Source organism: uncultured Ruegeria sp. (genome assembly GCF_947497005.1).
Lineage (GTDB): Bacteria > Pseudomonadota > Alphaproteobacteria > Rhodobacterales > Rhodobacteraceae > Ruegeria.
In genome coordinates this window covers 1-48,049 of record NZ_CANMFF010000026.1, presented here as the reverse complement: position 1 = coordinate 48,049, position 48,049 = coordinate 1, and the positions used below count along the sequence as shown (strand labels likewise).

The window sequence follows — 48,049 nt, the reverse complement described above, 5'->3', positions numbered from 1 at the left end:
CGTCTCAACCGTCTTTCCAGTCCGTCAGGCCGTCTCTCCGACCCGTCAGCACCACCTCAGCAGCGCCGGTGAAGGGGGTTCTAAGTATAACCCGACCAAGCCGCAAGTGGAAAATACACAAAAACAAAAGAAATTCTCAAAAAGTTCTTTAATCATTTATTTTCAATACTTTATGTAGATTTCGCCAAGCGCGATACCGCAAGGATCCGCAGAAAGTCAGGTGCGATGCCATGCTCAACTGCCTTATGGACACAATTACCCACAGACTCACTTTCGAGTCAGGCAGAATCTGCGTTGTTGGACCGGAGAGACAGGTTGGGAATCGGCAGGCGCAGGGCAAGCAAGGCGAAGATTGTTGCCAGATAGGCTAGCGGCTCGATTTGAAACCCTTTTGCCAGCATGACGTAATGCACAGCCCCCAGAAAAGCAGCCGGGTATACAAAGCGGTGCAGTTTCCGCCAACGCGGCCCGAGTCGTCGCACCGACCAGTTGTTGGACGTCAGCGCCAACGGAAGCAGGGTAAGAAAGGCCGCCATGCCGACCGTTATATACGGACGCTTGAGGATGTCCGCCCAGATCTGGCTGGGGATCTGCACATCCAGAACCAGCCAGACGAGAAGGTGCAGGCTGACATAAACAAAAGTCAGCACCCCGATGGCACGGCGGAACTTCATCAGGTTCAGACCGGCAATCCTACGCAAAGGCGTTACAGCCAGACCTGCAATCAAGAGTTGCAGGGCCAGCTCGCCATAGCGATGTTCCAGTGCTTCGATCGGTTCGATCCCCAGTCCACCGGTCAAGCCAAGATAGAACAGCCAGGGGGCAGGCAGCACCCCCAGCAGATATATGGCCCATACCGGAATACGACGGAGTGTCTGGTTAATCGCCTGCATGATCCTAGTAGTTCTTGGCCAGATCCATACCCTCGTAAAGACCGGCGACCTCTTCTTCATAGCCGTTGAACATCAGGGTCGGCTTGCGCGACGCAAACAGCCCACCGCCGATCTCACGCTCGGAGGCCTGAGACCAGCGCGGATGATCCACGTTGGGATTCACATTACTGTAAAACCCGTATTCGCGCGGACTGGACATGTTCCAGCTGGTGGGCGGTTCTTCTTCCGTGAGTGTAATCCGGACAATCGACTTGATCGATTTGAAGCCGTATTTCCATGGCACAACCAAACGCAATGGCGCACCGTTCTGATTTGGAATCGGGCGGTCATAGATACCGGTGGCCATGATCGTCAGCGGGTGCATCGCCTCATCCAAACGCAAGCCCTCGCGGTACGGCCATTCGAGAATTGGGAACCGTGTTCCCGGCATTTCTTCCGGGCGGTAGGCTGTCTCGAATGCCACATATTTCGCGCCTTCCTGCATCCCTGCCATATTCAGAAGGTCCGCCAGCTCGAACCCGTTCCACGGAATGACCATCGACCAGGCCTCTACGCAGCGGAATCGATAGATCCGCTCTTCAATCGTCATCTCGGATAGGATGCTCTGGAAATCATAGTCACCCGGACGGTCAACCAGACCATCAATCTTGACGCTCCAGGGTTCGGTCACCAGAGTATGAGCATATTTCGCGGGGTCATCTTTTCCGGTCCCGAACTCATAGTAGTTATTGTACGTCGTGACCTCTTCCCATGTATTTGGCTCCAAGGCGTCTTGTGCCGCAGCCGGTTTGGACATCGCGGTTAAACCGACACCTGCCAACCCGACCATAACCTGCCTCCGGTTTAGGAACGCCGCCCGGGGGGTAACGTCGGCATGTGTCAAAGTGTTGGTCCAGCGATGCGCCATATGGGTCTCCGTAATCAGTCAGCCTCAGGGATGAGGTAATGTCTGATAGCACAGAGCCAAGGAAACAGGCGTCACGATTGAGCGAAGTGATTGTAACGTATTGTCGGATGGCGTCGATCGCCCAAAGCCCGGTCAGTTGCTATTTAGGCTTCCAGCCCACAGCCTGGCCAAGACAAAATTTCGCCGTAAAGTGAAGTCAGCATAACTTGAACGTATTTTCTTGTTTGGAACGCAATCGTACAATGATGCTTAAAACACTTGTATTCTCTCTATCGATGCTGGACGGGTCGGCTTTGGCCGATGTACAATCCTGCAAGAACCTATTTGACCGTGCGCCGCAGGTGTTTGGTGATTTGAATCAGGTGGGGTCTAATGAATATGAGAGCGAGCATCCCGGCCTTGGCTATTCTGCGATCTTCGCTGATCCGTCGTCCAAGATCACCGTGTTCTTCTATGATGAGCGGCAAAAGAACATTTCTGCCGAGATGGCTCTTGAAAGCTTCAAACAAGCTGCGCGGGACATAGCTTCGGTGGCCGAGCGGCGCGGTACCACTCTGGGGGAAATCAAAGCGTACCAGGTGCGCGATGCGTCTCAGGTCCTGCCGCTTCGGGCCGAGGTGGAAACATCGGACGGCGTGTCCGAGTTGTTGGCTGTGGGCGTTGTGGATGACTGCATTGTGAAGCTGCGATTTACGGCGCAGTTTCCGATGGAGAAGGCTCAGGTCTGGATGCAGGTCCTGACCGACTATGTGAACAAAGGCTACAGGTCGCCGGCATAAAAAACCCGCCGGAAAGGCGGGTTTTATGTGTCATTGGCTCAGTGCACGACCGCATCGTCAGGACGGGGCCGTTCTGACGTCCCCAATCGGTCGCCAATGATCAGGCCATCAGGCCCGGCAGTCACGGGGACGGTCTCGCCATCCCTGATCTCCCCCGCCAGCAGCGCTTCGGCCAGCGGGTTCTGCAATGCACGCTGGATCACGCGCTTTAGCGGGCGTGCACCGAAGACCGGGTCATAGCCTTCGTCAGCCAACCATTCCTTGGCCGCATCATCCAAAACCAGCTCGATCTTGCGAGCTGCCAAACGTTTCTGCAGGCGCGCCATCTGGATATCGACGATGCCATCCATATCGGCCCGCTTGAGGCGGTCGAAAATTATGGTCTCGTCCAGACGGTTCAGGAACTCGGGCCGGAAATGTGCCCGGACGGCATCCATCACATCGCGCCGTGCCTGCGCGCTGTCGGCCCCTTCGGGCAATTGGCTGAGCGCCTGCGAGCCAAGGTTCGACGTCAGGATGATCAGCGTCTGTTTGAAGTCCACTGTCCGGCCCTGACCATCGGTCAGCACGCCATCGTCCAGAACTTGCAACAGCACGTTGAACACATCCGGGTGCGCCTTTTCGACCTCGTCAAACAGCACGACCTGATAGGGCCTGCGCCGCACGGCTTCGGTCAACACGCCGCCTTCGTCATAACCGACATAGCCCGGAGGCGCCCCGATCAGACGGGCGACCGCGTGTTTTTCCATGAACTCGGACATATCGATGCGCACCATCGCGTTGTCGTCGTCGAACAGGAAGTTCGCCACGGCCTTGGTCAGCTCGGTCTTACCCACGCCGGTGGGCCCGAGGAACAGGAACGAGCCAAGCGGGCGGCCCTCGTCGTTCAGGCCCGCACGCGCGCGGCGCACGGCGTTGGCCACTGCGGTCACCGCTGCATCCTGACCGATCACGCGGGAATGCAGATCGTCTTCCATCCGCAGTAGTTTCTCGCGCTCACCTTCCAGCATTTTTGAAGTCGGGATGCCGGTCCAGCGCTCGACCACCGAAGCGATCTGTTCCGGACGCACCGTTTCCTCAGCCATCATGGCGTTGCTTTCGGCGTTCTCGGCCTCGGTCAGCTTTTTCTCAAGCTCGGGGATGACGCCATAGGACAGCTCACCGGCTTTCGCCAGATTGCCTTCCCGCTTGGCGATCTCCAGATCGGCCCGCGCCTTATCGAGCTGTTCTTTCAGATCACGCGCACCCGCGAGCTTGTCGCGTTCGGCCTGCCACTGCGCGGTCATCTCAGCGGATTTCTCCTGCAGGTCGGCCAGATCCTTTTGCAAGTTCTCCAGACGATCCTTGGATGCCGCGTCATCTTCAAGCTTCAACGCCTCTTCCTCGATCTGCATCTGCAGAATCTGGCGATCCAGCTGATCGAGTTCTTCCGGCTTGGAATCCACTTCCATCCGCAACCGCGACGCCGCCTCATCGACAAGGTCGATGGCTTTGTCAGGCAGGAAGCGGTCGGTGATATAGCGATGCGACAGGGTCGCCGCCGAGACCAGCGCCGAGTCTGAGATTCGCACGCCATGGTGCAACTCGTACTTTTCCTTGATACCACGCAGGATGCTGATCGTGTCCTCGACCGTCGGTTCGGCAACCAAAACGGGCTGGAACCGTCGCGCAAGGGCCGCGTCTTTTTCAACGTATTTGCGGTACTCATCCAGCGTGGTCGCACCGATACAATGCAGTTCACCCCGGGCAAGCGCAGGTTTGATCAGGTTGGCGGCATCCATCGCGCCGTCGGATTTACCGGCGCCGACCAGCGTGTGCATCTCATCGATGAACAGGATGATCTCACCGGCGGCCTCGGTGACTTCGGTCAGAACGGCCTTGAGCCGTTCTTCGAACTCACCGCGATATTTCGCACCAGCGATCAGCGCACCCATGTCGAGCGCCAGCAGCTTCTTGTCACGCAGCGATTCCGGCACGTCGCCGTTGATGATGCGCAAGGCCATGCCTTCGGCAATCGCGGTTTTACCGACACCGGGTTCCCCGATCAAAACCGGGTTGTTCTTGGTGCGGCGCGACAGAACCTGCATCGAACGGCGGATTTCCTCATCCCGCCCGATGATCGGGTCGATCTTGCCCTCAGCCGCAGCCTCGGTCAGGTCGCGCGCGTATTTCTTGAGCGCGTCATAACCCTCTTCCGCCGACGCGGTGTCTGCGGTGCGACCCTTGCGGATGTCGTTGATCGCCTCGTTAAGCTTCTGGGCTGACACAGCGCCAGCTTCCAATGCCTCTTTGGCCTTGGATTTGACCATGCACAGCGCCATCAGCACCCGTTCGACTGGCACAAAGCTATCACCCGCCTTGGTGGCAATCTTCGTGGCCTCGTCCAGAACCTTTGCAGTCTGGCCGTCCATGTAGATCTGGCTTGCGTCGCCGCTGACCTTTGGGATCTTGCCCATCGCCGCATCCAGCGCTTCAACCACGCGGTTGGGCGCGCCGCCCGCGCGTGTAATCAGGTTGCTCGCTAGCCCCTGATCATCATCCATCAATGCTTTTAGTATATGTGTAGGCTCCAATCTCTGGTGCCCTTCGCGCAGCGCAATGGTCTGCGCCGCCTGCACGAATCCCCGTGCCCGCTCGGTGAACTTGTTCAAGTCCATGCTATTCTCCTTTTCCAAGCGCCTCGTTTTGACATGCCCGCTTGGCGGCACATATCGGTCGAAGCCTCACATTCAATCTGGGAAATATCTTGGTGGGTTCAAGAGGCTAAGACTCAGAAATCACCCCTATTCGCGTTGAATCGTATAGACGGTGTAACCCCCGGTCTCTGCCACCTGAACCGCGCTCAGATCTTCCACCAAAGACTGGGCCGCTGCACTGCCGCTTGGGCATGAGACGAGATCAGCCGTATGATCCAGGAAATTGCCGGTAAAGGCAGTCTCACCGGTAAGCTGACACCAGTCTTCTTCTGACCTGTAGCCTCCTACCAAACGCAATTCGTCATTTGTCGGCGCTGGCGCAGCCCCGGTTTCTAGTGTTTCAGGCGGGGTTTCATCACATGCAGCCAACGCAATCACAGCAACCAGTAAAACCAGCTTCTTCATTTTCTGTCCCTTACTTTGAAATCAAGTGCCTAATACGGGACACGATAGCATAAAATGAAACGGCCCGCGCCAGCTTCCCAGATGGACAGGAACACCCAAACCCGTTAGGACGCAGACGTTTGCCAAAAAGGAGCGCCCTCATGTCCGATGATCGCCTGATCGTAGCCCTCGATGTTCCCAATGCCCTGCACGGTCTGGCCATGGCTGAACGCCTGGGTGACAGCATCTCGTTCTACAAGATCGGTTTGGGTATGCTCACCGGAGGTGGACTAGCACTGGCCAACGAACTGAAACAGGACCACGGCAAACGCATCTTTCTGGACATGAAGCTGTTCGACATCGGAAATACGGTGGAAAACGCGGTGCGGGGACTAGCGCAGTTCGATCTGGATTTCCTGACTGTACATGGTGACCCCCACGTAGTTCGTGCAGCAAAAGAAGGTGCGTCAGGCAAAGACCTGAAAATATTAGCCGTGACAATCCTGACCTCGCTGAACCGCGATGATCTGGACGCGAGCCTTCTGAAAGCCGGTGACGTACAGGATCTGGTCGTTGAACGCGCTGCCAAAGCGCTGGAGGCCGGGGCCGACGGCGTCATTGCCAGCCCCCAGGAAGCCGCCTTGATCCGTGCTCTTCCTCAGGCCGAAGGGCGCCTGATCGTAACCCCCGGCGTGCGCCCGGCTGGTGCTGCCCTTGGTGACCAAAAACGTGTGGCGACCCCGGCCAGTGCCATTCAGGATGGTGCCGATCACATCGTTGTTGGCCGCCCGATTTATCAGGCAGAGGATCCAAAATCCGCCGCCGAAGCCGTTCTGGCCGAGTTAAATTGTCTGAAAGTGCACTGAGCGGGCCATCCGTTTCAGACATTTTTCGTGTTCATAAACCGCCGCAACAAGTTGACCTTACGTCAATTTTTCGCGAAACCGCGCCAAATCGTCCCTGTGCCAGAAAACACACATTCAAAAAGCGAGTTTTAGCAAACTGGTCTTCATCCTATCTAAGACCGGAAAACTTGGCGATTCTTAAGGGGAATTACTCCCCAACGAACCATCTCTTCCTGAGGTTCGTTACTTCCCCCCGCGAAATTGCGGGGGGTCTTCTTTTCTCCGAATGACCTTTGCTCGCTGTTGGGGGATGATATAAAGAACCCCCAAGCCAACTGCGGAACACACGAGGACGCAGATGCCAGGTCTTTGCCGAGATTGCCTGACCCCTTTGACAAACGAACGACGCTGCACCGCTTGTGGCAGCCCGAGGGTGAAGGCACATCCAGAATTGTTTGACCTGTCGATCGCTCATATGGATTGCGATGCCTTTTATGCTTCGGTTGAAAAGCGGGACGATCCGGAATTGGCGGACAAGCCGGTCATCATCGGTGGCGGCAAGCGCGGCGTCGTTTCAACGGCTTGCTACGTGGCCCGGATTCGCGGCGTGCGATCTGCCATGCCCATGTTCAAAGCGCTGCAACTCTGCCCGGACGCCGTTGTGATAAAACCGCGTATGTCTGTCTATGCCGAAGTGTCGCGCGACATCCGCGCCATGATGGATGAACTGACGCCTGTGGTCGAACCGCTGTCTCTGGACGAAGCCTTCATGGATATGTCAGGCACTGAGCGCCTGCACGGAGCCCCACCGGCCATCATGCTGGCACGCCTGGTCAAACGCATGAAGGATGAACTGGGCGTGACTGGGTCTATCGGCCTGAGCCACAACAAGTTTCTGGCCAAGGTGGCCTCGGATCTGGACAAACCGCGCGGGTTTTCAGTCATCGGCAAGGCGGAAACGGCAGAGTTTCTGAATAACAAACCGGTACGGCTGATATGGGGTATTGGCCCGGCCGCGCAGGAATCGCTGGAACGGGCTGGAATCCGTACCTTCAGTGATTTGCTGCGTTGGGATCAGGAGGCTCTGACCGCGCGTTTCGGCGCGATGGGATATCGCCTGTGGCATCTGGCCCGGGGGCAGGACAAACGGCGCGTTTCAGCCCATGAACCAATGAAATCCATCAGCAATGAGACCACATTTTTCGAAGATACCGCTAACCCCGACGTTCTGGATGGTCATTTGTGGCGGATGGCCCTGAAAGTCTCGGACCGGGCCAAGGCCAAAGACCTGGCTGGCAGGGTCGTTACCTTAAAGCTGAAAAAGGCCAATCACAAAACCCTGACACGACGTGTCTCGTTGCGCGACGCAACGCAGATTGCGGACAGGATTTATCGCACCGCAAAGGGGCTTTTCGATCAGGTTGGTGATCAGGGTCCATACCGCCTTTTGGGCTGTGGCCTGTCCGATCTTTGCCCGGCGGATCAGGCCGATATCTCTGGTGACCTGCTCGACCCGGGGGCGGTCCGCAGATCGCAGGCCGAGCGTGCCACGGATGAAATCCGCCAGAGGTTCGGAGCCAAAGCAATCTTGAAAGGCCGTGCGTTACGCTAGCCTCATTCCGCAGCCAGACGAACCGGTTTCGAACCGATGCTGGAAATTTCGCGAACCACTTGCCGAAGGAGTTTCGAAAACGCCATGAAGTTGGCGTTCGGCGCAATCTTTTCTTCGTCCATATACAGGGCACGGTCGATTTCGATCTGTATCGCGTGCTGCTGACGACCGGGCCGGCCGTAGGTCTGAGTTACATAAGCACCGGCAAACGGGGCATTGCGCGCGACGTTCAGACCTGCTGACGAAAAAGCCGATTCAATGAGATCCACGATTTCGGAAGATGCTGACGCGCCAAACCGATCACCCAAAACGATCTCGGGCCGTTTGTTGCGGGTCGTGCCAGCCATCGCCACCGCCTCGTGCGGCATCGAGTGGCAATCCACCAGAATGGCCTGACCGAATTTCTCGTGCGATTCGGCCAGCAGCGATTTCAATCGGGCATGATAGGGACGCCAATAAGTGTCGATGCGCAGCCGCGCGTCGTCCATAGTCAGCTTGCCACTGTAAATCGCCCGCCCATTGGCCACGACGCGGGGAATCACGCCTAACCCTGATGCGACTCGTGGGTTATGCCCATGCCTGCGCGCACCGCTGATCAGCGCCGGATCCAGTTCGTCCAGACTGCGATTCAGGTCCAGATAGGCGCGCGGCATGGCCGCTTTTATCAACGGCGCGCCATTCTCGGTAGCAGAAGCAAACAATTGATCGACAAAAGCATCTTCCGAGGATCGAATCACGCTCTGGTTCAAAACGGATCGCTTCAAAAACGCCTGGGGATAGTCCCGACCGCTGTGTGGGGATGAAAAAACCACGCATGAACTGCGGTTTTCCGGCATATCCAATACAAAGGCTGCGTTCTGCATGATCTCTCCGTGTTCGTAATCAACATAGACCGGAAAATAGTTCTTCCAAACCCCTTGAACCCCTTTGCGACTCCTTTTATAGACCCCGCTACCGGCGCGGGTATCCGCGCCCCATTTCGTTATGGGGCAGGGCACGCAAAGGGACATGGGCGGTTAGCTCAGCGGTAGAGCACTTCGTTGACATCGAAGGGGTCACAAGTTCGATCCTTGTACCGCCCACCATGTTTTCACTGTTCCGGGTTTCCGGGACACCCGACTAACCCAGGCGCTGGCCACGTCCTTGATGAAGGCGCCGCAGATTGGAGACAGACCATGAAGGTCAAGAACTCGCTCCGCTCGCTCAAGAACCGGCACCGTGATTGCCGGGTTGTGCGTCGCAAAGGCCGCGTCTACGTGATCAACAAGACGCAGCGCAAGTTCAAAGCGCGTCAGGGCTAAGAACTTAACGTTACTGTTTTAAAAAACCGCGTTTTCGAGCGCGGTTTTTTTTTGGACCACACTTCAAAACGTCAACCCTGCGTGAATCAGGATACCGATGACCATAAGCAGGTTTAGAATCATTGAGATCCCGTTACCCACATAAATGGGAAGCTTTCCAACAACCAATCCGTAGAAAAACCATAACATCGACAGGCCAGCGTAAAGCGACCACGACAACAGGGATTGCCCCGTCGCGTGTTGTGAATGCGTGAAGTAGAGCTTCACAAGTTGCGGCAGTGTAGCAAATGGCCCGACCACCCCTATAAATACCATGAAACCTTCAAAGCGCGCCATCAATTGGCCGGGTTTCGATTTGCCGATTTTCTCAGCAAGCGTTTCGGTCATTCCATTTCCTTTGCTCACAGCGTGCTCAAGGCAAGTGTGCCTTTTGCTGACAAATGGCGTCATTAACCAGTTTCTTCGCTTTCGTCGACCAATCCGTTGGGACAAAACACTCAGGACCCACACAGATTTTTCGTCTGCTACAATACCCGACATTCAAACCGCTACAGTGCACCTGCGGTCATTTGACCAAGTAAATCTGTCGGATTTACTTGCATCCTGCCGAGAATCGTATAATTGAGCAAATCAGTCGGGTTATCAGCCGACGCGAAATTCAATTGTTGGGGCACACCATGCTGAAATCCACAACCTGCCTGGCCGCCGCTCTGTCGGCAACGATAGCGACCTCGGCCGCTGCCGAAGGCGAGCTTAACCTTTATTCGTCGCGCCACTATGATACCGACGAACGTCTGTACACAGATTTTGAGGACGCAACCGGCATCAAAATCAACCGGATCGAAGGCAAAGCCGACGAATTGATCGCGCGGATGGAAGCAGAAGGCGCGAACTCTCCGGCAGATGTGATGCTGACTGTTGATACCTCACGTTTGGCACGGGCCAAGGATGCGGGCATCCTGCAGCCAATCAAAAGCGAAACCCTGGAAGAGCGCATCCCAGCCAATCTGCAGGACTCCGACAATCAGTGGTTCGGCCTGTCGCAGCGCGGCCGGATCATTTTTTACAATAAGGAAAACGTCACCAATCCACCAGCCACTTACGCGGATCTGGCAAAGCCGGAATACAAAGATCTGATCTGCATCCGGTCATCGACCAATACATACAACCAGACCCTGCTGGCCTCGATCATCACACATGAAGGTGCAGAAGCTGCGAAAACCTGGGCTGAAGGTATCGTTGCCAACATGGCGCGTGACCCTCAGGGTGGTGACACCGACCAGCTGCGGGGCATCGTTTCGGGCGAATGCGAAATCGCCGTATCGAACACCTATTACTTTGCCCGGGCAATCCGCAAAGACGTCAAAGGACTGTCGGCTGAACGTGACATGATCGGCTGGGTCTTCCCTAACCAAGATAGCTATGGTGCGCATATGAACTTGTCGGGCGGTGGCGTCGCGGCGCACGCGCCGAACAAGGAGAACGCGATCTTGTTCCTTGAATACCTGGCCGGCGATCAGGCGCAGGTGTATTTCTCGGCGGGCAATGACGAATTCCCGGCTGTACAGAGCGTTGAACTGGCTGAATCGGTTAAGGCACTGGGTGAATTCAAGGCGGACGAAGTGAACCTGTCGGAAGTCGCCAAGAACATCCCGGAAGCACAGAAGATCTTTAACGAGGTCGGCTGGAAGTAATCCACTGCATCGTCAAAATCTTGAAAGGGCGCAGAGATTCTGCGCCTTTTTCATTTACATTCTAATTATTACTTTATATTCCTCTCGTATATGATATATTTTCTCTAAAGTGGACGATGCTCGATAACCTTTCAAACCGTCTCGCCATCCGCTTAAGCGAACTGCGCCACGGGCGCGGATGGTCGCTGGATCAACTGGCAGCACAAAGCGAGATCAGCCGCGCTACGCTGTCCCGAATGGAGAAAGGAGAGGTCAGCCCCACGGCAGAAAACCTTGGCCGTCTCTGTGCCGCTTATGACCTGCCAATGTCGCGGCTTTTGATGATGGTCGAAGACAGTTTTGACCCCAAAGTACCGTTTGAACGTCAGACCGAATGGCGCGATCCCGAGACCGGTTTTACCCGACGTGCGGTTTCGCCCCCCGCAAACGGCCTGAACGCTGAGGTCGTGGAATGTCACCTGCCTCGTGACACGGTCATCACTTACGAGGCACCGCCCAAATCCGGACAGGAACATCATCTGATCCTAATTGATGGCGCGCTTACACTTACTGTTGACGGAACCCCCCATACGTTGAGCGCCGGAGATTGCCTGCGCTATCACCTGTCCGGCCCGACGCGATTTGAAACCGGGGCATCGCGCGGAGCGCGTTATCTTTTGATGCTGATATGATCACACGTCTAAACAGTATCGAATTCGACGCAGCGCTTGATGATCTGGCCGAAATTCTGCACGCCTGCGTCCACGCCGGGGCCAGCATCGGCTTCATCCTTCCGTTTACTATGGAAGATGCACGCAGGTATTGGCTGCAAACCGTTCAGACCGGATTAAAGTCCGGTGAACTGGATGTATTTGTCGTCCATGACAATGGGCGCATTCAGGGCACAGTACAATTGATCCCGGCGGCCATGCCAAATCAGCCGCATCGCGCCGATGTCGCGAAGCTATTGGTGCACCCGAACGCCCGACGGCGTGGTTTCGGTCGCGCTTTGATGGAAGCCCTCTTCATACGGACAAAAGAGGTAAGGCGCACGATGCTGGTCCTTGATACGCGCAGCACCGATCCTTCAAGGCTGCTCTATCAAGGGCTCGGGTTTCAGATTGCAGGGGAAATTCCGAATTACTGCCGGAACCCGTTCGAACTTAGCTTGGAGCCTACAACTTACATGTATAAAGACCTGTCTGGCTGACGCCGAACAGCTGCCCTGTCGCCTTTGCTTCTGGGGCGCTCACAAATCCGCAGAAAAGAGCATCTCGTTTTTGCGCCTGGTCGAAACCGCGCCGATCGTCGAAAGTGCCTCAACTGCAGGGGATCATGACTTGGTACAGAAGGACCATGTGAAGATACCCGAAGATCTGGAGGCCTTTAGCATGAGGCGCCTGTTGAAATCCGGCTTTGCCCATAACGCCGATTGCAACTTTAACACCGCACACCAAACAAAAAACCGCCCGGCCACCTGAAGGGCGCCCGGGCGATCAATTTTTTTGCCTGAAGGTTCGCGTTTAGAAGTGAGCCGACTTCGCGCCCGCCGGTTTTTCCATCGGAGGAGCGAATTTGGTCAGGTCAATGCCTTCAACAGCGGTTTTGTATTCGTCGATATTCGGCGTTCGGCCCAGGATGGCCGACAAAACCACAACCGGTGTTGATGCCAGCAGACTTTCGCCTTTCTTGTCCGGTGCATCTGCCACGACGCGGCCCTGGAACAGACGGGTTGACGTCGCAAGAACCGTGTCACCCTTGGCAGCTTTCTCCTGATTGCCCATGCACAGGTTACAGCCCGGACGTTCAAGGTACAGGATGTTCTCATACTCGGTACGGGCTTGCTGTTTCGGGAATAGGTCGTCGAATTCGAAGCCCGAGTATTTCTCGAGCACTTCCCAGTCGCCCTCTTCCTTCAACTCGTCGATGATGTTGTAGGTCGGGGCCGCGACCACCAGCGGCGCCTTGAATTCGACTTTACCGGCTTCCTTCTCAAGGTTCTTCAACATCTGTGCGACAATCTTGATGTCGCCCTTGTGCACCATGCACGACCCGACAAAGCCCAGATCTACATGCTTTTCAGCATTGTAGTAAGAGATCGGGCGGATCGTATCGTGAGTGTAACGCTTGGAGACATCAGCGTTGTTGACATCCGGGTCGGCGATCATCGGCTCTACGATTTGATCCAGATCGACGACGACCTCAGCGAAATACTTCGCGTTGCCATCAGGCTGCAGAGCAGGTTTTTCACCCGATTTGATCTCGGCGATGCGTGCATCGGCGATGTTGATCAACTTCTGCAGCATGCCGTTTTCATGCTCCATACCCTTGTCGATCATGATCTGGATGCGCGACTTGGCCAGCTCCAGCGAACCAATCAAAGTCTCGTCGTTCGAGATACAGACCGAAGCCTTGGCTTTCATCTCAGCGGTCCAATCGGTGAACGTAAAGGCCTGGTCCGCCAGCAGCGTCCCGATATGCACTTCGATCACGCGGCCCTGGAACACGTTGTCGCCATGCTGTTCCAGCATTTGCGCCTGGGTGGCATGAACCACGTCGCGGAAATCCATGTGCTCGGCCATCTGGCCCTTGAAAGTCACCTTGACCGATTCCGGGACCGGCATCGAGGCTTCACCCGTTGCCAGCGCCAGTGCCACGGTACCCGAGTCCGCACCAAAGGCCACGCCCTTGGACATACGGGTGTGGCTGTCGCCGCCGATGATGACCGACCAGTCATCCACGGTGATATCGTTCAGCACCTTGTGGATCACGTCAGTCATTGAATGATAGACGCCTTTCGGATCACGACCTGTGACGAGGCCGAAATCATTCATGAACTTCATCAGGCGCGGCGTGTTGGCCTGCGCTTTTAAATCCCATACCGACGCGGTGTGACACCCGGACTGATAAGCTCCGTCAACGATCGGGGACACAACGGTCGCAGCCATCGCCTCAAGTTCTTGCATGGTCATCAGACCAGTAGTGTCCTGCGACCCCACGATGTTGACCTTCACACGCACGTCCGAACCCGCATGCAAGATCTTGCCTGGCGTTACGCCCACGGCGTTCTTGTTAAAAATCTTTTCGACCGCGGTCAGGCCCTGGTCCTCGTGGCTGATTTCCTTGGACAAGGCAAAGACCAGAGGCGCTTCGACACCCAACGTCTCGGCCGCAATTGTCTGCAGTTTCTTGCCGAAGACGATCGCGTAAGAGCCGCCTGCTTTCATGAACTCCACTTTTTGCGGAGTAAAGGACGCGGGTACGTCCACCAGTTCTTCGCCCTCTTCACTCAAGAGCTTGCGATCTTTGGTGTTGATCTTCAGGACCGTGCCTGTTGCGACTGAATATTTCTCTTCAAGGATCGGGTTGCCGTCGTTGTTCAGGATCGGGTTGCCGTCTTCGTCCACCTTCTTGACCCAGTTTCTCAGGTCGAGACCGATACCGCCGGTTACGCCCACTGTGGTCAGGAAGATCGGCGAAATGCCGTTCGTGCCCGCCACGATTGGGGCAAAGTTGACAAAGGGCACATAAGGGCTTGCCTGCTTGCCGGTCCACAGCGCCACGTTGTTCACACCGGACATGCGCGACGACCCGACACCCATGGTGCCTTTTTCCGCGATCAGCATTACGCGCTTATCGGGGTGCTGCAGCTTCAGCGCCTCAATTTCTTGCTGCGCCTTCTCGGAGATCAGGCACTTGCCGTGCAGTTCCCGATCGGCACGCGAGTGCGCCTGGTTGCCAGGCGACAGCAGGTCGGTAGAGATATCGCCTTCGGCGGCGACATAGGTAACGACTTTGATCTCTTCGTCGATGTCGGGGAGCTTGGTGAAGAACTCGGCCTTGGCATAACTTTCCAGGATGTCCCGCGCGACGGGGTTGCCCGCCTCAAACGCGGCTTTCAGACGGTCTGTATCAGCATCATAAAGGAAGACCTGCGTTTTCAGGACCTCAGCCGCTTTGACAGCAATCGCTGCGTCATCTCCAAGCGCAAGGTCAAGCAATGCCTCAACCGACGGGCCACCTTTCATGTGTGACAGCAATTCAAACGCAAAATCCTGCGAGATTTCTTCGACGTCCGCTTCGCCCAGAATGATCTCTTTCAGAAAGCGGGCCTTTTCACCGGCGGCGCTGGTTGTGCCGGGTAGCGTGTTATAGATGAAGTAGTTCAACGAATCCGCGCGGTGTTCGTTCCGGGGATCGCGGATCTGATCGATGATCTCTTTCGCCAGCGCCCCATCGTCAATGGGCTTGGGGCTAAGGCCCTGCTCTTTGCGGGTTTCGATTTCAATCAGGTAGTCTGTATAAAGGCTCATGACGGTTCCGACCATTTAGCTGGTGCACCGGGCCTAAGAAAAAGACTGGTGCCTTACGTTTGTATGCGGCGGTATACTAAAATTTCCCGACTTGCAAGATGCCTGCCTGCGACCCGGTGTCCTGATCCATCCGGGAACCCCGCCGAAATGTTCGGCAGAGCGTAGAGTGGCGGCTTGCTTACCCTAATTCTCAAAAGCCGAAAAAAGCTCTTTCGCCAACGGCAATGAGGAATAGCCCAGACGGGATGGTGTTAGCCCCATCCGCACGACAACCATGTCATGGGACGGAAATATCCCAATGAACTGGCCGTCATGCCCCTGCAACCAGACCGCGTCCTCAAACGGAGGCAAATCGCCCGGCGCTTCCAGCCAAAGATGGCCTTTGGCATATTTCCCGTCCGAAACAGCAACGGGTTCGAACATCCAATCCACAAATCCTTCAGGTAATACCTGAACACCGCCCCAGACCCCCTTTTGCAATAGAAACTGCCCATACCTGGCCCAGTCACGGGCTGTGGCGTACATATAGCTGGACCCGATGAAGGTATCGCTGACGTCTGTCTCAACGATCGCCGACGTCATGCCAAGCGGTGCAAAAAGCGCATCTCGTGGATAGGTCAAACCGCCATCGGACAGCTTGTCCTGCCACACCCGGGACAACACAGTGGACGTACCCGAGGAATAGTTAAAATCGGCACCAACGTCTGTTTCAGGTACGCGGTCAGCAGCAAAATCGGCCATGTCATCGCTGAGATACAGCATCCGGGTCACGTCCGAAACGTCGCCGTATTCTTCATTCCATTGCAGACCACTTGTCATGGCCAGCATGTCGGCAACAGTAATGTCCCGCCTTGCGTCTTCTGCCCATTGGGGAAAGCTGTCGACGAGCGTGTCCGATACGTTCATCCGACCTGCGTCAATCAATATGCCGATCAATCCCGCTGTGACCGTCTTGGTCATGGACCAGCCCAACAATGGTGTGTCCGCATCGAACCCTTCGGCATAACGTTCGGCAACAATGCGCCCGTTTCGAACCACCACTACAGCGCGGTAACCGTCGCCAAGCAAGCTGTCATCCGACATGACTGTCTGAACTTTGGGGTCTTGAGACAAGGCGACGTCGCTTCCATTTGGCCAAAGACCTGCAGGCAAGGGATCAAGGGCCTCAAGCGTCTGCGCACTTAGGGGGGCATCATGAACGTTGGTGCAACCAAGCCCTTGGCGAAACTGCGACGTGGCGGGCGCAAAAAACCGAAAAAGCCGTGCCTGAACAGTCTGCGCCTTCCGGTCAACCTTGATCGAGACGTGTTTGAGCAGCGGGTGCCCAGGGGCCTGCACGTCCAGTGTAAGGACCTCATCTGGATCACGCCCAGCAATGAAAACGTTCGAACAGACAATCTTGGCAGAGTAGTTCGTTCCCACTTTCAAAAGATTCGGAGGTGAAATCAACAGATAGCCAACCAGACCAGTGGCGCCCAGAACCGCGACACCACCAACCGTTTTCAATACTTTCCTGAACATCTGTTAAACCTACGCCTGCTGATATTTTGTCAGCGAACGTTAGAAGCAACAGGGTCGGTTTTACTACTCTTCCGTTACGTAGACCGTTGATGCCAATCGGCAGTTCCCGCGTTTTTCCCACCGAACGGTGACAGGCCACCAAATGCACAACATCCGGAAGGCCTGGTCCATCCCGCTCGCGAGTCTCCGGATCGGTATTCGACAAAACTCTGCGCCGCCTCTTCATTTTGGATTGCTAGGGATCCCAAATATTGCAGCTTTGGCGGGAATAGCCGCGCAACTCGTGAACCCCATGACAGCATTCGAGAGACAATGTTCCAAAAACCACGTGGTTCCATGGGCGGACGGAGTCTGTATCGTCAAATACATCCTCGTCACCGTTAAATAGAGTGCGAGACCGTCGCATCGATCTCTTCACAGCCACCTGGCGACCTGCGGCGCGTAAGAAACGCAACAGGACCTTTTACGCGCAAAAACATGTGGATGTACTTTGCCAGCTTCGGTCAATTGCCCGATTGTCAAAGGGTATCGTAAAGAAACGTGACCCGTTCAATGGTCCGTGTTAGTGGCCATATGAAAGGGCACTCCATGACAGCGGATCAAAAACTGCAAAACTCAACAGTTGGTATTGCATTCATTCTGATCGGAATACTGGCGATTTCCATCAATGATATGCTGATCAAATTCTTGTCTGGCGGCTACCCTTTGCATCAGCTGGTTCTTACGAGATCGCTGATCGGACTCGGGTTCAGTTTAGCATTGGTACAGATCGAAGGTGGTTGGCGCATTCTCAAAACAGATCAACCGGGCCTTCACCTTCTACGCGGTTTGCTCATTGTTGTTGCCAATCTGACGTTTTTCACGGCTTTGGCCGTCATACCCCTGGCCGAAGCCACTGCCGTCTTCTTCGTCGCGCCCTTGATGATTACGTTGCTCAGCATTCCACTGCTTGGCGAAAAAGTTGGACCGATGCGGATTGGCGCCGTAGTTGCAGGATTTATGGGAGTGGTGATTATGACCCGCCCATGGGAGGTCGGTGGCGAACGTGAAGTTGGCCTTTTGGTGTATTTCCTGCCGGTTCTTGGTGCCTTCACCTATGCGCTCAACAATGTGTTAACCCGCTTCCTTGGCGCAAAATCCAAGGCCTCAGCGATGGCTGTTTACATTCAAGCATGCTTTATCGTCGTCAGCCTGTTGTTCTGGTTGGTGGCCGGGGATGGGCGCTTTGCGAACAAGTTCGAAAGCGAGAGCTTGATATTCTTGCTGCGCGCCTGGGTTTGGCCGGAAAGTACGGACCGATGGCTGTTCGTCGGGCTTGGATTCAATTCTGCAGTCGTCGGGTATTGCCTTGGCCAAGCCTACCGTATGGCGGATGCCGCAACGGTAGCACCGTTTGAGTACGTCGGTCTTCCAATGGCAATTTTCTGGGGATGGGTGATCTGGGGGGAACTTCCAAACCTGCCAGTCGCGATTGGTATTGCGCTGATTCTGGGATCAGGCCTGTTTGTTTTCTTGCGAGAGCGTAAAAAGACGAGGAAAGTGATCATCGAAAAGAGAGTGCACCCTCGGTACTAGTCGTCAAAGCTGGAAGAATTGACGGTCAGTTCTGTCCGATTTGTTTACGTTGAGCACTCTTGAACCAATGGTCGGCAAACCCGCTGTCAGCGCCCAATTTCGCTCTCCTCTTGCTGAACAGGCCCGGCACTGCGTAATCTTCATAGTGTATCAGATACGATACCACCGGTTTTCGGCTGCGGCATACACGGGATTGCTTCAAGCCCATCAGACTAAGTCGGTTTGCTCTGAATTTTTTGGAAACTATTCTGCCACGATGGAACAAATTGCTCAACTTGCCGACTGGATGATGGATGAAGGACGCCGCTCGAGCGATCCAGTTAGGATCGTGTCGCATTTCTGCACTTCACTAATCGAGGCGGGAGTACCGCTGTGGCGCGTCAATATTGGCCAGCGGTTCGCCAACCCCTTGCTTATTGCGTGGGGCGTTGTCTGGACACCTGAAGAAACTGAAAGCTACGATGTAACTCATGCTCGTATGCTCACGGATGGCTATGTTGGCAGTTCGTTCGAGTACATTCTGGAGCACAGGCGCCCACTGCACAAAAGTCTGCGCGGTCTTGACACGGAAATGGACCACATATCTTACCTTGAGTTCGCTGAACTTGGCGGCACGGATTACTATGCGACACTGCTATACTACGGGGACGGCTCACTGCACGGATGTACCTTCGTCACACGGTCCAAGGATGGGTTCTTGACCCAGCATCTGGAGATGATCGAAGCCGCGTTGCCAGCCCTGTCTTCGGCCATGGAACCGATCACCATGCGCAAGTCTTCCCAGAGTCTGCTGCGCACATACCTTGGCAATGAACCGTCCGAAGCCGTCTACAACGGAACGATCAAACGCGGTGAGCGCACGTCCCTGGAAGCTGTCGTGATGTTCTCTGACCTTCGTGGTTTTACCGCGTTGACGGATACCGCAGATGAAGAGGATGTTTTCGATGCGCTGGATGGTTATTTCGACCTGATCGTTCAGGCTGTAGAGGATAACGGAGGGGACGTTCTCAAATTCATGGGCGACGGAGTTTTGTCTGTTTTTACGATTGACGCACCCCGAGATCGCATCCACCAATGCCGTCAGTCGGTGCGTGCTGCGCAAGACGCGCTCACCGGTCTTGCCGCATTAGATAAAAGGCGCGTCGAGCAGGGAAAGCCGCCGTTGGACATCGGAATTGGCATCAATGTAGGGCAGGTTAGCTACGGCAATATTGGCAGCCCTGACAGGCTTGATTTCACAGTGTTGGGTAGCGCGGTCAATGTTGCGAGTAGGATTGAAGGCTTAACCAAATCATTGGGACACAGAGTGCTGACGACAGGCGCCGTCGCAGAAGCGGCACCGGAACTGTTTTCTGTGTGCGGTGTCCATAATATTCGCGGCATTACGGGTGCAATCGAGTTGTTCCATCTTATCGAATAAGGTCGGTCACTCGACGTCATGACTTTGGCGGATATCAAGCCTTCAATCGCGGCTTGAAAGTCGAAGCGGAACGTCGCGCCCATGCAGGATGAGCATACTGTCAGACCGCTGGGTCGCGCCCTTTTGACCGGGGCCACCGGCATGGTCGGGTCTTCCGTGCTTGCTACATTGCTGGAGGAAGACCTGTCTTTCGCCCTGAGGGTCAAGGGCAACGCGGAATCTGAGCTATTCGCGTCGGGCGTCGAAAGGACATTCGCCTTCCGTCCAGGCGATATCGCGCCGACTGGATCGAGAAGCAACTGGAAACCGACGGATTATCTCTTCAAACCCTTGCAAAGGCTACCTCCGTCTATCGGTGTGACCTCCGACGAGCCGGCTCAGGCAATGCTGAAGACTGCAATTGGTGACCTTCGGCATTCAGCGATACTGGAGAACAGTGAAATGCGTGAATTGCTGGCGTTACGTCAACTGTCAGTAAAACTCCTAGTGGCCCCGTCAGTGAAACGATCGGCGAGGAAGTCGACAAAGGCCCGAATACGTAGTGGCAGGAAGGGCATTTCCGGGCGCAGAATGTAGATTCCGCCGCCAGCACTCGGTTCCATATGATCGGGCAATACCGGGAGCAAGCGACCTATGTGCAAGTCATGTGAGACTAGAAACTCCGGCAGCCATGCTATGCCGCGTCCTGCGCGGCACGCCGCGTGGAGCGCATCAAGACTGTTGCAGGAGAAGCCTGGACCAAACCGCGACAAACCCCCAACGGATCGCATGAAGCCCCAATCCGAAAGCTGTTTTTCCTGCCCCAGGCGAAGACATCTGTGTGATGTGAGTTCCTCCGGTTGCCGAGGAACACCATGCTGTTCGAGATATGCGGGCGCGGCGCAGGGAACCCGCCGATTGTTCATCAGCTTTCGCGAGATGAGAGATGAGTCAGGCAACACGCCACTGCGGACCGCGATATCGAAGCCCTCTCCGACTAGGTCAACGATCTTGTCCGTCAGCAGCAGATCGATTTCGACTTCCGGATTGAGTTCCATGAATTCGATCACCAAAGGGACCACATGCAACTGGCCAAGTGCCGCTGAACTTGTCAGGCGGATCGTGCCGCTCAGGTTGCCGGCATCATCGGCAATATCCTCTTCCAATGTTGTCAGGCGGGCAAGAATATCCCGCGCTCCCGCCACATATCGCTGCCCCGCCTCCGTCAAAGTCATGCGCCGGGTCGAGCGGACAAGCAGAGGCACCCGCAACCTCTGCTCCAACTGATACACCCGCTTGCCCACGGCAGATGGGGTGTATCCCAAAACGCGGGCAGCGGCCGAAAAACTGCCGTGATCAACCACGGTCAGTAGGATTTCTATTTCTGTCTTTTGTGCCATCTGTTCCAAAAACTATCAAAAATTGATCCAAGTTACAGGATTATTGAAGTTTCTTTTCCAAGTTATCTAAGACGAAGACTGAAATCCAAGGAGAATTGCCTTGCCAATCGCTTCGAACACCTCCCTCTTCACCCCCCTTACTCTGCCGAACGGGCGTGTGTTGAAGAACCGGATCATCAAATCGGCCATGTCGGATTCACTGGCGAATGGCCAGGGCAACCCGACCGCTGCACAGATACGCCTCTATGAACGCTGGGCTGAGGGTGGTGTTGCAGCGTCAATCATCGGTGAGGTGCAGGGGGATCCGCGTTACCCCGAAAAACCCGGCAATCTGGTGCTTGATGATCAGGCTGACGTTTTGGCATTCCGTGATCTGGCAAGGCGCGGGTCGGTTAACTCGGCGCAGCTCTGGCTACAGCTTGGTCACGCCGGCGCTCTGGCGCATCGACCGGTCAGCCAACCCAAAGGGCCGAGCGCCATCGACTTTCCTGATTTCCGAAGCGAAGCGATGTCACTTGCAGAGATCAAGGCCATACCAGATCATTTTGCCCGCACAGCCCGTCGTGCGGCCGAGTTGGGATTTGGCGGCGCTCAAATCCATGCAGCCCACGGATTTCTTCTGAGCCAGTTTTTGTCCCCACTCTTTAACCACCGGGCAGATGCCTATGGCGGATCGATCCAGACGCGGATGCGACTGCTGATTGAAACAGTCGAAGCCGTCCGCGCCGCAGTGCCCACCGACTTTGCGGTTACGGTCAAATTGAACGCCACCGACCAGCTTGACGGTGGGCTAACGGAAGAAGACGCGCTCAGAGTGGTTGCAGAGCTGGAATGCAAAGGTGTCGATCTATTGGACGTCAGCGGCGGAACCTATTTTCCCGGCGCGCCATCAAGTTCCGAACGCGCGACCAAAGGCCCGTATTTTCTGGACTTCGCCCGGGCGGCGCGGGCGTTGATCTCGACCCCGCTCATGGTCACCGGAGGATTCAAACATCGTGAAGAGGCCGAGGCCGCAATCGTTTCAGGGGATGTGGACGCGGTGGGTATCGCGCGCGGGTTCGTCCTCGATCCAGATTTGCCCAGGACATGGCAGGCAGAAAAGGAAGATCCTGTTTTCCCACGTTTCGCCACATTGCCACCAGGTGGGATGACAGCATGGTTTACCATGCGAATAGCGGATCTCGGGGAAGATCGGGAAGGTGTGGTAGATCGGGACATCACCCAGGCTGTCATTGAATATGAAGAACGCGACGACCAGCGCGCAGAGATATGGAAAGCAAGGTTTGCTTTTCGTTAAACCCATTCAAGGGCAAGTCAAGCATAGTTGAAGCAAAAACAACTGCTTATAATGAACTACGTAGTGATCTATTCCGAAGAGACTTCGGCATTGTAAATCACCTTACCCCACAAAAAAATTTCGTGGGGTAAGGTGATGACGCGAACACACGGCAACGGGAACAGCTGTCTGAACTGACCTTTTGAGACTTCTATAAGATGATCCAGCCCCCAACCTCTGTGGATCAGCCGAACTCAAGCCCATCGGCAATAAGACCTATTGGTGTAGTCAACACCGGATCAGCAAAGAAGTCATCGATCAAAGTATCGGTGAACACAGCGAACATCTCAGAGATCAGACATCCCGCCACAGGACAATCGTCGCGGCGGCGACGCAGGTCATGAGCCGCCCTGCATTTGTTGGCTTTCGGTGTGCACCGCCTGCATCTCTCGGATGCGCTCAGGCCAGGTGGATTTGATATAAGCAAGGATGTCTCGGATCTGCTGATCGCTCAGACTGTCGCTAAATCCCGGAATGCCGCTGGCAAAACCAGACACGCCACGGGCTTCCACCGCTGCTTCACCACCCTTTTTGGTGTAGCCAAACAGCGGCGCATCCCCGTGGTGCCAGGTATGGCCGGTCTCGTCATGCAGCGGCGCAAGTATTGTGCCATCCTCATTTGGGGCGCGCCAATTGGGCTGCCCTTCCAGTTCATCGCAGTGGCAAGAGACGCAGAACTCGGCATAGAGCACCGCGCCCTCCTCAACATCGGACGTGGCGGTCTCGCCTGCGTGCCTGAAGGTGCGAGCCAAGCGACCGCGGCACCGGTGACGACAATCCCGACCAAGGCAAATGCAAAGATTGTTCCGGTTTTCATTGCCTCATCCCCCTTCATGTTTGTCCATCAGATAGGTCGCAATAGCCGTCCGGTCGGCCTCAGTCAGGAAACTTGTCCCGTAAAGCACGACCTCGCCCATGGACTCGCCAAAGGTGTCCCCTTCGGGCGTGATGCCGGTGTGCAGGTCGTGGGCCAGGCTGGCTACGTCCCATCCCTTGTCTGCCAAAGTCAGGTGATCGATGGCTGGTGCTTCTCACCGCCTGGCAGCGCATCGCTGCCCCGGAAGTGCTCTGTGTCGGATCGCGACTCGGATTTTCGCTCAAGTATCCGTGACGCGTACCAGCGACCGGTGGAGCCCGAAGCGGACATTCACTAGTGGGTTTTGCAAATCCCGAGAAGCGGTACCAACCTGCACTTGCGTCGCATGTTTTAATGACCGCTTTCAACTCTCCACGAAAATATTAACTCATGTTTGTACCGGCGCATAACGACAAGCGCTTGAGCACGCTAGCCGGTTGTTTGATTGGTCTCGAGAGGGTTATTCCAACATAACCCAACCGGCATCCCGCAAGGCTGACGTCACGCCCTCAAACATTTCGGGACGGGAATAAAACGCACCCAGAACCAAATCTGGCCTGAAAGCTGGCCAGGACTGCTTCAGTTGATTCAGTGTTGCCTTCGCTTCTTTGGTTTCACCCAACCTTTGATGGGCAGCCGCCAGATAAACCAGTGAGAGAGCGCTGACAGGGTCACCGTTGTCACTCGCAAAATCCAGAGACGAGATTGCCTCCCCGAACTCTCCAATGTGAAAGCTGGCAACTGCGTGAATGTTTCTGTGTGCAAACCGATGGCTTCCAATTTCTCTCGGATGCCTTGGATCACTAACGTCATACGCTTCTTCAAAGCGACCCAGAACCAGCAATATCACGCCACGAAAGTCCAGAACGTTTCCGTCTTTGGGACGAAGCGACTGGGCGAGCGCTGAATATTCCAATGCACTGTCATAGTCGCCAGAGACGTATGACATCCATGCCAATGCGGATTGGCTCCAGCCGTTTGATGGTGCGATGTCCACCGCTTTCTGTGCCATTATTCCTGAATTCTGTATCAGCGCGTCACGCTCCTCCCCGGCTCGCGTTAGAAGGGCCTGTGTTCCCAGGCTGTGGGCCAACCCGGCATATCCACAGTAAAAATCGGGGGCTTCTTTAATAGCCATTCTGAATATCTCGCCAGCCAGGATTTGGTTTTCGATACTAGCGATAGGAAACAGCAGGCCTCGGGCTTGATCGCAATAGTTTGATGCCTGTACCGCCGCGGGTGACTTGCCGGACAAAGCTTGTCGCTCGAGCGTGCGTGCGGGTGTCTGTGAGATAACTTCAATGGTCAATTCTGAGCGTTCGTTCCAGTAGAAAACAAATGCCATGATCGTTATAGCGACGACAGGAATGCTGATTAGCCAATACAGTTTCGACTTAGTTTCAGCGTGAGCAATCTGAGGCGTTTCACTTATATCCGAGCGGTCCTCGAACCAGGGCGCGTATCCGCCACTATCGATATGAATGCGCAGATCATCCTTGGCACCAATTGTTTCGTAATATTGCTGAAGTTTTCTGCGGAGTCGTCCGGCATCTACACGAACAACGTTGATGTGGCTGTCTTCACTGGCAAAGCTTTTGAAGTAGACATCCTGAGCAATTGTTTTGCCGAGAATAGCCTCGGACCTGCCAGCAATGGCCTCTTCCACAACATAGTTCAGGAAATTCCGCAAACGTTCTGCTTTGGAAAAGGTGTTACTCGCCAACACTTGGTCCAGCGCATCCCTCACACGGGTCGCGTGACGTTCCGGATCAAGGGTCAATTCTCGGTCGGGCATCTGAAACTTCAAGTTTCTCTGTATTTTCAATTCTATACTGTCAAATGAATGTTTGAATGTCACCCTAATATCACGGTGTCACCCTTCTGCGTTACGCGTTGTGCCCTCAAGCTTGCGCTCAGAAAGGGACCAGGTGGCCGGACGATGACGGACGTCAATTTACTAGAACTCGCTTTCCCAGACCAAATCAATCGCATCCGCCACATGCGAATGACCCATCGTGGATTTGAGGTGCTTTGCCAGGATTTCGAGTTGCTTTCGGCTGAGTTGGAGAGGCCGGAGAAGGTCAATGAGACAACTCCGGCATGTCTGAACAGCCCCGTCATCGAAAGTCTTGATGGCCTGGCTGAAGAAATCGCCGAACATCTCTCTCGGGTCGCCCAATTAGAAATCGTCCCAATAACCATTTCAGAAGTGGTTCCCATATTTACTCAGGCTCGAATAAAGGACTGAAAAAATGCTGCAAGACAGATGGAAGAAGTCGACTAAGTCACTTGGCGCTCTCGCCGCCGCGGCGACACTGTTTGCTACGAGTGCATTTGGTCAGGGGGTTCCAGTACAAGAGCCCTCATCACAGGAAGATATTGCCGCTGCCTTAGGCGGCGGTGTTCCAATGGGGCGCTGGAAAGAGGGTTTAACCTTTGAGGGTATATCACCTCAGCCGTGGCTAAAAAGCGCGGCAAACTGGTTCCCGCGCACCGAAGATGTTCAGCCCAACGAGATGCGGATCATCTTCATGGGATCGGCACCATTCATTCGTCCTGGACAGATGAACACCGCCATTCTTGTCGAACTCGGCAACGGCAAGATTTTCATGTTCGACATTGGTGAAGGCTCACCCGCGAATATCATTGCCAGTGGATATGCACTGAATGAAATCACCGACGTGTTCATTACACACCTGCACGTCGATCACTTTGGTGGCCTGCCATACCTGTGGATGTTCGGGACGTGGGCCGGTGGATGGCATGAACAGCTGACGGTGCATGGCCCTTCGGGCCGCACCGAGGAATACGGCACGGCGACGATGGTTGAAGGCATGAAAATGATGACCGGTTGGCACAGGGATGCGTTTAGCGTGTTTCCAGTTGGCAAAGGCTGGGACATCATCGTCAACGAGTTCGATTTCCGCGACAATGGTGGCGTGATCTATGACGAAGACGGTGTGAAAGTCACACATTGGCAGCGCAGCCATGCTAAGGACGGCGCGTCCGGATATCGATTGGACTGGAATGGCTTGTGCTTCATCTGGACGGGTGACGGTCGACCTAACATGATCGACATACCTTTCGCCAAAGGCTGTGATGTCTTTGTCACCGAACAGCAGCAGGAAATCATCGAAATCTCATCTGGTGTTCAGGGCGTGCCGCCATTTCTGGGGCGTTATACAGTCGATACTCATCACACACCCAGCTATGCCGCTGGCTACATTGCCAATCTGGTGCAACCCCGGCTTTTGATGAATACGCACATGAGCTATGATCCCTATCAGATTGAGGAGACCGTTGCGGAGATCCGCGAGCATTGGAAAGGTCCCTATCACTTTGGTGCGCCTGACGGCATCGTGGTCAACGTAACAAAGGATCAGATTTGGGTGCGTGAAGGTATTCTGCCACGGTTCCCGAACTCACGGGCGCCGCAGTTTGACTTCAGCAATGGCCAGCTTGTGGTGCCGCATCCTCCGCATCAGCGCGTGGACATTCAGGAGCCCTATGTGCGCGAAATGGAAATCGACCCAAAGCTGTATTACCCCGAAGGATACCACCCCGAGTTGCTGACCGAATGGCCAGTTGACGGCGATCTTGTTGTGCCTTTGGATGCTCTTCCGGATAACCTGAAAGAGAGCATGGGCGCAGCGTGGCGTCATCGTGAAGCCAACCGCAAAGTGCTGGAAGAACAAAGCGACAATTAAATCGCAACGGCAATCAAACCGGCCATCCGAATCCCCGGTTGGCCGGTCAACTTTTTCCAAAGCACCGTAGGAGGCAGGAAGCCTTGTTAATCGTACTTGGCCTCTATTTTGGATTAATCTGGCTGGTCTTCTCCAAGTTCCACCTTCTCCCCTGGAATGGGTTCTGGAAAACTCTGGTTTACGGTGTCGCTGCTGTTATTGCATTGGTGGTCATCGGCGCTCTGAACCACACAACTCCGACTGGCCCTGTATCGGTTCAGGGAGTTTCAACGAATATTGCTCCAAACGTGGCTGGCACGGTTACAGAAGTCGTTGTAGAGCCAAACCAAGAAGTCGCAAAGGGCGAGACTCTATTCCGGATAGATAGTGAAGTTTACAAAGCCGAGGTCTCCCGGCTCGAAGCTGTCTTGGAAGCTGCAAAGTCATCTGCCGATCAACTGGTATCAGATTTGTCAGCCGCCGAGGCGGAGATAGAATCCTTAACTGCTCAGCTGACTTTCGGAATCCAGCGCCGCGATGACATCATCCGTTTGGAGGAACGTGGGGCAACAACCACATTCCAACTGCAAGAGGCTGTCTCGACCATCGACCAGTTGACCGCGAACATCCGCGCAGCCGAATCTCGGAAGACCAGCCTTGAGCGGCGCATCGCCGCGAAAATCGATGGGCGTGACGCTGGTGTAGTGGAGGCCGAACAAACACTTGCACAAGCCCGTTGGGAGTTAGAGCAAACGGTTGTAAAGGCCCCAGGGAACGGCATTGTCACGGCTGTTTCGCTGCGACCAGGCAACCGTGCTACTCCGTTACAAGGTGCGATAACGTTTGTAGAGCCCGGTGACTTTGCAGTTGTTGCTACTCTGCCCCAATCCAGTCGCGCCAATGTTTCGGTCGGTGATGAAATCCGGCTTGCTTTTAGAGCAGATCCTGGCAGAGAAATCGCCGGTCGTATTTCTGCGTTTCCCGTGGGAACAACCGAAGGCACCCTTGACCTTAGGTCTGGCCTTCCTTCTTTGCGGGAGTTGGCCGGAATTTCCAGCTACATTGTATTGGTTGAACTGCCAAAGGATGCAGAAAACAGTGCAATGCAGTTTGGGACATCAGGAACGGCGTTGGTCAAAACAGACAAGGCTGGAGCAATTGGTATTTTGGCAGAAATCCTATTCTGGGTTACCAAAAAGCTCAATTATCTTTGATTCTGCTCGGTGTACATCCGGCAGCTTTTGGTTTTTGCCTTGAAGCTGCCATTTGTTCACGCCGCAGCATTTGTACCTTTGGGGCTCAGCGCTTCGTTTTCTGCGGTGAGCATGATTGGCTGGTCGCAGCCCACAGCGGACATTCAAAGTCAAACATTGCACTTTCCCTGATATGGGAGAACGCAAAAATTCGTCATCCCAACGTAGGCGGCTCGTGGATAGGCTTCACGTCCGAGATAAAGATCGCCGGTGGCGCATTCCATGGGTTTGGTTCAACACGCTTGGATGGAAGCTTGGTGATATCACGAAAATTCACCCCAAGAGGTCAGCGGATCAGATCTTAAACGTGACTCAAACGTCCAAACCTGAAAGCTTGAGGCCTTTACGTAGTTTATCGATCAGGTCTTCCGGCATGTCGCGAGCGCGGAAGGGCGCTAGTGGGTCTTTGGTTGCATCAGGGAACTCTTTTCTTAGTTCATTGACCAGGTTTCTCGCAGCGTCCAGTTCGCCGTTTAACGCCAAGGCCGCGGCGGTGGAAGCTATGTTCATGTGGCGACGTGCACCACCCATACCGGCTATTACGGCCAATGCTTCATCGTAGTCGCCCCGCACGATTGCATGCAGGTGAAAGGCATTGCCATAACCGGGATGAAGCTGAGGATTGAGTTCCCGCGCCCGAGTGATCCAGGTTTCACCTGCCTCCCATTCTCCCGAATATGCCAGAAAGATTCCCAAATCAGCGAGAATCCAGGAGTCATTAGGATTGAGATCAATTGCGCGTTGCGCGTATTTTCGGAAGATATCCGTGCTCTCCCCTACCATACGACTGTGGATCGCCAATGCGTAATACGCATCCGGGTTTTCTCGGTCAGCCTCAAGTGCCTTGTTGGCAGCACGTCGCGCCTGCACAGACCAGTCCGGCCGCGTATCCATTTGGCGCTTCTTAGACTCCAGATAATTGTAGGCGAGCCGTGACCAGGCCAGTGAATAATCAGGTTCCGCCTCAACCGTGCGTAGCAGACAGTCGCGCGCAATTCGATGATCCTCGATGGTGAATGTTTGATAGAACCAAAACGACAAGAACACACATTCATACGCATCAAGACTGTCTGGCGCCTTATTCCTAATCTCCTGTGCGATAGCTGATTTAAATAATGGTGCATCACTGGACCCGATGGCCGACGCAACCTTGCGGGCAATGTCGAGCTGGACTTCAAGCAATCGTTCCGCATTCAAATCGACATCAAACGGTCCAGGTGATGTTAACTGGCGGCAGCTTTTAGCATCGGTCAGAGTGGTCGTGACCCGAAGCTGATCGGTCGAGCGCTGCACCGTGCCTCGCAGGATAAAATCTGCGCCAAGCGTTTCGCGCAGCTTTTCGCAGCCTGTGTCGTCACGGAAGGCCAACATAGCTTCGGGCGCGATGACAAAAAGGTTGGAAAACCTGGCAAGCAACGCATTGATATCCCGGCTCAGCCCATCGCTGAAATATGTGTCACCAGGCTCAGCGCTGAGATTTTTGAAAGGCACCAGCGCGATCCGAGCACCTGTTGGAAGCTTCGAAGCGCTTGGCAATGTATGGCTATACCAAAATGCCGCAATCGCAAGTGTTGCAACAGAGGCAATTGCAGCTGCCCAGCGGCCGTATTTCGGTTGCGTTCGAATGGACCGGGCAGCTGTAGCTGGCCAAACAAAAACCTCTAGTGGTGTAGGTATGTTTTTCAGACCTTTCAGCCCCGCACTGACGAAACCTTCATCCAGCTTTCCAGCGATTTGCTCGGTCACTTGGCGGGAAATGCAAATACCGCCAGGGGGGGCCAACGCTTCGAGCCGAGAGGCGACGTTCACGCCGTCGCCGAGCAGATTGTCCCCTTCGCTGACCACATCGCCCAGATTAACCCCAATCCGGAACACCATTTGTGAGCTTTCAGACAAGTCAGCATTCTGAGCGGTCAGGCGGTGCTGAATCTCCAGCGCGGTGCGGACGGCAGTGACAGAGCTATGAAACTCTGCCAATACGCTGTCGCCAGCGCCGCCAAATACTCGCCCGCCTGCACTTTCGATACAACCATCGATGATCGTTCTACAGGTCGCGAGTGTCGCGAGTGTGCCTTCCTCATCAGCCCGCATCATTCCTGAATAGCCGACGACGTCCGCTGCAAGTATGGCCACCAGTTTCCGTTCCATACAACGCCCCTTTAGGAGCCGATCCTAACATCGTTTGCGTTTCTTCGCCAAACCGCTCAGTTTTGCGGGCGGACGAATTTGGGGGAGAAATCCAGATAGGAAATTTTCCGCTTTGGGCTCATAGCCGTCATTTCCTACGGTTTGCATACATGGCTAATTGCAGCCCAAACCAGAAATTCAAAATCGAGCTTTGCATCAACTAGGCCGTGAGACAAACAGGCGAACGCTTGGGGAAACCGCGCATACAGCCAGTACTCGGGGTTTTGAAAACCTTGCTATTCGGGCAATCCACCAGCAATCATCGCACCAAAATACCGATCTTGGTCCTCAGTATGCATAAAGGGTGTGTTTCTGTGTGTAGAAACACGGAAGTCCGGCCTGATTTCGAGTAATTTCTTTGCTTCAACCTGTGCATCTGCCAGACGTCCCATTTCTGCAAGGGTTGCGACCAAGATGCGGCGCGGAGGAAGCGACTTTGGATAAGTTGAGATGCCGGTTTTTGCCAGCAAAAGTGCTTGTTGGTAGTCCTCAATCAAGAAATGGGAAAGTGCCGCGTTGAAATTGTACCAGCCGGGATAACGCGGGTTGACCCTTTTTGCCTTATTGTTCCATTCAATCGCTTCAGCCGGCTCACCCATGAGCGAGCGCAAAAAGCCCATGTCATACAAGACCTCTGGATCATTCGGGTTCTCCCGAATTGCGCGCTCAAACGCTTGGTACGCGAGTTGGTGATCGTGGTCGGCAAACAAGTGTAGTTGTCCTAAGCGATGTTGAACGCGATAGTCAGATTGATCCAGTTCCAATGCGCGCTCTGCGTGTTGACGAGCTTTGTTCAGTGCAGTTTTCGGATCGTCCGACCCACTAAAGCGCCAAAGGCTTAGATAGCGACCGCTCAGTTCAATATGTGCAGAAAGGTAGTCTGGATCGAGCAATATTGCTCGTTCCAGAAGTTCGATTGCCTCTTGCCGACTTGCAGTATTCAGCAGCTTGCTTTTGGCAACAGCCCTCAGAAAAAGCTCATACGCTTCTTGGTCATCAGTCTGTCGTTTCTTCAGCGACGCGACTTCTTCTTCCTCAACTACTATTTTTAGGGTTGATGCGATTTCCCGTACAAGGTCAGCCTGAGCGGAAAACACTTCTTCGACGGCAATGTCATATTGTTCCGACCATAGTGCGTGTCCCGACTCTGTTTCTATAAGTGTTGAGTTAATTGAAATATTCTCGCCAACGCTCTGAACGCTACCTGACAGAATATATCGCACACCGAGCTCTCGACCTATTTCTCGCGGTTTAACCAAGCTTTCCGCAAAGGTAATCGAAGTCGAACCAGCGATCACAAATAGCTGTGGAAACTTCGAAAGCTGCGTCGTTATTGCTGTTCCAAAACCTTCTGCCAGATAGCCGACATCTTCGACAGTTGAGCGGCTCTCAAAGGGCAAAACGACGATGGAAGGTTCGTCCGGGATGGCAAGCGCCAACTCCTCTTGTTCGGCAAGAGGTGCCACTTCTCTGGATCGCCACCATATGACCGCAACTAGCACTAAACAGATGCAAACTGCACCGACCAGAGTTGGCGCCCACTTGGATATCGGTGGTTTCGTATGCGCAACTGGCTCTGATATCGCCAATGCCTTGGCCTTGTCATCTAGAACGACTTCGAATGCTCGGACTGGTCTCTCTATGTTCTTGACTTCGGTCTCACCCAGATCCTGGAAATTCAGATCCAGCTTGTCCTGAACCTGGTCCCTTACGCTGCGGTGAATGCAAATTCCTCCCGGCTCAGCCAAGCCTTCAAGTCGAGCAGCGACATTGACGCCATCACCATAAATGTCTCCATCCTCGGCAACCACATCTCCGATATTAATGCCGATCCGAAAGACAATTCTTTCGCTTTCTGGAACGTTCGAATTTCGAGAAAGCATTTCGTTTTGGACAGAAACAGCAAATTTCATTGCCTGTACGGTGCTCTCAAACTCCAATAGTGCACCATCACCCATCAACTTGATCGTCTTGCCACCAAAACTCGCTGCAAAGGGGTCAATGAGTTCTAACCGATGCGACTTTAGAGCAGCCAGCGTCGCTGCCTCATCGCGTTCCATCAGTCGCGAGTAGCCCACGACGTCAATACTCAAGATAGTGGTAAGCCGGCGTTCCACTCCCGTTCTCCCCTACACCGAAGATTATCCATCCTGATCTATTGAATCCATAGTTCTGCATTTCGCCCTATACCAAATCGCATATTTGCGGCACCGGTCAGGCTCCGACAAAGTCAGGTTTCTCATGATGGAGACCAAGCATGGTAACCAAAAGACGCTGACACTGTGTGGGCGATGAGGTGGTGCGTGGCGGTGTGGAGTATTCGTCATGCAAGCTTTAAATCTACCCGTCATTCGAGTTGGCTGATCTGCGTGGAACAAAGGTCGCGTTATTGGTCAGAAGCGCCCGCTATTGCCAAGGCATGTCTGGGCAATACGCGTTCAATTAGAAATTGCAGAAGATCATACGAACTTATGTGTAAGCTGCGGCCTTTCTGATCAGGCCAACCCGATTAGAACACGATTCTGGTTCTCAACCCAATCAGGGTGATATTGCTCCCGTTCGTGTTGAGCAGCGGATTTTCGATGAATTGGATAGACGGGGTGATCTGTACGCCGGGCGGTATCGAGAATCGATAGAACGCTTCAGCAGTGAATTGGCTACCATCCACCCCGCGTGCCTCAGCCCAGTTCGACCCGATGCCAGCGCCATCGGTATTCCGGCCATAATAGCCCAGCCCAACCGAAACCGACCGGTCATAGAGGGCGGCTGTTCCTTTGGAGGCTCCGGCCCGGAAGAAGGGTAGCCATTTGTTTTGAACCAACCAGGCAGCAGAGAAGGCTGCCCCGTAATCTTCCGGACGGCTACCATCTTGTGATGCATCGGCCTGCCATAGGTGAGCGCGCCCAAACCGGCGCGCTCACTTTTTGGTATTGCCTGTCACCACGGAGTAAAGAGCGATGTATTACTCTGCGGCAACCGCTTCCTCTGCTAGTGCCGGATAATCGGTGTACCCTTTTTCATTGCCGCCGTAGAGGGTAGTCGGATCGAGCTCATTCAGAGCGGCGCCTTTCTCCATCCGGTTGACAAGGTCAGGGTTGGAAATAAACGGCCGACCGAAAGCCACCAGATCGACGGCTCCGGTTTCGACCGCTTCAATCGCCATTTCGCGGTCATAAGCGTTGTTGCCCATTTTCGCGCCATCAAACAGATCATAGAGCATCTTCAGATCGCCACCTTCCGGAATATCGCGCGGGCCGCCGGTCTGTCCCTCCACGAGATGGAGATAGGCCAGCCCATAACCATTCAGCAATTTGACGGCATGGGCGAATGTCGCCTGTGGGTCGCTGTCGGAGATGTTGTTGGCGTCCGAGAATGGGCTGAGGCGGACACCAACGCGGTCGGCGCCCCAGACATCGACAACCACGTCCATGACCTCTTTCAGGAACCGTGCTCTATTCTCGACAGGACCGCCGTATTCGTCTTCGCGCTGGTTGGATTCGTCCCGCAGGAATTGATCGATAAGGTATCCGTTGGCTGCGTGGACCTCGACACCGTCGAAACCGGCCTCTTTGGCGTTTTCCGCGGCCCTCCGGTAGTCCGCAACGATGCCAGCAATTTCTTCGATGGCCAGAGCCCGCGGTTCAGAAGTTTCAACAAACTGCTCACCATCAAACGTCTTGGCCTTGGCTCCAATTGCGGATGGTGCAACAGGGGCGCCACCATCCTGCTGCAAGCTGTAATGCGAAATCCGGCCCACATGCCAAAGTTGGATTACGATCTTGCCGCCCTCGGTATGGACGGCCTCAGTCACTTTTCTCCAGCCATCGATCTGTGCTTCGGAATAAATGCCAGGCGTCCAGGCATAGCCTTTCCCTTGGGGCGAGATTTGCGAAGCTTCCGTGATGATCAGACCAGCACCCGCCCGTTGCGCGTAGTACTTGGCCTGCAATTCATGGACGCTGTCATCCTCGGCTCTTGCCCGGTTGCGGGTCAGTGGCGCCATGATAACGCGGTTTTTCAGCTCGATTGCACCAGCTTTGATGCCGGAGAACAGTTTTTCATCAGCCATTGCTGCTTCCTTCTTTGGTTTACTTCGTTCAAATAATTTTGGACTAATTAGTCCAATTCTAAGGTCGCGGTTTATTGTTGGAACTTTTGTTACGTTTCATAGCCTTATGACTGGGGGAGACTTAAGGCGATATCACCAACCGAGCTTGTTTCAAAGTTTGTGATATCTGATCGGGGGGAACACCCGCCTTGCGCAATGCCAACGTGCCGATTGCGAGGGAGGCATAGGCGCGTGCCTTGTCGAGTACCTGTCCCGGGTCCGAAGGCTCAAGCGCTCTTGCAATAATCTCGTCAATACTCTCCAAATGCTGTCGCCCGAGAGCCGCCACTTCATCATCATGAGGAGCAAGCTCCGTAAGGCAATTGATCAGCATGCAGCCGTCACGACCGCCTTGCGGGTTCGCCAAAGCTTCCATTATCGCACCAACGGGGTCATTTCCGCCCGCATCTGCAACGTCACGCAGATTTTTTAGACCACGCCTTGAATAGTGCCTGAGAGCTTTGTGAAACAAAGCCTGCTTGTTGCCGAACGTTCCATAGAAGCTGGACCGGCTCAAACCCATGGCCTTGGTCAAATCATCCACAGATGCGGTCTCGTAGCCCTTGTGCCAAAAAACGCACAAGGCTTTTTCCAAAGCCTCAGCTTCGTCAAAGGCGCGAGGCCTACCCGGGCCTGCGGGTGATTTGATGTCACCAACTGCGTGAGTTTCTTTGCTCATGAGCAGGATGTGGAATGGTCGGTCCAGAAATTCAAGGTGGCGGTAGGAAATTTTTGGAATGGTCAGTCCGTATTGTGACCAGAGAAAGGAATTTAGGTCGGTAGAAATACAAAACCTCCCCATCCCGCTTGGTGTCACGCTAATCTTAGGATCAGGACTGTTTGTCTTTTTGCGGGAGTGTCAGACGAGGAGGATCGTGATCGTAGAAAAGAGAGCCCGCGCTCGGTACTAGTTTCCAACACTGGACAGAATGACTGGCGGCTTTGTCCAACGCGTTGATGTTGATCACTAACAAACCAGAGATTGGTTCGGTAGATTCATGGCCAATGCCCTCAGCTTGTGAGGATTAATACTCCAATGAGTAACAAAGCCAAGAATTCAGAACTGGTTTTACGAGCATCAGAACGGCGGGTCATCGTATGCAAACCAACAATAATTTCAGCGCGCTAGGTAAAAAAACGAGGTTAGCTGAAGTTAAATTTTCCCAATGTGAACTTCTTAACTTTGGTTAGAACGGCTTTTTGGCAGTATCGTTTCATGAGTTGTTAGTGAGTTCAGTGAGTAAGTAGATGTATTTGCATAATTTCGAGGGGCATTGTTGCGCAGTCAATGACATCCGGATGGATGATTTTGCGCGTGAGTATCCGTTGCTGGACGATGTAGGCGTGCACGCACAATGGCAGAAGGGCTCCTGGCAGATCACGCGGATAGCCGACATCTGGACACGAACCGGGAAGGTACTTTCTTTACCTTACAAAGGAGCCAACGCCTATCCATCTTTCCAGTTTGCTCAGGATGGAACCCCGCTTCCTTTGATGGAAAAAGTGTTGAAAGCCCTGCCACGTGAAATGACCCCGTGGCAATGCGCGTTCTGGTTAACCTCACCCAAACTGGAACTCGGAGGGGAAAGCCCTGCAAATCGCATTCAGATCGGCGATGATTGCATAGTCGGTATCGCAGGCGATGCTGGTGGTCTGATGGCAGCTTAGTGTTAGCTTTTGGTCAGTCATACGTCGTACAGCATCTGGCAAATTCGTGTCTCCCCTGCTTTTTCTGCCTCCGGCAAGAATAGCGAGATCAGGGCACTTAAATGTCCATTCTCTTCTGAGAATTCAGAGACAATACCAAGCCGCCCATCCATAAATACGAATGGCCAAGAGCATACTGAAGTACGGGTACTAACTAGGTCTTCGAATATCGATACCCGTTGGAGAAACCCTTCCGACAAGTACAACTGCTCTGCAAATCTGTTATCTGCCGCTACGCGTAGCGGAAACTCAACAAACTCGGTTTCTGCATATTTCTGTCAAACAGACTTCACCGCTCAAACACAGCCATCATCTGCCTGCGCAATCGCGCCAGATCCTCATCCACACTAGCGGCAGGATCGCACGCGAATGTTGGCAATGCCTCCACACGGATCGTCCCGCTGCGCGGTAAATGTTTGCCGCGTGGAAGTAGACTATCGCTGTCGTGGATGACAATAGGGGTGATCGTGCGGCCAGTTTCTCGGGCGACTAAGACAGCACCCGCTTTAAAGTCCCCTAGCGATTCTGTTTTGGATCGGGTGCCTTCTGGGAATAGCACGATGGAACAGCGGGCAGGCATTTCCCTGACAGCCTTTATAAGCGTATCCATGGCCGTTGAACCGGAGTCTCGGTTGATAGGGACGAGACCCGCTCCATCAAAACCAGTGCGCAGGAGTTTGCTGTTCCAGAACTCTGACTTCGCCGCGAAAGTGAACCATTTGGTGTCGGGCACCACGTGCATGAGACTGAAGCCATCAAGATGGCTACGGTGGTTGACTACGATGACGCTGTTGGTGTCGGCGGCGAGGGCATTCTTTTCCTCAGGACGCATCTCGACGCGGATGCTGAGGAGCCACAGCAGGCGTGAACATGACCTTTTCACCAGGCGCCAATACCAACCCCGAAACCCTCTGCGCCGAACGCAAAGAAGAGGGACAAAGGCCACGAAGAGGAAATAAAACAGGCCGATAAGAACAAGTATAGCGCGCTTGATTAGGCGTATTGGCAAAGGGTCAATGGCGCGAGTGGCGCGGTCTTGACCGTCAGGTGAAAGGGGCATGACGTCCTCTGATAGGGCCTGTGGCGGGTGTGTAAGCCGTTAATAAAGGCCATCGGAGGTTCCTCCGGTGGCGCATTGATATGCGCCACTTGCAAAGGAAGACAGCCACCGCACACCTCTCTATCTGTCGAAGTCAATGCCAGATCAATGAGAAAAGACGACGTAGCGGAATGTATCTTGGTGTTTTTGAGCGACTTGAGTACCAACTGGCCGGCCTTGACCTGGAAAACCGGCAAGAGATCTTATTGCTTGCTATCCGCAAAGCAACGACAGTCGGTAAGCTCTCAATGGTAGGAAAAAATTGCGCCCTAAGGGTAACAGAGTTGTAAATGATGGCTCGCTTACTCGAGTGGAAGTTCGATACACCGTCGATAGACACCATCCGGTTTGGAATGCCCCCAGACAAGTGGTTGACTTCAACCTGTATGGTGAACTAGTTCGATACACATGGTGAAAGCGTTCAACATTTCCAAAGGTTATTATCCTCAGCTTGCATAGCTGCGGACGCTTTACTGTGAATTTTCCGCTGCCCTGACAGCGGTCTTAGCATGAAATGATCTCTCGCCAGGCGGCAGTTTTTGAGGTCATGAGATGAAAAAATCGACAGTTGAAAAAGCCACGACATCCGTCGGAATCATTGGTTTCGGTGCATTTGGGCAGCTAATTGCCAAACACTTGAATCAGAAATTCGAGTTGCTTGCATATGACCCGTCACCACACCTAAGAAAAGACGCGTCGAAACTCGGCGTGTCATTTGCTGCTCTTGGTCAAGTAGCGAAGTGTGACGTTATTGTAATCGCTTCACCTGTTTCAAGCTTTGAGAGTGTCGCGAGGTCCATTGCCCCAATCTGCCGCCCTGGTGCGATCATAGTTGATGTTGGTTCGGTAAAAGTTGAGCCCTCTGAGATTATGGATAGGTTTCTTCCAGATTACGTCAGTATTGTCGCAACCCATCCACTATTTGGCCCGCAAAGCGCCCGCAATGGTGTCAGAGGTCGAAAGATCGCTATTTGTCCAATACGCGGACAGCACCATATCCACGTTGCGGCTTTTCTACGAAAACACCTGGGCCTTCACGTCATAATGACGACACCAGACCAGCACGACAGGGATGCGGCAACTGTTCAAGGCATTACCCACTTGATTGCCAAAGTGTTGCTGCGCATGGGGCCATTACCGTCTCGCATGACGACCAGGAGTTTTGACCTGATCTCAGAAGCTATCTCGATGGTACAACATGACGCGCCGGAAGTTTTTGAAGCGATTGAGAACGCGAACCCCTACGCAAAAGAGGTCAGGCAACGGTTCTTTGGTTTGGCGTTCGAACTGAGTTCCAATTTGGAAGATAGCGAGGAGCACGATTGAGCAGCTACCTGCGCCTAGCCCCATTCCTCGCGACGATGAATGCGGCCGAACCGTTCTCCGGACGCCATTTGTGTTCGATGCTGAACCCGAACGCCTGCATTCTCTCGACAAGGATTTCTTGGGTAAGAACGCGGATCTTGGGCAATAGACCGATGGCCCCAAGGGCTGGTATAGCGTACTTCTCCACTCCCTCCAGGCAGACTGTCGAGCTGAAGAGCAGGCCACCCTCTTTCAGTGAGTTGCTAACACGATCCAAAGTTGCGTCAAGATCCAGAACCAGGTGCAGTATCGACATAGCCAATACCGCATCATACTTCTGATCCTTTACCGGAATGGGCCAGCAATTGAACGCACTTACTTCGAAGTTCACGTTCCCAACACCCTGTTCTTTGGCTTTCTCCCGAGCAATTGAGATCATTTCTGAAGAGTAATCGATAGCGTCGATATGAGCGACATTTGGAGCGTGAATGAGTGCCGTCGTTCCCGTGCCGCAACCGATTTCCAGGAGGCGGTCCTGAGAGGAAAGATGTCTCGCAGTAAAGTCGAGCTTGTATTCGTAGGCAGCTTGGTTTCCGACGGGGCGGCGTGCATATGAACGCGCCATCATGTTCCAAAATCGTGGTGGATGGATGAGCATATCTGTTCCTTGGAATAATATGTTGCAGTCGCGAAGACTTAACTGGCGTCTTGGATATCGAAGACTTTTTCGAGGGGCTTGTCGAAGACGCGGGAAATCAGGATCGCCAATTCGAGCGTTGGTGAATATTTTGCATTTTCGATGGCGACGATAGTTTGTCGGGTCACACCAACTCTTTCGGCGAGCTCTTTTTGAGTCATTTCGTCGGCGTCAAACCTTAGACGTCGGATGTTGTTGGTGATCTTGAGCTTTCCCATGGCTCAATACCCGCGCCGATAGCTGATGAATTTGACGATATCTGCCGCAAAAGACCCGAATGCCATGCCGAAATAGATAATGTTAAACCCAATCAAAGCTGATGCGTTGAAGGCCAGGGCCAGGACGGCAGAGACAAAGCCTGCACCTGCGAAGACAATGATCGCGAGGCTACCGCGGCGTTCGAACAGTTTGTCCCGTTCATCGACGACGAAACTGGGCTTAGGTTCGCGTGTGACAATCGCAAAACCGATATTGAACAAAATTGTGCCAATTATGGTAGCGACGATACCCAACGGGATTAGCCAGATCACCATACGGGCCCAATTGTTGACGGCATCAGGGCCATCGAACATCCCAGAGGCATTCATATCCAGAAGCCGAAAAACGACGAAGGCGCTAACAGCAAGATTCACAAAGATCGAGACGACAGTGTTGCGATCCTGGTAGGTCATTTCTGAGGCGCTCCATTGTGCAATATGCAATTGGTTCGTGTCTAACATTTTTTACATTGTGTATGCTTTCATATACTTATTGTCAAATAACATTGCCACACTACATTAGCGAGTTGCTGGAGTTCGCGTTGGTGACTGACGTCTATTGCGCTACCAATCTAGGCGATCACGAGCCCATACCTCGCTGCTGAAGTTTATCTGAGCACCAACGTCCTGGCTGAAGCTTTGGCAACAACACAGGCTTCAAAATACTGTCTTCGCCATACAAGGATGGATTCGATGACAAAAACTGAGACTGAGCAATTTGAACACATCCAGTTCCGGATCCCAAAGGCGAAACTGGATGAGTTTAATACGATGGTCTACGAGTGCTATGGCATGAAGCATGGCGGTAATCCGTTTGCAGATTTTGGCGTGTGTCGCAGCCTCTTCACCTTCGTAGGCGGAGATCTCGATTTCAAAGCAGCGATCCGCATCGGCGGTTTGGGCATTTCTAAAATTGCGCATACAAATCTCCCATGTGTCTTAGAGAGATATCGCCCAAGAAACCCGAAGCTGTCTTGCGGCCAGCAAAGCGTATCGATAACCAGCCAAAGGCGCGAATTGCAGCCTCAGCCGATTTTGGCTCGAACTGTTCATCTGACGGTTTCAGCAGGTCATAGGGTCGGTTTAGGCGGCACCAAGGTCCGGAAAGCGGGACAAAATTGCCAGTCGCAGCACGCGCATAATTACGAAGAGTTTGCAAAAGTCAGCGGCGAACGGCCGAAATGATGACGGACGGAGCCGGGACCAGAAAACCGCCATTGTGTTTAATACCTTGTGAGCGAGTACGTGCCGCCAGATCAGAGCGAATTGCATCTCGTTTTGTGACTGGCTGCGCTCCCAAAAGTGATGCTGCGCGAACGGCACCCTGATCAAAGGCATCAAACAAGTCTTCAGGTTGCTGCAGATACAGTTCTGAGGGCACGTCGATCAACTGAACTTCTGCAAATCCTGCTTTGGTGACCATAGGTTCAGCAGCAGAGCGGTCTACAAGCATATGGGCATCAGGTCCGAAGGGCAATGTGACCGAGGGGTCGCCCAGGCGTCCAACCGCATCGAACAACCAACCGAATGCACCATTTGATCCTTTCCCTCTCCAGATTGAAAACGCGATACGCCCGCCTGGTTTCAATACTCTTGCCGCTTCCGCCAAACCACGTTCAGGATCGGGAAAGTGCGGTACGCCAAAACCAATAGTGACAGCGTCAAAACTGTTATCGGCAAAGTCCATTGACATCGCATCTCCTTGGACAAAGGAAGCGTCCGGCACAGCTGATTGAGCAAGGGATATCATAGCCGCAGAAAAGTCGAGTCCAGTTACAGAAGCGCCTCTTGCCGAAAGTTCCGCAGCGACAACACCATGCCCGGTGCATAGATCAAGAACCGTTGACTTAGAGCCAGCCGAAACCGCATCCGAAAGCCTTTGCGCAACAGCGAGCGTAGCTCGGTCGAACCCATCTGCATAACCCTTGGCGATAGCTGGATTGGCCCAGCCTTCGCGCTCCATCTTTTCAAAATCATTGAGGTCGGTCATGCATCCTCCAAATCAGGTCAACGTAGCACCAACAGTTTTCTGAAGCTAATGGAAGCACTCTTGGCGCCGAACGACACCCTCCCGACAATCGCGCTATGACGTCTGCTTTGGGCTCAGAGCGGCCGTTCGCATTCATTGTCGCGGAGTCCGCATCCAGCCCCAAACCGGACATTCACCACAAGACTTTGCAAATCCCGAGATGCGGACAAAGCTCCAATTCGCTGCGGTTGCACCAACGTCAGCTTTGGCGACCCGGACTTCCGTGCGGATCAGATCGCTAACTGCTGCTCAACAATTGTGGCAAAGTAAGCGCAGCCATAAGCGAGTGCGTCATCATTGAAATCGAAGGCTGGGTTGTGCAATGCCGCGCTATCTCCGTTGCCGATAAACATGAAATTGCCCGGACGTTGCTCAAGCATGAAAGAAAAATCCTCTCCACCCATGGTTGGCGATCGGTTGCCGTCAACTGCCTCGGAACCCACCAGTTTGGTGGCCGCATCAATAGCAAAGTCGGTTTGTGTTGGGTCGTTTTCCGTCACCGGCAAATCGTCGATGTAATTGAGATAGATGTCCGTACCCGTCATGGACGCTACACCCGCACAAATTTCGAACATCCTTTGTTTGCCCAAAGCACGTGCCTTGCTGGATAGGCTGCGCACGGTCCCTCTGATCTCCGCTGTCTCAGCAATGATGTTATCTGCTATCCCCATGTGGATTTGCGTGATTGAAACGACATGTTGCGCCGACGTATTTATTGAACGCGACACAATAGTCTGGAAACCTTGGATGATCTGAGCAACGGCAATGGCTGGGTCGAGACCCTCGTGTGGAAAAGCTGCATGGCAGCCTTTTCCAGTTATTTGTACTTCAAAGAGGTCCGCTGACCCCATTATGCCACCCGGGCGAGTTGAGAAATGGCCGATGGGCAGACCAGGTGACGTATGAAGCGCAAAAACGCTTTGAATACCAAAACGATTCATCAGACCGTCCTGAACCATGGCGAGGCCACCGCCTTCCGCCTCTTCCGCTGGTTGGAAAATCAGAACCGCAGTTCCATTGAAATTACGGGTCTCGCTCAGATAGCGCGCAGCGCCCAGCAGCATCGTTGTGTGCCCATCATGTCCGCAGGCATGCATTCGGCCTTCTATTTTAGACGCGTAAGGGAGATTTGTCTGCTCCTGCATGGGCAAAGCGTCCATGTCCGCGCGTAAGCCAATCACTTTGTTGCTTGCTGTACTTTCGCCTTTTATCACCGCAACGACGCCGGCTTTCCCAATACCAGAATGAACTTCGTCGACACCCATCTCATGCAAGCGCTCAGCAACCAAACCGGCGGTTCTATGAACGTCGAATGTGATTTCCGGATGTGCATGAAAGTCGCGACGCCATTCAAATAGTTCAGTTAGCTGCGCGTCAAAAACTTCAGTGTGAACCATTGGTCTGCCCTCAGAAATGACCTTCAATGATATGATGCTACACAAAAGCGGTCATGATCAATTGGCGGTTCTTCGGTAGCCCTACGGCTCTCGGCAGACCTTGGCTGCATGATTCACTGAGGTCTGCAATGCGGACGAAGCGGACGTATGATGTGATCGCTCCAAAGACAGCTACGCACCCAATACAGACATTACATTCCCACATGCCGGAAAGGACGCGGACCTTATTTGCGGGGGGGCAAACACGTGGCTTTGTTGAAAGCTCCGCTCAAGATCGAACATATTGCTACATCTTTTTGGCAGAAAGCTCGGAGCGGAACGCTCCGAGCCGTGTTCCCGACCATCAGGACTGACTAAGCTTCTTGAGTTGCAGGAAGCTCATCACCGCAAGAAACGCAAAGAAAGCGGGATCCGACCAGCCAAAGCCAGTGAAGATACCTGTCAGCGCCGCATATAGCGTTACGACAAAACCAAGTGCGTTGGTTGCCATCAGCCCGGTTAGCAGCTTCTGGGCGGTTGTACCGTCGGTCACATTCCTAAGCAGAAAGCCAATAATGGCAATCCCTCCAAGAAAAATGCTGTTGTGCTGGGACAGGAACCAGGCGTAGCGGTCATTCAGTTCCAAGCCGTAGTTTGGCCACAGAAAGCCAGGCAGAAAAAACAGCGCAAAGGCAAAGAACGCATAGATTGTGCTGTGAAGGGTCAGGAATGTTCGATTACTCATTTGAAAGCTCCTAGTGTGTGTGCAAGTGTAAGAGGGGTCCTGATCAGACCACCTCACCCAAGGGGGCATTGGTGATTGAGCTGAGGTCTTCCATGATATCAAACACATGGTCCGACGTTACGGTGACACCGATTGCCGCCAGACGCTTCACATGCATCGCCTTGTAGGTTTCCTGGGCGGCGAGATCCCGGAACAGATAGGTCGAACCGAAATCACCACTGCTTTCATCAACGGTCCAGATTTTCCAGATCACCCCAGCTTCCTGCGCAATGCTTTCAGCCAACCGCTTGGTGCCCTCGGCAAATTCTTCGGTCATGGGGCCGTCATATGTCATGTGCAGATCCCAGATTTTCATCGTGCTCATTAGCTTTGTCCTTTTGACTTTCTCGCTCCGGTTTTGTGTGTGGCGAAGCGTGTGGTTTCCATTGCCAAGCAAGATAGTCAGGGATATTTGTTAGATAAACAGTCATTTTTGGATCGTAATGTAAGGAATATCTAACAATGAGGCGAAATGAGTTGAACGACGTGTCGATATTCGTGGCGGTTGCTCAAGAGAACGGTTTCCGCGCGGCGGCTGACAAACTGAAACTTGGCGCGGGTTCGGTAAGTGAAGCTGTCCAGAGGTTCGAAGATCGCCTTGGCGTGCGCCTGATCGAAAGATCGACCCGGGCCATCGCCCTGACCAAAGCGGGCGAACTTCTTTATCGCCGTAGCCTGCCAGCAATCAATGATCTGGAAACAGCACTGAAAGATATTCACGACCTAAGCGAAGATCTGTCGGGCACGCTTCGGCTAACGGCCCCGACCGCCGCGGGCCAATTGTTTCTGGATGCCCTAATCACAGGATTTGCAAATGAACATCCGGCGGTGGCGATTGAACTTATCTATGACGAAACAAAAGTCGATCTCGTAACCAGCGGGGTTGATGCCGCTGTCCGTGCTGAGACCCTGCTTGATCCTGACACATATGCCATCGCAATTGGCCCCACACTGAAGATGACGATTGTCGCGTCCCCCGACTATCTAGCCAAAGGCCCGCCCCTAGAGAAACCGACAGATGTGGCGGCACATAGCGGGGTCTGTTTTGCTATTACAGGCGCCGACAAGCTGGCCCCGTGGGAATTTGCAGGCACAGACGGTCCCTATTCGGTCATGCCACGCCCCAAGATCGTCACCAACGACGTGACCTCCATCCTTGAAGGCGCAAAGGCGGGGCTTGGGCTGGCCTATATCTTTGCAAGCTCTGTCGAAAGCTCGCTGGAAGACGGCAGGTTGGTTCAGGTTCTGGAAGGCCAGACCGCTGCTTTGCCCCGGTTCTCCCTGAACTACCTGTCCAAGCGCAATATGCCGCCCCGTGTCAGAGCTTTCGTTGATTATGCGAAACGGTGCAATCCTTAAACAAAATCGCTCATCTCTGCACTATCAAACAAGTTCCGTTTCTTGGAACCGAATTGAACCTTGGTAGAGCATCATTAAGGGTCCAGTATGGGCCGGTTCACGGAACTTGACAAAACGTCGTGGCCGTCCCTGCGCAGAAGGGCGGCTACGCGAGCCCAGCACCATCCCCCTTGCCACGCTCCATGGACCAATACAAATGTCGCCATAACCCGCCCAACTCCGTCGATGCTGCAATGACAGTAGATTCAACAGGGCCGCCTCGTCCACAGGATCGTTTGGACGTTCAGCGCCAATTCCCTGCATATACACACAGCTCTCGAACCGTCCAATCAAATGGCCATACTAAAATCATAAATTACGATTTGATTATACATTATGTATGAGTATCCTCCCACATAGAGACAGCATATAGCGCGAAGCCGCAGGAGGTATTGGTGGGTCACGTTAAGTCGTTAGTTGCGATTTCGCTAACTGCATTGGCAACAGTATTCCCCAACCCAAGCGTCGCAAACGAGATATCAGAGCAGATTGCTTCTCTACTCGGTGCCAAGTTGGACGTGAGTAGCACGCCACCTGACAGCAAGAGCTTGGATGCTGAAATCCTAGTACCGCGTTTTTACGAAGAGAGGGACTTCACTCCTGCGTGGGCAGGCGATGTATTGTCGGACGAACTCTTTGATGAGTTGGATAGTGCAATAGAACAGGGTTTCAGACCAGAAGACTTTGACTTAGCGGAGCTTCAAGCCGCATTTAAGGTCGCCCAAAGTGGGGATGTCTCTAATCAAGCATTGTTCGATATTCTGGCAACCGACGCTGCTGTGAAACTGGTTCATCATTTGGTGTTTGGGAAAGTCGACCCAAATGCACTGGACGACGATTGGAACTTCTCAAAACCGGTAATTCAACAAGACCCAGCCGTTGTCCTAAATCAGTTTCTTCAAGGCGAAGGTTTTAGCGCGTTAATCGAACGCATCGATATCGACAATGCGCAGTATATGATGCTTGTCGAAGCACTGAGTAAGTATAGGGCCATTGCTTTACAGGGCGGTTGGACCAATGTTCCGGATGAAACCGTTCTTAAACCAGAGATGGTGGACCCTGCTGTCGCTAAGCTGCGCGAAAGGCTGGCGGCAGAAGGCTTCGTTGAAACAAGCGGTTCTTCTGAAGATGGCGAAAACGGCATAAACACAGCTTGGGTTTACGACGATAACTTGGTGAAATTAGTCAAATCTTTTCAGAGTCGGCATGGATTAGAAGCCGATGGGGTCATTGGCGGTAAGACGTTCGCATCGCTAAACAAACCGGTGGAAGATCGAATTAACAAGCTGCGTCTCAGCTTGGAACGTGGCCGCTGGCTTATGCGGGAAGTCGACGACGAATTCGTGCTGGTGAACATTGCAGGAGCCCGCACATATTTGGTCACATCGGATGGCACGCTTTGGACCACTAGATCAATCACAGGGTCAGCCTATCGAAAGACCCCAGTGTTCCGAGACGAAATCAAGTACATGGAATTCAATCCCACCTGGACCGTTCCCGCCTCGATTTTTCGTAAAGACAAACTTTCGCGCATCCGCAAGGATCCAGCCTATCTGACACGCAACAACTATGTCGTTCGGAACAAGGATGGTCAGACAATCCCCCCAAACGCTGTAAACTGGGGGGCGAAGAACCCCGGCGTGACCCTGGTTCAGCAACCAGGCCCGGACAATGCGCTGGGTTTGGTTAAGTTCATGTTTCCAAACAAATACGCTGTGTACTTGCACGACACAAACGACAAAACCCTTTTTGACCGAAACGAGAGAAATCTCAGTTCCGGCTGCGTTCGCCTTGAGTATCCGTTCGAGTTCGCGAGCCTTCTGATGGAGGGAGAGCCAGATTGGAGCCGACAGAAGATGCAGTCCATTCTGGATAGCGGGAAGACAACGCGCGTTGATCTACCTGAGCCAATGCCAGTTCTTTTGACATACTGGACAGCGTGGGTTGAAGACGGGGTCGTTCATTTCCGCGAGGACCCATACGAGCGGGATGCTCGTATCCTGGCAGCATTGGACCGATGAGCACAAATTGCGCGACGCGCGAGAACCGAATTATGTGCCCAACTTGTCCAGTAGTTTGGCAAACGCCGAATTGCAGGTAGACAAAACCGCGTAGGCGACGACAGGGGGATGCATGAGGACTTGGCTGTTTAGAACAATTGGGATTGTCTTAATACTTGTGTTTGCAACAATCGCATTTGTTTGGTTGCTACTTGCTGCGCCGCTATTCTCGGGGATGCGACGTGACCTGGTTGAAAAAGTCCTTTCTGAACAAATCGGACAACCGATTGTGGTCAATGACGATGTAAGTATCGCGCTTGGACGCATTACCCACATTTACGTCGGCGGAGTGGTTATCCCGAGCCAAACAATGCCGGAAACATCTCTTGCAGAATTGAACCTGCTGGAACTGGAATTGGATGTTGCTGCTTTGGCCAATCGGCGTCTGCACTTTGACAACCTCGTCGTTGACGGTCTCCAGGCGAATTTCCTTACTGCTGCTGACGGCACTACAAGTTGGCGAAAAGGCCGACCGACGCCAAAAGCTGAACCCGAAAACGCCACGGAAAAGGACAATCAAGAGGCTATAACTGAGACAGGCTGACCTGCCCCCCGAGGCTCCCTCATTCATAACGAGAGTCTGCGGGTCTGGTCTTCATATTCGTCGTCGTTG

43 protein-coding genes, 1 tRNA gene and 1 pseudogene are annotated in these 48,049 nt (G+C 53.7%); 20 read left to right on the top strand and 25 right to left on the bottom strand.

Annotation, left to right across the window (positions count from 1 at the left end):
* Positions 1–278: 278 nt before the first annotated feature.
* Positions 279–893: a protein-methionine-sulfoxide reductase heme-binding subunit MsrQ gene (gene msrQ, locus Q0816_RS23420; protein WP_298855246.1), complete on the bottom strand. Its 615-nt coding sequence runs from the start codon at positions 891–893 to the stop codon at positions 279–281.
* A 4-nt stretch (positions 894–897) separates the two neighbouring features.
* On the bottom strand, positions 898–1,800 hold the full coding sequence (gene msrP, locus Q0816_RS23415; RefSeq protein ID WP_298855244.1) for a protein-methionine-sulfoxide reductase catalytic subunit MsrP: 903 nt from the start codon (positions 1,798–1,800) through the stop codon (positions 898–900).
* Positions 1,801–2,042: 242 nt separating this feature from the next.
* On the opposite strand from msrP, the gene Q0816_RS23410 reads away from it, so the two are divergent.
* Positions 2,043–2,579: a hypothetical protein gene (locus tag Q0816_RS23410; RefSeq protein ID WP_298855242.1), complete on the top strand. Its 537-nt coding sequence runs from the start codon at positions 2,043–2,045 to the stop codon at positions 2,577–2,579.
* A 38-nt stretch (positions 2,580–2,617) separates the two neighbouring features.
* On the opposite strand, the gene clpB is transcribed toward Q0816_RS23410, so the two are convergent.
* The gene (clpB, locus tag Q0816_RS23405) at positions 2,618–5,236 is read right to left on the bottom strand and encodes an ATP-dependent chaperone ClpB (protein WP_298855240.1); all 2,619 of its coding nucleotides are present in this window, start codon (positions 5,234–5,236) and stop codon (positions 2,618–2,620) included.
* A 126-nt stretch (positions 5,237–5,362) separates the two neighbouring features.
* The gene (locus Q0816_RS23400; protein ID WP_298855239.1) at positions 5,363–5,680 is read right to left on the bottom strand and encodes a hypothetical protein; all 318 of its coding nucleotides are present in this window, start codon (positions 5,678–5,680) and stop codon (positions 5,363–5,365) included.
* Between the two features lie 140 nt (positions 5,681–5,820).
* On the opposite strand from Q0816_RS23400, the gene pyrF reads away from it, so the two are divergent.
* Both pyrF and Q0816_RS23390 read left to right on the top strand, forming a co-directional pair.
* A complete protein-coding gene (pyrF, locus tag Q0816_RS23395; protein ID WP_298855238.1) occupies positions 5,821–6,525 on the top strand; it encodes an orotidine-5'-phosphate decarboxylase in 705 nt (234 codons plus the stop codon).
* A gap of 337 nt (positions 6,526–6,862) precedes the next feature.
* Positions 6,863–8,116, top strand: a complete 1,254-nt coding sequence (locus Q0816_RS23390) for a DNA polymerase IV (RefSeq protein ID WP_298855236.1) — start codon at positions 6,863–6,865, stop codon at positions 8,114–8,116.
* A 2-nt stretch (positions 8,117–8,118) separates the two neighbouring features.
* Here Q0816_RS23390 and Q0816_RS23385 read toward each other — a convergent pair whose 3' ends face one another.
* The gene (locus Q0816_RS23385; RefSeq protein WP_298855235.1) at positions 8,119–8,979 is read right to left on the bottom strand and encodes an N-formylglutamate amidohydrolase; all 861 of its coding nucleotides are present in this window, start codon (positions 8,977–8,979) and stop codon (positions 8,119–8,121) included.
* A gap of 147 nt (positions 8,980–9,126) precedes the next feature.
* Between Q0816_RS23385 and Q0816_RS23380 the strand changes: the two genes are divergently transcribed.
* Both Q0816_RS23380 and ykgO read left to right on the top strand, forming a co-directional pair.
* Positions 9,127–9,201, top strand: a tRNA-Val gene (locus Q0816_RS23380).
* A gap of 90 nt (positions 9,202–9,291) precedes the next feature.
* Positions 9,292–9,417 (top strand): type B 50S ribosomal protein L36, encoded by a 126-nt coding sequence (gene ykgO, locus Q0816_RS23375; protein WP_005648635.1) that lies wholly within the window; start codon positions 9,292–9,294, stop codon positions 9,415–9,417.
* Between the two features lie 63 nt (positions 9,418–9,480).
* Here the strand turns inward: ykgO and Q0816_RS23370 are convergent, their stop codons facing one another.
* Positions 9,481–9,804, bottom strand: a complete 324-nt coding sequence (locus Q0816_RS23370; protein ID WP_298855233.1) for a SemiSWEET transporter — start codon at positions 9,802–9,804, stop codon at positions 9,481–9,483.
* 290 nt (positions 9,805–10,094) lie between these two features.
* On the opposite strand from Q0816_RS23370, the gene Q0816_RS23365 reads away from it, so the two are divergent.
* The 3 genes from Q0816_RS23365 to Q0816_RS23355 all read left to right on the top strand — a co-directional run bounded on the left by Q0816_RS23365 (position 10,095) and on the right by Q0816_RS23355 (position 12,300).
* Complete coding sequence (locus Q0816_RS23365) at positions 10,095–11,111, top strand: Fe(3+) ABC transporter substrate-binding protein (protein ID WP_298855230.1); 1,017 nt, start codon at positions 10,095–10,097, stop codon at positions 11,109–11,111.
* A 116-nt stretch (positions 11,112–11,227) separates the two neighbouring features.
* Positions 11,228–11,782, top strand: coding sequence for an XRE family transcriptional regulator (locus tag Q0816_RS23360; RefSeq protein WP_298855227.1), 555 nt, complete (start codon positions 11,228–11,230; stop codon positions 11,780–11,782).
* Positions 11,779–12,300, top strand: a complete 522-nt coding sequence (locus Q0816_RS23355) for an N-acetyltransferase (RefSeq protein WP_298855224.1) — start codon at positions 11,779–11,781, stop codon at positions 12,298–12,300. The genes Q0816_RS23360 and Q0816_RS23355 overlap by 4 nt, the downstream gene beginning before the upstream one ends.
* Positions 12,301–12,613: 313 nt before the next feature.
* On the opposite strand, the gene Q0816_RS23350 is transcribed toward Q0816_RS23355, so the two are convergent.
* Positions 12,614–15,403 (bottom strand): bifunctional aconitate hydratase 2/2-methylisocitrate dehydratase, encoded by a 2,790-nt coding sequence (locus Q0816_RS23350; protein ID WP_298855221.1) that lies wholly within the window; start codon positions 15,401–15,403, stop codon positions 12,614–12,616.
* A 183-nt stretch (positions 15,404–15,586) separates the two neighbouring features.
* Positions 15,587–16,924: a serine hydrolase gene (locus tag Q0816_RS23345; protein ID WP_298855217.1), complete on the bottom strand. Its 1,338-nt coding sequence runs from the start codon at positions 16,922–16,924 to the stop codon at positions 15,587–15,589.
* 588 nt (positions 16,925–17,512) lie between these two features.
* Between Q0816_RS23345 and Q0816_RS23340 the strand changes: the two genes are divergently transcribed.
* Both Q0816_RS23340 and Q0816_RS23335 read left to right on the top strand, forming a co-directional pair.
* On the top strand, positions 17,513–18,499 hold the full coding sequence (locus Q0816_RS23340) for a DMT family transporter (protein WP_298855214.1): 987 nt from the start codon (positions 17,513–17,515) through the stop codon (positions 18,497–18,499).
* A 256-nt stretch (positions 18,500–18,755) separates the two neighbouring features.
* Positions 18,756–19,919 carry an adenylate/guanylate cyclase domain-containing protein gene (locus Q0816_RS23335; RefSeq protein WP_298855212.1) on the top strand — a complete coding sequence of 388 codons (1,164 nt, stop codon included), beginning with the start codon at positions 18,756–18,758 and terminating at the stop codon, positions 19,917–19,919.
* Positions 19,920–20,383: 464 nt separating this feature from the next.
* Here Q0816_RS23335 and Q0816_RS23330 read toward each other — a convergent pair whose 3' ends face one another.
* On the bottom strand, positions 20,384–21,298 hold the full coding sequence (locus tag Q0816_RS23330) for a LysR family transcriptional regulator (protein ID WP_298855210.1): 915 nt from the start codon (positions 21,296–21,298) through the stop codon (positions 20,384–20,386).
* Positions 21,299–21,398: 100 nt separating this feature from the next.
* Here Q0816_RS23330 and Q0816_RS23325 point away from each other — a divergent pair, with 100 nt between their 5' ends.
* A complete protein-coding gene (locus Q0816_RS23325; RefSeq protein WP_367180575.1) occupies positions 21,399–22,595 on the top strand; it encodes an NADH:flavin oxidoreductase/NADH oxidase family protein in 1,197 nt (398 codons plus the stop codon).
* Between the two features lie 377 nt (positions 22,596–22,972).
* On the opposite strand, the gene Q0816_RS23320 is transcribed toward Q0816_RS23325, so the two are convergent.
* The 3 genes from Q0816_RS23320 to Q0816_RS23310 form a co-directional block, all read right to left on the bottom strand.
* Positions 22,973–23,386, bottom strand: coding sequence for a cytochrome c (locus Q0816_RS23320; RefSeq protein ID WP_298855208.1), 414 nt, complete (start codon positions 23,384–23,386; stop codon positions 22,973–22,975).
* A 69-nt stretch (positions 23,387–23,455) separates the two neighbouring features.
* Positions 23,456–23,638, bottom strand: a complete 183-nt coding sequence (locus Q0816_RS23315) for a hypothetical protein (protein ID WP_298855206.1) — start codon at positions 23,636–23,638, stop codon at positions 23,456–23,458.
* Positions 23,639–23,950: 312 nt separating this feature from the next.
* Positions 23,951–25,285 (bottom strand): hypothetical protein, encoded by a 1,335-nt coding sequence (locus Q0816_RS23310; protein WP_298855204.1) that lies wholly within the window; start codon positions 25,283–25,285, stop codon positions 23,951–23,953.
* Between the two features lie 144 nt (positions 25,286–25,429).
* On the opposite strand from Q0816_RS23310, the gene Q0816_RS23305 reads away from it, so the two are divergent.
* The 3 genes from Q0816_RS23305 to Q0816_RS23295 all read left to right on the top strand — a co-directional run bounded on the left by Q0816_RS23305 (position 25,430) and on the right by Q0816_RS23295 (position 28,390).
* A complete protein-coding gene (locus tag Q0816_RS23305) occupies positions 25,430–25,738 on the top strand; it encodes a hypothetical protein (protein WP_298855202.1) in 309 nt (102 codons plus the stop codon).
* 4 nt (positions 25,739–25,742) lie between these two features.
* Complete coding sequence (gntH, locus tag Q0816_RS23300; RefSeq protein WP_298855201.1) at positions 25,743–27,197, top strand: guanitoxin biosynthesis MBL fold metallo-hydrolase GntH; 1,455 nt, start codon at positions 25,743–25,745, stop codon at positions 27,195–27,197.
* An 83-nt stretch (positions 27,198–27,280) separates the two neighbouring features.
* Positions 27,281–28,390, top strand: coding sequence for an efflux RND transporter periplasmic adaptor subunit (locus Q0816_RS23295; protein ID WP_298855199.1), 1,110 nt, complete (start codon positions 27,281–27,283; stop codon positions 28,388–28,390).
* A 351-nt stretch (positions 28,391–28,741) separates the two neighbouring features.
* Here the strand turns inward: Q0816_RS23295 and Q0816_RS23290 are convergent, their stop codons facing one another.
* The 5 genes and pseudogenes from Q0816_RS23290 to Q0816_RS23270 form a co-directional block, all read right to left on the bottom strand.
* Entirely contained in the window at positions 28,742–30,577 is a 1,836-nt protein-coding gene (locus Q0816_RS23290) for an adenylate/guanylate cyclase domain-containing protein (protein ID WP_298855197.1), read from the bottom strand.
* Between the two features lie 275 nt (positions 30,578–30,852).
* The gene (locus Q0816_RS23285) at positions 30,853–32,733 is read right to left on the bottom strand and encodes a tetratricopeptide repeat protein (protein WP_298855195.1); all 1,881 of its coding nucleotides are present in this window, start codon (positions 32,731–32,733) and stop codon (positions 30,853–30,855) included.
* Between the two features lie 392 nt (positions 32,734–33,125).
* A pseudogene (locus Q0816_RS23280) lies at positions 33,126–33,452 on the bottom strand (carbohydrate porin); the annotation flags it as partial.
* A 126-nt stretch (positions 33,453–33,578) separates the two neighbouring features.
* Positions 33,579–34,685 carry an alkene reductase gene (locus Q0816_RS23275; RefSeq protein WP_298855192.1) on the bottom strand — a complete coding sequence of 369 codons (1,107 nt, stop codon included), beginning with the start codon at positions 34,683–34,685 and terminating at the stop codon, positions 33,579–33,581.
* A gap of 121 nt (positions 34,686–34,806) precedes the next feature.
* Positions 34,807–35,541: a TetR/AcrR family transcriptional regulator gene (locus tag Q0816_RS23270; RefSeq protein WP_298855189.1), complete on the bottom strand. Its 735-nt coding sequence runs from the start codon at positions 35,539–35,541 to the stop codon at positions 34,807–34,809.
* A 482-nt stretch (positions 35,542–36,023) separates the two neighbouring features.
* Between Q0816_RS23270 and Q0816_RS23265 the strand changes: the two genes are divergently transcribed.
* Positions 36,024–36,392 (top strand): hypothetical protein, encoded by a 369-nt coding sequence (locus Q0816_RS23265; protein WP_298855186.1) that lies wholly within the window; start codon positions 36,024–36,026, stop codon positions 36,390–36,392.
* Positions 36,393–36,720: 328 nt separating this feature from the next.
* Here Q0816_RS23265 and Q0816_RS23260 read toward each other — a convergent pair whose 3' ends face one another.
* A complete protein-coding gene (locus Q0816_RS23260) occupies positions 36,721–37,491 on the bottom strand; it encodes a 1-acyl-sn-glycerol-3-phosphate acyltransferase (RefSeq protein ID WP_298855184.1) in 771 nt (256 codons plus the stop codon).
* Between the two features lie 591 nt (positions 37,492–38,082).
* Here Q0816_RS23260 and Q0816_RS23255 point away from each other — a divergent pair.
* On the top strand, positions 38,083–38,856 hold the full coding sequence (locus Q0816_RS23255) for a prephenate dehydrogenase (protein ID WP_298855181.1): 774 nt from the start codon (positions 38,083–38,085) through the stop codon (positions 38,854–38,856).
* Positions 38,857–38,860: 4 nt separating this feature from the next.
* Here the strand turns inward: Q0816_RS23255 and Q0816_RS23250 are convergent, their stop codons facing one another.
* Genes Q0816_RS23250 through Q0816_RS23240 form a run of 3 tightly spaced genes read right to left on the bottom strand, consistent with a single transcriptional unit; the run spans position 38,861 to position 40,203 of the window.
* A complete protein-coding gene (locus Q0816_RS23250; RefSeq protein WP_298855178.1) occupies positions 38,861–39,493 on the bottom strand; it encodes a bifunctional 2-polyprenyl-6-hydroxyphenol methylase/3-demethylubiquinol 3-O-methyltransferase UbiG in 633 nt (210 codons plus the stop codon).
* Between the two features lie 38 nt (positions 39,494–39,531).
* Positions 39,532–39,750: a helix-turn-helix transcriptional regulator gene (locus Q0816_RS23245; RefSeq protein WP_010443208.1), complete on the bottom strand. Its 219-nt coding sequence runs from the start codon at positions 39,748–39,750 to the stop codon at positions 39,532–39,534.
* Between the two features lie 3 nt (positions 39,751–39,753).
* Entirely contained in the window at positions 39,754–40,203 is a 450-nt protein-coding gene (locus Q0816_RS23240) for a hypothetical protein (RefSeq protein WP_298855164.1), read from the bottom strand.
* Positions 40,204–40,482: 279 nt separating this feature from the next.
* Here Q0816_RS23240 and Q0816_RS23235 point away from each other — a divergent pair, with 279 nt between their 5' ends.
* Entirely contained in the window at positions 40,483–40,974 is a 492-nt protein-coding gene (locus Q0816_RS23235; RefSeq protein WP_298855162.1) for a hypothetical protein, read from the top strand.
* Here Q0816_RS23235 and Q0816_RS23230 read toward each other — a convergent pair.
* From Q0816_RS23230 to Q0816_RS23215, 4 genes are all read right to left on the bottom strand, one after another.
* Positions 40,952–41,779: a methyltransferase domain-containing protein gene (locus Q0816_RS23230; RefSeq protein ID WP_298855159.1), complete on the bottom strand. Its 828-nt coding sequence runs from the start codon at positions 41,777–41,779 to the stop codon at positions 40,952–40,954. The genes Q0816_RS23235 and Q0816_RS23230 overlap by 23 nt on opposite strands.
* A 269-nt stretch (positions 41,780–42,048) precedes the next feature.
* Positions 42,049–43,215, bottom strand: coding sequence for a M20 aminoacylase family protein (locus tag Q0816_RS23225; RefSeq protein WP_298855156.1), 1,167 nt, complete (start codon positions 43,213–43,215; stop codon positions 42,049–42,051).
* Positions 43,216–43,558: 343 nt separating this feature from the next.
* Positions 43,559–43,939: a hypothetical protein gene (locus Q0816_RS23220; protein WP_298855153.1), complete on the bottom strand. Its 381-nt coding sequence runs from the start codon at positions 43,937–43,939 to the stop codon at positions 43,559–43,561.
* A 43-nt stretch (positions 43,940–43,982) separates the two neighbouring features.
* Positions 43,983–44,303 (bottom strand): monooxygenase, encoded by a 321-nt coding sequence (locus Q0816_RS23215; protein WP_298855150.1) that lies wholly within the window; start codon positions 44,301–44,303, stop codon positions 43,983–43,985.
* Positions 44,304–44,440: 137 nt separating this feature from the next.
* Between Q0816_RS23215 and Q0816_RS23210 the strand changes: the two genes are divergently transcribed.
* The 3 genes from Q0816_RS23210 to Q0816_RS23200 all read left to right on the top strand — a co-directional run bounded on the left by Q0816_RS23210 (position 44,441) and on the right by Q0816_RS23200 (position 47,980).
* Complete coding sequence (locus tag Q0816_RS23210; RefSeq protein WP_298855147.1) at positions 44,441–45,337, top strand: LysR family transcriptional regulator; 897 nt, start codon at positions 44,441–44,443, stop codon at positions 45,335–45,337.
* A 434-nt stretch (positions 45,338–45,771) separates the two neighbouring features.
* Positions 45,772–47,397, top strand: coding sequence for a L,D-transpeptidase family protein (locus Q0816_RS23205; protein ID WP_298855144.1), 1,626 nt, complete (start codon positions 45,772–45,774; stop codon positions 47,395–47,397).
* A gap of 112 nt (positions 47,398–47,509) precedes the next feature.
* The gene (locus Q0816_RS23200) at positions 47,510–47,980 is read left to right on the top strand and encodes a hypothetical protein (RefSeq protein ID WP_298855141.1); all 471 of its coding nucleotides are present in this window, start codon (positions 47,510–47,512) and stop codon (positions 47,978–47,980) included.
* Positions 47,981–48,049: the final 69 nt, after the last annotated feature.

Bases quoted from the DNA above. Each gene is read 5' to 3' on its own strand.
- clpB (WP_298855240.1), bottom strand. From the start codon at position 5,236: ATGGACTTGAACAAGTTCACCGAGCGGGCACGGGGATTCGTGCAGGCG.
- Q0816_RS23260 (WP_298855184.1), bottom strand. From the start codon at position 37,491: ATGCCCCTTTCACCTGACGGTCAAGACCGCGCCACTCGCGCCATTGAC.
- Q0816_RS23330 (WP_298855210.1), bottom strand. From the start codon at position 21,298: ATGGCACAAAAGACAGAAATAGAAATCCTACTGACCGTGGTTGATCAC.
- Q0816_RS23210 (WP_298855147.1), top strand. From the start codon at position 44,441: ATGAGGCGAAATGAGTTGAACGACGTGTCGATATTCGTGGCGGTTGCT.
- Q0816_RS23305 (WP_298855202.1), top strand. From the start codon at position 25,430: ATGACGGACGTCAATTTACTAGAACTCGCTTTCCCAGACCAAATCAAT.
- gntH (WP_298855201.1), top strand. From the start codon at position 25,743: ATGCTGCAAGACAGATGGAAGAAGTCGACTAAGTCACTTGGCGCTCTC.
- Q0816_RS23370 (WP_298855233.1), bottom strand. From the start codon at position 9,804: ATGACCGAAACGCTTGCTGAGAAAATCGGCAAATCGAAACCCGGCCAA.
- Q0816_RS23365 (WP_298855230.1), top strand. From the start codon at position 10,095: ATGCTGAAATCCACAACCTGCCTGGCCGCCGCTCTGTCGGCAACGATA.
- Q0816_RS23350 (WP_298855221.1), bottom strand. From the start codon at position 15,403: ATGAGCCTTTATACAGACTACCTGATTGAAATCGAAACCCGCAAAGAG.
- Q0816_RS23200 (WP_298855141.1), top strand. From the start codon at position 47,510: ATGAGGACTTGGCTGTTTAGAACAATTGGGATTGTCTTAATACTTGTG.
- Q0816_RS23230 (WP_298855159.1), bottom strand. From the start codon at position 41,779: ATGACCGACCTCAATGATTTTGAAAAGATGGAGCGCGAAGGCTGGGCC.
- Q0816_RS23360 (WP_298855227.1), top strand. From the start codon at position 11,228: ATGCTCGATAACCTTTCAAACCGTCTCGCCATCCGCTTAAGCGAACTG.
- Q0816_RS23345 (WP_298855217.1), bottom strand. From the start codon at position 16,924: ATGTTCAGGAAAGTATTGAAAACGGTTGGTGGTGTCGCGGTTCTGGGC.
- Q0816_RS23290 (WP_298855197.1), bottom strand. From the start codon at position 30,577: ATGGAACGGAAACTGGTGGCCATACTTGCAGCGGACGTCGTCGGCTAT.
- Q0816_RS23310 (WP_298855204.1), bottom strand. From the start codon at position 25,285: ATGCCCGACCGAGAATTGACCCTTGATCCGGAACGTCACGCGACCCGT.
- Q0816_RS23390 (WP_298855236.1), top strand. From the start codon at position 6,863: ATGCCAGGTCTTTGCCGAGATTGCCTGACCCCTTTGACAAACGAACGA.
- Q0816_RS23250 (WP_298855178.1), bottom strand. From the start codon at position 39,493: ATGCTCATCCATCCACCACGATTTTGGAACATGATGGCGCGTTCATAT.
- Q0816_RS23255 (WP_298855181.1), top strand. From the start codon at position 38,083: ATGAAAAAATCGACAGTTGAAAAAGCCACGACATCCGTCGGAATCATT.
- Q0816_RS23265 (WP_298855186.1), top strand. From the start codon at position 36,024: ATGGATGATTTTGCGCGTGAGTATCCGTTGCTGGACGATGTAGGCGTG.
- ykgO (WP_005648635.1), top strand. From the start codon at position 9,292: ATGAAGGTCAAGAACTCGCTCCGCTCGCTCAAGAACCGGCACCGTGAT.
- Q0816_RS23240 (WP_298855164.1), bottom strand. From the start codon at position 40,203: ATGACCTACCAGGATCGCAACACTGTCGTCTCGATCTTTGTGAATCTT.
- Q0816_RS23215 (WP_298855150.1), bottom strand. From the start codon at position 44,303: ATGAGCACGATGAAAATCTGGGATCTGCACATGACATATGACGGCCCC.
- msrP (WP_298855244.1), bottom strand. From the start codon at position 1,800: ATGGCGCATCGCTGGACCAACACTTTGACACATGCCGACGTTACCCCC.
- Q0816_RS23355 (WP_298855224.1), top strand. From the start codon at position 11,779: ATGATCACACGTCTAAACAGTATCGAATTCGACGCAGCGCTTGATGAT.
- Q0816_RS23385 (WP_298855235.1), bottom strand. From the start codon at position 8,979: ATGCAGAACGCAGCCTTTGTATTGGATATGCCGGAAAACCGCAGTTCA.
- Q0816_RS23410 (WP_298855242.1), top strand. From the start codon at position 2,043: ATGATGCTTAAAACACTTGTATTCTCTCTATCGATGCTGGACGGGTCG.
- Q0816_RS23275 (WP_298855192.1), bottom strand. From the start codon at position 34,685: ATGGCTGATGAAAAACTGTTCTCCGGCATCAAAGCTGGTGCAATCGAG.
- pyrF (WP_298855238.1), top strand. From the start codon at position 5,821: ATGTCCGATGATCGCCTGATCGTAGCCCTCGATGTTCCCAATGCCCTG.
- Q0816_RS23400 (WP_298855239.1), bottom strand. From the start codon at position 5,680: ATGAAGAAGCTGGTTTTACTGGTTGCTGTGATTGCGTTGGCTGCATGT.
- Q0816_RS23340 (WP_298855214.1), top strand. From the start codon at position 17,513: ATGACAGCGGATCAAAAACTGCAAAACTCAACAGTTGGTATTGCATTC.
- Q0816_RS23235 (WP_298855162.1), top strand. From the start codon at position 40,483: ATGACAAAAACTGAGACTGAGCAATTTGAACACATCCAGTTCCGGATC.
- Q0816_RS23225 (WP_298855156.1), bottom strand. From the start codon at position 43,215: ATGGTTCACACTGAAGTTTTTGACGCGCAGCTAACTGAACTATTTGAA.
- Q0816_RS23245 (WP_010443208.1), bottom strand. From the start codon at position 39,750: ATGGGAAAGCTCAAGATCACCAACAACATCCGACGTCTAAGGTTTGAC.
- Q0816_RS23220 (WP_298855153.1), bottom strand. From the start codon at position 43,939: ATGAGTAATCGAACATTCCTGACCCTTCACAGCACAATCTATGCGTTC.
- Q0816_RS23335 (WP_298855212.1), top strand. From the start codon at position 18,756: ATGGAACAAATTGCTCAACTTGCCGACTGGATGATGGATGAAGGACGC.
- msrQ (WP_298855246.1), bottom strand. From the start codon at position 893: ATGCAGGCGATTAACCAGACACTCCGTCGTATTCCGGTATGGGCCATA.